Here is a 41,436-nt window from a genome sequence, read left to right as displayed (position 1 = left end):
CGGATATTACAAAATATATAGAGTTATTTTATAATCAGCGAAGAATTCAAAAAGGCTTGGATTTTAAGACACCAAATCAAATGCAGAAGACTTTTATCGGTTAGCTGCCTAGAATCTCCCAAGTGAAAGTCTCCTGCTAATTCAGCACACATCAAGTATAGATTACGTTGGGCGAAAACATATTTGAAAAAAGCAGGTTTATTAGAAACGATTGATAGTAAATATTTTAGGTTAACTAGTTTGGGGCAATCTTTAAATCTAGAAAGAATCGAGTGTTTTAGTAGTAAATTTCTATCTCAATATGAAGGATTTAATGAATTTCGCAATAATGACAAGAAGAGCGGTACCTCAATACAAAATCTTTTTGAAGAAGAAAACGACTCTACACCAGAAGAAATTATAAGTATTGAATTTAACAAGTTAAATCAATCAATTAAAGATGATTTGATTGAGAAAATAAAATTGAACTCTCCTCAGTTTTTTGAAAGACTGGTAGTTGATTTATTGGTTGCTATGGGATACGGAGGTTCACATCATGATGCTGCACAAGCAATTGGTAAAACAAGTGATGGTGGTATTGATGGTGTGATTAGCGAGGACCGTCTAGGTTTGGATAAAATTTATATTCAAGCAAAGCGCTGGGAAAATACCGTTGGTCGCCCAGATATACAACAGTTCAAAGGTGCTTTAGCTGATCAAGTTGCTAAGAAAGGTGTTTTTATTACAACATCGAACTTTAGCAAGGAGGCAGTTGAGTCAGCTAAGAAATCAGGCATTGTACTAATTGATGGCGATAAGCTAACTTCATTGATGATTGAATTTGGATTGGGTGTTCAAATTGAAAGAAATTTTCATATCTACAGAATAGATCAAGATCGGTTTGATGAAGATAGTTTTTAAGAGCGCTCAGTCGCTCTTTTTTATTACTTAACTTTGTCTAAAGCTCTATTTTTAAAATATATAAATTATTAAATATTATGATCTTAAAAATATATCTTAACTTGCTATAAGAATAATTAAGATATATCTTAATATGCATAAATTGTGCAATATGAGAAAAATAAAGATGAGACATCAATCAGATCATCGTGAAAATGAACATGATACACATCATCGAGAGCATCACCGTTCAGGTCGTCGCGGTCGCTTATTTGAATCAGGACGTATGAAGCTGTTAGTGCTGCATTTAATTCAGCAAAATCCCAAACATGGTTATGAAATTATTAAAGAAATTAGTGAGTTAGTGGGTGATGGTTATACACCAAGTGCAGGAACAATTTACCCAACTCTCACCAGTTTAGAAGAAATGAGCTGTATTTCTTTGCTCGATGCCGAGCGTAAACAATACCAAGTCACTGAATATGGCGAAACGTACCTGAAAGATCAGCAAGAAATGTTGACAGCTTTATTGGAAAAACTACGAATTAGACGTGAAATCCATAACAACGATCAACTGATAGAGATCCATCGAGCAATGGAAAATCTAAAAACAGCATTACGATTAAAACTCAATATTGCCGATCTACAGCAAGAACAAATTTATCAAATTGCTGAAAAGATTGATCAAGTCGCAATTGCGATTGGACGTTTATAAACACCTTATCCAATATTAATTTAGAGAAAACTTATGAAACAACATCAATACCATGTCACCGTACAACATTTAAAAGATGCGAAAGGGCAAGCGTCAACTTATACCGAACGTTTAGAGTTTTATACTGGAAATCATGATGATATTTTTCAGATCGTTGAACGTTTAAATAGTGCTGATTTTTTTGATGATCAAACCACGAAAGCTTTTGCGGTGGGTTTAAAACTTTTCAGCGAAGTGATGCTCGAAAATAAAGATCATCCACTATTCGAAGAATTCTTGCCGCAGTTCGGTCAATTTATGAAGAATCTAAAGCAACATGTAAAGAAACAGGCTGAATGAGTATGGGGGCAAATGGCATGCAACAAACAAAGAAGACTTTCTTTACTAAATTACCTGCAAAATATGCTGCTTGGATTATGCCACTATTATTATCAGGGCTGATGAGCGCAATATTATCATTGATGAACTTACTAATGAATGTTGGGCTAATAGATGGATTCGCAACGAAGTGGCTGTCAACATGGCTGTTTTCATGGTTGATTGCCTATCCTGTCGTGCTTATGTTTTTGCCTGTTGTTCGACGCTTAACAAGCTTTATTGTGGAAATGTCACCACATTGATATATCAAGCTGTTGAATAATAATACAGATTGTCTCATGCGTAGCACTCTGCGTATTACCAAAAGACTATATTGAATACTGTTGATATTGTTAAGATCAATAAAACAACTCATTACAATAGCATAGGTAAAAGAGAGTAATATCATGAGTAATAATAACAATTACGATATTTCTGATTCAAAAGATTGTGAAACTTATATCAATCAGTTTATTCAAGAATTTACGATTCGCTCGGCAGAAATTGGTAAGGGCACAATCATTAAGCGAGCCTTGCCGAGTCGTCAGAAGCGTTTGGTGGGGGCATGGTGTTTTCTGGATCATGCAGGGCCAGTGAGTTTCCCCGCTGGAGATGGTTTGGATGTAGGACCGCATCCACATATTGGTTTGCAAACTTTTACATGGATGATTGAAGGCACCATGATGCACACCGATAGTCTTGGTTCAAAACAACTGATTCGTCCTAAGCAAGTGAATTTAATGACGGCGGGGCGAGGAATTTCGCATACCGAAGTTGCACCCGACATTGAAACCAAAATGCATGCAGCACAGCTTTGGATTGCTTTGCCTGATGACAAGCGCAATATGGAGCCAAAGTTTGAGCATTATCCAGAACTACCTGTGGTCAGTAAGGATCAGGTTGAATTTACCATTTTGGTGGGGGATTTTCTTGATATGGTTTCTCCTGTGCAAGTACATACACCTTTGGTTGGTGTGGACTTAACCGCACAAGCGAATACTAAAACCCGTATTCCACTCAATCCAAACTTTGAATATGCTTTTATGGCACTTGAAGGCATTGCTCAGGTCAATGGGCATGAACTCAATGCCGATAATATGGTGGTGTTGGAAACGGGGCTGACTGAAATCGAAGTTGAACTGACTGAAGGTCATCGTGTGTTACTCATCGGTGGTGAACCGTTTGAGTCGCCAATTTTGCTGTGGTGGAACTTCGTTGGACGTACGATGCAAGATTTACAGCAAGCACGAGAAGATTGGATCAATCATGATGCCCGTTTTGGTGAAATTCCTGATTATCAAGGGAAGCGTCTCGAAGCACCTGTACTGCCTGAGCAAATGAGGGCATCGAAATGAGTATAATAGCGAGTGCAAAAGTTCTAACTTTACCTGAACCGTGGAAAGGGGAAGTAACGAGAGGAACACACCAATTTCTAACCGATAAACCCGAATCTTTTGGAGGGCATGATACGGAACCTGCACCTTATGATTTTCTGACTGCAAGTTTAGCATCATGTACCATGATTACCTTACGCATGTATGCGCAGCATAAACAAATAGACTTGGGTGATTTTCAGTGTTGAAGTTGATTTTCATACCAACCGCGAACAGCAAGAAAAGATGACACGTCGTATTATATTTGAGCAGATTCCATCACCAGCGTTACAAGAGAAGTTGCTGAATGTATGTAGTAAAACACCAGTGACGAAAACTTTGTTACGCAGTTTAGACATACAAACCGTGATTGTTTGAGACTAAAATGCTATTGTGCTTGGGCAAATCATAATTCTAAACGTAACTGTGAGAGGGATTCACACAGCAGTTGCGTAGACAAAGCAGGCACAAAAATGATTACCTTACATTACCTACAATGCTCACGTTCGTTCCGTATTTTGTGGGCATTAGAAGAGCTTGGTATGGACTACCAAGTTGAGTATTATCAGAGATTACCTAGCTACGCAGCTCCTGAAAGTTTGAAACAGATTCATCCGCTAGGTAAAGCACCAATTCTGGTGGATGATGAGAATGTCATTGTGGAGTCGGCTGTTATTTTGGATTATCTGCAACAGCAGTATGATGTTAAACAACAGTTCAAACCACAGCAATTCAAAGATCAGCTCCAATACTCGTATTGGATGCACTACGCTGAAGGCTCTCTCATGCCTTTATTGGTGATGACTCTCGTCATCAATAATGTGAGTAAGCATGTTCCGTGGATTATTCGACCTGTTGCTGAAAAAATTACCGATGGCGTGAAAGCTGGCTTTGTTCGCCCTCGAATGAAAGAACATATGCTATATCTGGAGCAGTATTTGGGAGAGCATGATTATTTTGCTGGAGCTTTTTCGTTTGCAGATATTCAAATGGCATTTCCACTGATTGCAATTCAAAATCGACTACACGGGAAATATCCCAACATTCAGGCTTTTGTCCAGCGTATTCAGCAGCGTCCAGCGTTTCAGCGAGCTGAGCAGAAAAGCCTGCACTCTCAATGTGCTTAAAGCCAGATATAGAATGAGAAAGGGGAAACAGATCGTTTCCCCTTTCTCATGTTATCAATGTATTAACGCTTGATTACGATGGAGTCAATGCCGCTATGTTGCAGGGTTTGCTGGGCTGCCAGAGCCGCATCCTGACTATCATAAGGGCCAGAGAAAACACGGTACCATGTCTGGCCATTTTCCACTGTTTTAACCACATCGGCAGATAAACCATTCAGAATAATTTCTGCTCGACGTGCATCAGCACTGTCAGGATCAGGATAGCTACGTACTTGTAAGATATAACTGGCTTGAACTGGTGCAGTTGGTTCAGTCGAGGTGATCGTTATTGGATCTTCAGTGGTCGTTTCAGGTTTTGGTGATTCAATAATCACGACATTACCTTGTTGTTTGGTTTCAGGGACAGCCTGTTCAGGGATTGGAGTAACTTGTTGTTGTGGCAACAAATCGTAGAAACGATAATCTTTGTTGGTATCTTCTTCTTGATAATGATCGGAGGTTACCTGATTTTTTGCTGGAACAGGTTGCCATGGTTGCCATAGCGTGAGCATGACACCAACACATAGAATCGCAAGAATCGCGACAAGCATTCCCCACCACTTTGGAATAAGTGGTTTTTTCGGCTTGTTTGGTCGTTCAGATACACCACGTTGCGTTTTTCCAAACACCTGAAATTCCTCTTGATCCTATTAGATTATTTGTAACTTGAATCTTGTTAAAAACAAAGCATTATGTTTGAAAATAATGCTTTGTTTAAGATATTGCCGACCAATGATAGGCTAAGTTTAAAAGTAGATCTGTATAACGTTGTTAACAACAATATTTCAGATTCAAACTTTTTATTGCAACTGTGTGTATTGATTACATCGCTTCAGGAGCAGATACACCCAGTAACTCTAAGCCATTACGTAAAACTTGCTGTACGTTAATTGAAAGTAATAAACGCGCTTGTGATAAAGGAATATTTGTTTCATCAACAAATTTAACGCCATCTTGAGCATACCATCCATGAAATAGCGCAGCTAAGTCTTTTAGATAATTACCAATTTGATGTGGTTCGTAGACATTCGCAGCACGAATCAAAATTTCAGGATAAGCTGCTAATTTAGCGAGAATCTCTGTTTCAGTCTCTAATGCTAAGAGATTAGCAACTTGGCGAGCAGATGCGACATCAAATGTAATGCCTTTCTCTTTCGCGCGGTTCAAAATGCTATTTACACGTGCATGGGCATACTGAATGTAGTACACCGCATTGTCTTTGCTTTGAGAAACGGCAAGGTCTAAATCAAAGTCGATATGCTGTTCAGATTTACGCATCACGTAGTAGAAACGCGCCGCATCGTTGCCGACTTCTTTACGTAGATCACGTAAAGTCACGAATTGACCTGAACGAGATGACATTTGTACCATCTCGCCACCACGCCATAAACTCACGAACTGAACTAAAAGAACAGTCAGTTTTTTAGAGTCGTAACCCATTGCATCAATCGCAGCTTTTACACGTGAAATATAACCGTGGTGATCTGAACCCCAAATATCAATCAGATCAGTATAACCACGTTGTAGTTTATTCAAATGGTAAGCAATGTCAGATGCAAAATAAGTGGTTTGACCATTACGACGTTTGACCACACGGTCTTTCTCATCGCCAAATTCAGTTGATTTAAACCAAATATTGCCATCTTTTTCATAGAGAAAGCCACGTTGATCAAGCGTCGCAAGTGCTTCATCAATTTTTTCGGTTAGCGAAGCTTCGCTAAACCATTCATCAAAAGTCACGCCAAAGTCAGCAAGGTCATCTTTGATATCATCCAAAATGGCATGTAAAGCCGCTTGGTGAAATACGCGATAGCCCGCACCTAACTGTTGTTGTGAATTGGCGATTAAGCCGTCAATGTGTTTTTCTTTATCACCAGACAGAATAACTTTATTGCCTTCGGCATCAAGTTCTTCAGCATATTGAACATCTTCAGGCACATCATTGTAAATGTCAGCAACTGGACGAACGTGTGCATCGCCATCTTGATCAATAATGCTTTGTGCGATTTCTTTAACATAGTCGCCTTGATAGGCATTTTTAGGGAAAACAAGCGTTTGCCCAGTTAACTCTAAATAACGTAAATAAGTTGATGTTGCCAAAATATCCATTTGGCGACCTGCATCATTGACATAGTACTCACGGTCAACTTGTGCACCTGTTGCTTCTAAAAGATTCGCAACAGTCATGCCGTAAGCTGCACCACGACCATGTCCCACATGCAGACTAGATGTTGGGTTTGCAGAAACAAATTCGACTTGGATTTTTTTAGCTGCATTGGCTTGGCTGCGTCCATATTGGTCTTTTTGTGCTTGAATTTGATCAAGTACAGCGAAGCGTTGGTCTGCATTTAAAAAGAAGTTAATAAAACCAGGACCTGCGATTTCTGCTTTTGTAATGTCAGCGACTTCAGGCAGTGCTGCTAAGATTTTTTCAGCAAGATCGCGTGGTTTCATACCAGCAGCTTTAGAGCCGATCATGGCAATATTGGATGCAAAGTCACCGTGACTTCGGTCTTTGGTACGGGTTAAATGGCTCGTGTTTGTCCAATCTGAAGGAAGTACCCCTTGTTGTTGAAGGGATTGTACCGCATGATCAAGAGCTGCTTGTATTGCCGTATTCATAGTTACCGAAATAAATGTCGCGGAAAAACGTCAAATATAGCAAATTTTAGCGGCTTAAGGGGAGAGTGATTGAAGTGGAATTAACATATTCATATAAATCTTTTCAGACTTTTATTTTTCAATGTGGTGATGGGGATGCTATATCGACGATAGATATAGCATTTTTCTCTTTAAGCTTGTAAAACCTGTTCGAGTAATTCATCACTTGGTGCGAAATAATATGCCCCATCAATCGCAGTAGTGAAATGCAATAAACGGTCATGAATACCGTCACCTGTGGTACCAAACATTCGTTTTAACATGGCATCAATAATGCTCAAATTATTGGTATAGGCAACAAAAAATAGACCTTGTTCACCTTTACCATCACCATAAGGCAAACTGTGACGCAAGATTTCCATTTCTTCGCCATCCTCATCTTCTACCACGGTACGTGCGACATGCGAATTTTGGGGTTTGATGTCATCATCAAGTTCAATAGATTCAAGTTTGGTACGTCCAAAAACATGTTCTTGAGCATCGACTTTGAGTTGTTGCCATTTTGCTAAATTATGAATATAGCGCTGTGCGAAAATAAAACTGCCATCTGCAAAAGCCCCTGCTGTTTCTGCAAGGAGGGCAGCTTCAGCACGGTCATCTGGGAATTGAGGATTTTCTGTACCATCAATAAAGCCTGTCATATCGCGACCATCAAAGAAACGGAAGCATGCGCGCTCATCTAAAACATCAACTTTGCTTTGAATACCATTGAAGAAAGCTTGACTGATCGCAAAGCAGATATCAGCACGAGCACTCGCAATGTGTATAAATACATCCGCGGGAACCACAGGCATGTCAAAAGCCCCATGTTGCGGGTCAAGCTGTCTAAAGTCCTCAGGTGTCTGAGAATAAAGCTTTGACCAAAGCTCAGGACCAAAGGCAATCGCTGTTTTAATTTGATCGTTAGGGTGTTGGGTAATCAGACGATCACGGGTTGAGAGTAAAGCTTCAATCTGCTGTTTGAGTTCAGAAATACTTAAATCTTTTAAACGCAAAACAATAAAACGGGCATGATCAGAAGGTAATGGAAGAATGACGGATTGAGCAGTCATGAAGCTCTCCTTAGTTCGTTATTTTTAAATGATACAAAGGTATGATTTTGCCCGATGTGAGCAGTGCTTAATAGCTTATTTTTGACGATTTTTGCGATATTGATAATCGTTAAATAATAGTCGACATAGCATCCAAGTATTGGATGCTAAGATTGGAAACATTTAATTGGTTTTAAAATTCGGTAAGAATTTTTGTACTGCAAAAATAACGGCAAAGCAAAGCGCCATACATAAAACGATACTGAGACCTGTGGCAATATTTAACGCCGCACTAGACCACAAGCCAACCGTCACAGCCAATTGAGCCAGTAAGAATGCCCAAGTCACCATTTGTTTAGGTGAATGTGCAAGTAAGCGTGCGCTTAGTGCAGGAATCACCAGTAATGCACCCATAAGGAGTGAGCCAACAGCACGGAGCGCAAGTACTGTAAATAGCGCCAATAACAGCATGAAAATCAAGCGTTGCCAATTGGCTCTCACCCCTTCACTCATTGCAATATCGGGATCAATTGCAATTTGAATTTGTGCAGACCATGAACGATACAAAACGATAAGCGAACCTACAATCACGACCGCAAACATGGGTAAATCAGACCATTCAATACTAAGAAGATCGCCAAATAAGTAGCTTAATAATTCGGGGCGTAAACTCGGAATATGCTGAATTAATAACAAACCTGAGCACAGTAATGTCGCTGAACTTAATGCGAGTAAGGCATCATTAGGGAGGCGAGAGTCATGCAGTACCCATAAAATACCAACCAGTAAAGCAGCCAGAAAAGCGACCCCTAACCAAAAGGGTAGATGTAGTAAGGCTGCAATAGCGACCCCTAATAGCGTGCCATGTGCCATGGTATCAGCAAAAAAAGACATTCTGCGCCAAAGCATCAGACAGCCGAGTGGTGCTGTCAGAAATACCAAAAGTGACCCCATGATCCAAGCAGGTAATAGCAGTTGTAACCATTCCATCATCGCTTAGACCTTCGGTTCAGGGTGAATGTGTGGGCGTGGATCATGAGAACAGGGTTCCGCATGATCGCTATGTCCACAATGATTGTGATGATGCTGATAGAACATCCGTTGCGTACCAAAAATCGCTTGGTATTCAGGATGCTGCTGAATACTTTCAGGTAAACCACTACAACAAATGTGTTTGTTCAGACAAACAACGCGATGCGTGCCTTGCATTACCCATTGTAAATCATGTGACACCATCAATACTGCACAACCGTAGCGTTCAGGTAGGCTTCTCACATAGTCGTAAAGCTCAGCTTCGGATTGAATATCCAAACCTTGCATAGGTTCATCAAGCACCAGGATATCGGGTTGGCGGAGTAGTGCACGTGCCAGTAAAACCCGTTGTCGTTCGCCACCTGAAAGTTGTTGTACTTTAGAGGCTTGTAATTTTTGAATGCCCGTATCTCGGATAATTTCTTCGCGTAAATCAGCGGCACAAATTTCTAAATCAAGTAAGTCTTGAACACGTAAGGGAAGACTGGCTGAGGGGTTGAATTTTTGTGGGACGTAGGCCAATTTTAATTTCTTGGAAAAGTGAACTTTTCCTTTATTTGGCGACATAATGCCAAGCAAGATTTTAATTAATGTTGATTTGCCAGCACCATTGGGACCAATTAGTGTCACAATTTCTTTTGCCTGCAATGCAAAATCAATATTTCTTAAAATATCTCGTTCGTCGCGTCGAACAGAAATATTCTCCAACTGAATAAGTGGAGCGCTTATTGGCGTGTGTTGCACTGATGACATTTTCCAGAAATTTCAATAATGCTGTGTTGGGCAGCAAATTGGTCAGAAGCAGCAAGTTGATCGAGCTGTTGAATTAATCCTTGTGCTGAAGCCTCTTTCACTGAATGACATTCAGTGCAAATCAGAAAAGCAGCTTGATGCCCTTCACGTGGATGGCAACAAGGAATATAGGCATTAATTGAGGTCAGTCGATGAATTAGACCTTTTTCTAATAAGAAGTCTAAAGTTCTATAAACTGTAGGTGGGGCAGCAGGGCGGTCTGCTTGACCTTTGATTTTAGCCAGTAAGTCATAAGCGCCCATTGGAGCAGAAGCATTTAGAATGAGTTCAAGCACTTCTTTACGTAAAGGTGTTAAGCGAGCGCCAACTGCAGTACACAAAATTTCTGCTTCAGCAATGCGAGCCTTAATATCGTGATGACCGTGAACACCATGTAAAGCATTGTTATGTTCATGTGAACAAGAACTCATAGGTAGACCTCATTGTTTTTGTAGAATCTATTGCTTTTCATTCGCTCATCGCCTTTATGATATTGCAATAGACCCATTATCATAACATGCAATTCAATTTAACCATCTATATAAGTTGAAGCTCGACAGGCGAGCGCGACAAATCTAAAAAAGACATAGGTGTTTTTTAACTTTTGTTATATTATAACACGCTTCTCTGAGTTGAGTAATGTTGTGATGTCCCGCCTAATAGTATTTGTTTTCTTTTCAATGTTAAGCACATGGGGATGGACTCAAAGTTTAGTTGTTTCAACACATCCAATTTATTTAATTGCTAAAGAGGTTACAGCAGGCATAGAAGAGCCTGTTCTGTTACTTGGCGATCAAACAGGACATGATGTACAACTCACACCCGCTCATCGTAAGGCGATTCAAGATGCTTCGCTGGTATTGTGGCTAGGTAAAGTACATGAAGCACCTTTAGATAAGTTGCTTAATCAAAACCCTAAAGCAATTGCACTTTTAGATTCTGGTATTTTGACGATTTTACCGCAGCGTAGTTTACGCGGTGCTGCATTGGCAAACACTGTAGATAGTCATGTGTGGTTAGAGCCAAACAATGCAGTGCGAATTGCTTTCTTTATTGCAACTTTACGTTCACAACAATATCCAGAAAATAAAGCCAAATACATGGCGAATGCAAAAGAGTTTTCGCAACAAATGCTGCAGGTTTCACAGCAATATGAAAGTTCCAATAAAGCAAAACCTTATTGGTCTTATCATGATGCCTATCAATATTTAGAAAGAGCACTCAATTTGAAATTTGCTGGAGCATTGACTGATGATCCTCATATTGCACCCACAGTAGCTCAAATTAAATTCTTAAAAGATAGTCGCCCTAAAACACAAATGTGCTTGTTGGCTGAAACATCAGCAAGTCGTGGTCAATATCAAAAGCTAAATCCAGTCGTGTTCCAACCAGTTGATGAAAGTATGCGTGGTCAAGATAATTTTGTTGCTGCATGGAAAAAATTGGCTTCAAAAACCGATAAATGCGTATTAAGTACTCAAAAATGATGAAAAAAATAAAAATGAGTTGACTCTATCGTCGGAAAATATGCTAACGAAAAAAACAGACTTAAGTCGAGAAAAGATTGCATGTTCAGGGGTGTAACTCTATAATGCCTGCGATTCGAAACGATCATCAATAAAACTTGTCAAGCAGTTATGTTGTGAGTGGATAAAAAATGAGCCAAACTAGTCGCTTGATTGACCGACGATTAGCAAAAGCTTTGGTCTTCTTACAAGCGTGTATGATTCCTGTTGCAGCTTTGCTTGCATGGATGATGAAAGACACCACTGCTGCTCTAAGTGCTGCGCTTGGGGCTTTGGTATGTTGGTTGGCACATTGTTATTTTGCTTGGCAGTCGTTTAGAACGGCAGGCGCAAGAGCATCAAAACAAGTCATGCTGAACATGTATCGAGGGATGCTGGGTAAGTTTGCAATCGTGATCGTGGGTTTTATTTTAATTTTGAGCAATGTTAAACCGCTGTCACCGGTTGCGTTGTTTTGTGGATTTATCCTCGTTCAAACGATGTCGTGGGTCGCGCCATTTTGGGTGTCACGTCTACAAAAACGAGTTTAAAACACATTTAAGATTTTTTGGAAGTGTGAGTGAGATTATTGCAGTTCGCAGAATTCGCTTCGCTTCTTTTTAATGATTGACATTGACCAGGTGTGATTTATGGCTGCTGAAGAACATGCCCTTACTTCGACCGAGTATATCAAGCATCACTTGACCAATATGACCTATGGCAAAATGCCTGATGGTACATGGAAGTTGGCTGAGACTGCTGAAGAAGCTCATTCGATGGGGTTCACTGCAATTCACTTGGATTCAATGGGTTGGTCTATCGGACTTGGTGTTATTTTCTGTTTGTTATTTTGGACAGTTGCGAAAGCTGCAAATGCTGGCGTTCCAACTAAATTCCAATCTGCAATCGAAATGATTATCGAGTTTGTGGACTCAAGTGTTCGTGATACTTTCCACGGCAAATCACGTTTAATTGCTCCTTTATCATTGACCATCTTCGTGTGGATTTTCCTCATGAACGCAATGGACTTGATTCCTGTTGACTGGATTCCTTTCCTAGCTCAAAAGATTGGTGCAAGCGTGTTTGGTATGGACCCTCACCACGTTTATTTCAAGGTTGTTCCATCTACAGATCCTAACATTACCCTTGGTATGTCATTGTCTGTATTTGCACTGATCTTGTTCTATAGTATTCGTGAAAAAGGGATCGGCGGTTTCGTCGGTGAATTGGCACTTAACCCATTTAACCCAAGTAACCCAGTTGCAAAAGCGTTATTGATTCCAGTGAACTTGATTTTGGAATTAGTAACTTTTCTTGCTCGACCAGTTTCGTTGGCTCTACGACTGTTCGGTAACATGTATGCGGGTGAGTTAATCTTCATCTTAATCGCGTTATTACCGTTCTGGATTCAATGGGCGTTATCTGTGCCTTGGGCTATTTTCCACATTCTTGTAATTACGTTGCAAGCATTCATCTTTATGATGCTGACCATCGTTTACTTGAGCATGGCAAGCGAAAAGCATTAATAGTATTGCCTAATTATCAATCGATGGTTAGGCTTAAATTTTAGTTTAATTTGGTAATAACCTAACCTCTGAGGAATTTTTCATGGAACTCACTTTAGGTCTAGTTGCAATTGCATCTGCTATCTTGATCGCTTTTGGTGCTTTAGGTACTGCGATTGGCTTCGGTCTTTTAGGTGGCCGCTTCTTAGAAGCTGTTGCTCGTCAACCAGAATTGGCTCCACAACTTCAAACTCGTATGTTCTTAATTGCGGGTCTTCTTGATGCTGTGCCTATGATCGGTGTTGGTATTGGCTTGTTCTTCATCTTCGCTAATCCATTTGTAGGTTAATAGCTTAATTCCTAAATCCACATATTGAGGAATAGCGAAATGAATATCAACCTCACATTGATTGGTCAAGCGATTGCATTTGCGTTCTTTGTCGCATTTTGCATGAAGTTCGTTTGGCCACCACTAATCAATGCGATTAGTGAGCGTCAGCGTAAAATCGCTGATGGCTTAAATGCTGCTGAAAAAGCAAAAGCTGACCTTGCTGATGCGCAAGCACAAGTTAAGGCAGAATTAGACGCAGCAAAAGCACAAGCGGCTCAATTGATCGAACAAGCGAACCGTCGTGCAGCACAATTGGTAGAAGAAGCGCGTACCCAAGCATCTGCTGAAGGTGAGCGTATTCGTCAACAGGCGAAAGAAACTGTTGATCAAGACATCAATGCTGCTCGCGAAGAATTACGTCAACAAGTTGCTGCTTTGGCAGTTGCTGGCGCAGAAAAAATTCTGAACCAACAAGTTGACGCAGAAGCTCATAATGCCATGCTGACTCAGCTGGCTGCTAAACTTTAAGCGAGGCGAAATATGGCTGAACTCTTGACGTTGGCACGCCCATACGCTAAGGCAGCATTTGCTTATGCATCTGAGCAAAATGCAACTGACTCTTGGTCAAATGCATTACAACTGCTCAGTGCTGCGGTGCAAGATGAAGCATTTTCCGCTTATTTAAATCGCCCTGAGTTGACTCCTGCGGAGCAGGTAAGTCTTTTTGCGAAAGTTTTAGGTGAAGATCAATCACAAGCTGTGTCGAACTTTTTGACATTACTTGCAGATAATGATCGTTTAGTTTTATTGCCTGAAATTGCAGCAGAATACGAATTACTGAAATCGCAGAACAACAACACTTTGGAAGTAGAGATTGAATCTGCTTTTCCATTAGATGCGACACAAGAGCATATTTTAGCTCATGCGCTTGAAAAACGTTTTAACAGAACTGTTCATGTGACTGTTAGCGTTAATCCAGCGTTAATCGCAGGTGTTGTGATTCATGCAGGCGACCAAGTGATAGATGACTCTGCGCTTAACAAGCTTGAAAAAATGCGGACTCGTCTTCTTGCGTAATAGCAAAAAGACTGAACTTAAAAAAGATTGAGGAATAGCGCAATGCAACAACTGAATCCATCCGAGATCAGTGCGCTCATTAAACAGCGTATCGGCGATCTGGACACCAGCGCGACCGCGAAGAATGAAGGTACCATCGTCATGGTATCTGACGGTATCGTGCGTATTCACGGTCTTGCGGATGCAATGTACGGTGAAATGATCGAATTCGACGGCGGCTTATTTGGTATGGCACTGAACCTAGAACAGGATTCAGTGGGTGCCGTTGTTTTAGGTAACTACCTAAGCCTGCAAGAAGGTCAAAAAGCGCGTTGTACAGGTCGTGTATTAGAAGTTCCGGTTGGTCCAGAACTTCTAGGCCGTGTCGTAGATGCTTTAGGTAACCCAATTGATGGTAAAGGCCCTATTGATGCAAAACTAACTGATGCTGTTGAAAAAGTAGCACCAGGCGTAATTTGGCGTCAATCTGTCGACGAACCTGTTCAAACTGGTTATAAATCAGTTGATACCATGATCCCTGTAGGTCGTGGTCAGCGTGAGTTGATTATTGGTGACCGTCAAACTGGTAAAACAGCAATGGCGATCGATGCGATCATCGCTCAGAAAAACTCTGGCATTAAATGTGTATACGTTGCGATTGGTCAAAAACAATCAACAATTGCAAACGTTGTACGTAAGCTAGAAGAAACTGGCGCTATGGCGTATACAACTGTTGTCGCAGCTGCGGCAGCTGATCCTGCAGCTATGCAGTATTTAGCTCCGTACTCAGGCTGTACAATGGGTGAATACTTCCGTGACCGCGGTGAAGATGCGTTAATCATTTATGATGATTTGTCTAAGCAAGCTGTTGCTTACCGTCAAATTTCATTGTTATTACGTCGTCCACCAGGTCGTGAAGCTTATCCAGGTGACGTATTCTATCTTCACTCACGTCTTCTTGAGCGTGCTTCGCGCGTTTCGGCTGACTATGTTGAGAAGTTCACGAACGGTGCAGTAACTGGTCAAACTGGTTCTTTAACTGCGTTACCGATCATTGAAACTCAAGCGGGTGACGTATCTGCATTCGTACCAACCAACGTAATTTCGATTACTGACGGTCAGATCTTCTTAGAAACATCATTATTCAACGCAGGTATTCGTCCTGCTGTGAACGCGGGTATCTCGGTATCGCGTGTTGGTGGTTCTGCTCAAACTAAGATCATCAAAAAATTGTCTGGTGGTATCCGTACTGCTCTAGCACAATACCGTGAATTGGCTGCGTTTGCTCAGTTTGCTTCTGATCTTGATGAAGCAACGCGTAAGCAACTTGAGCATGGTCAACGTGTAACTGAGTTAATGAAGCAGAAACAATATGCTCCTTACTCAATTGCTGACCAAGCTGTATCTGTTTATGCATCTAACGAAGGCTATATGGCTGACGTTGAAGTGAAGAAAATCGTAGACTTTGATGCTGCGTTAATTGCTTACTTCCGTTCAGAAAAAGCTGCGTTAATGCAACAGATCGATGAAACTGGTGATTATAACAAAGACATCGAAGCAGCAATCAAATCAGGTATTGAGAGCTTCAAAGCGACTCAAACTTACTAAGTTTACCTTTAGTTAAGTTTGGTTCACGGATCAACCTTCGAAAGCTCGAAAGGGCTTTCGAATACTAGGTTAAGCGTATGGCAAATTTAAAAGAAATTCGCGCCAAAGTAGCTAGTATCAAGAGCACGCAAAAGATTACTCGCGCGATGCAAATGGTAGCTGCTTCTAAAATGCGTCGTGCGCAAGAGCGCATGGCTCAGGGCCGTCCGTATGCCGATAATATGCGCCGTGTAATTGCTCACTTAGTTCAAGCAAACCCTGAATACAAACACCGTTATATGGTTGACCGCCCAGTTAAGCGTGTTGGCTATATCGTTGTGTCTTCAGATCGTGGCTTGGCGGGTGGCTTGAACATTAACTTGTTCAAGAAAGTTGTGCAGCATGTCAAAGCACAACAACAGCAGTCAATTGAAGTTGAATTTGCTTTGATTGGTCAAAAAGCGGTTTCGTTTTTTAAGAATTACGGCGGTAAAGTGCTTGGTGCAACGACCCAACTTGGCGATGCGCCGAGTTTGGAACAGTTAACTGGCTCTGTACAAGTGATGCTTGATGCATTTGATAAAGGCGAATTAGATCGTATCTACCTCGTTTCAAATGGTTTCGTCAATGCAATGACTCAACAGCCTAAAGTAGAACAACTTGTTCCTTTAGCACCAGCGCAAGCAGGCGATGATCTCAACCGTACTTATGGTTGGGACTATATCTACGAACCAGAAGCAGAAGAATTGTTAAATGGTTTGTTGGTTCGCTACATCGAGTCTATGGTTTATCAAGGTGTGATTGAAAACGTTGCATGTGAGCAGTCTGCTCGTATGGTCGCGATGAAAGCGGCGACAGACAACGCAGGACAATTGATTAAAGACCTACAACTCATTTACAACAAGCTGCGTCAAGCCGCGATTACTCAGGAAATTTCCGAGATCGTTGGCGGTGCCGCTGCCGTTTAACATTATTAAGTTTGAATTGAGGAGACAGCAATGAGTAGCGGTCGTATCATTCAGATCATCGGCGCGGTTATCGACGTCGAGTTTGAGCGCAATAGCGTTCCTAAGATCTATGACGCTCTCCAAGTTGACGGTACTGAAACTACTTTAGAAGTTCAGCAACAGCTTGGCGATGGTGTTGTTCGTACCATCGCAATGGGTTCTACAGAAGGTCTTAAACGTGGCCTTAATGTAACTAGCACAAATGCACCGATTTCTGTTCCAGTAGGTCCTGCTACGCTTGGTCGTATCATGGACGTATTGGGTCGCCCTATCGATGAAGCAGGTCCTGTAGCGACTGAAGAACGTTTGCCGATTCACCGTCAAGCACCTTCTTATGCTGAACAAGCAGCTTCTACTGATCTTTTAGAAACTGGTATTAAAGTCATTGACTTACTTTGCCCGTTCGCGAAAGGTGGTAAAGTTGGTTTATTCGGTGGTGCGGGTGTTGGTAAAACCGTTAACATGATGGAGTTGATCAACAACATCGCGAAAGCACACTCAGGTTTATCTGTGTTTGCTGGTGTTGGTGAGCGTACTCGTGAAGGTAACGACTTCTATCACGAAATGAAAGATTCTAACGTTCTTGACAAAGTAGCAATGGTCTACGGTCAGATGAACGAGCCACCAGGTAACCGTTTACGCGTAGCGTTAACTGGTTTGACTATGGCTGAATACTTCCGTGATGAAAAAGACGAAAATGGTAAAGGTCGTGACGTATTATTATTCGTCGACAACATCTACCGTTATACACTTGCGGGTACTGAAGTATCAGCATTGTTAGGTCGTATGCCATCTGCGGTAGGTTACCAACCGACACTTGCAGAAGAAATGGGTGTTCTTCAAGAGCGTATTACGTCGACTAAGTCTGGTTCGATCACATCGATCCAAGCTGTATACGTACCTGCGGATGACTTGACTGACCCATCACCTGCAACAACGTTTGCTCACTTAGATGCAACAGTAGTATTGAGCCGTGACATCGCATCTTCTGGTATTTATCCAGCGATCGATCCACTTGACTCTACTTCACGTCAGTTAGATCCATTGGTTGTTGGTCAAGAGCATTATGAAATTGCACGTTCTGTACAGAACGTATTGCAACGTTATAAAGAGCTTAAAGACATTATCGCAATCTTGGGTATGGATGAATTAGCTGAAGAAGATAAATTGGTTGTTTACCGTGCGCGTAAAATCCAACGTTTCTTCTCTCAACCATTCCACGTAGCTGAAGTATTTACTGGTGCTCCTGGTAAATTAGTACCGCTTAAAGAAACTATTCGTGGCTTTAAAGGTCTATTAGCTGGTGAATACGATCACATCCCAGAACAAGCGTTCTATATGGTTGGTGGTATTGACGAAGTGATTGCTAAAGCTGAGAAACTCTAATTTAAGGAGATCATCTCATGGCGACTATGCAATGTGATGTCGTAAGTGTTAAAGAGTCTATTTACTCTGGACAAGTTACGATGTTAATCGCAAAAGGTGCGGGTGGTGAGTTAGGTATTTTACCTGGACATGCACCACTTGTAACTTTACTCCAACCTGGACCGATTCGTGTTCAGTTGGAAAATGGTACGGAAGAAATTGTTTACGTATCTGGCGGTGTGTTAGAAGTTCAACCTCATGTTGTTACGGTACTTGCAGATAGTGCAATCCGTGCAGACAACTTGGATGAAGCTGCAATTATGGAAGCTCGTAAACAAGCTGAACAATTGTTAGCAAATCAAAAGAGTGATTTGGATTCTGCTGCTGCACTTGCTGCGTTGGCTGAAACAGCTGCTCAGCTTGAAACGATCCGTAAAATCAAGAATCGTGCAATGTAATTGCAGATTTAAGATTGAAAAAGCCACCGTCAGGTGGCTTTTTTTATTTTAATGTCTTGAATAATTAAAAATTTTATATAAATTACCAAGCATATTTAGAATTATTAAACCAAAGAGTAAAAATCATCATGAAAATGATAAAAAGTCTTCCATTGTTCATTGCTGTGGCTTTTGTGGGGTGTGCATCGGTACCACCAGCGAACAATCAACTGAATGAACAAGCCAAGAAACTTGCAGCTCCTTCTGAGGGTAATGCCGCAATTTATGTTTATCGTTCAAATAGTGTTGTAGGTGCGGCACTCAAGAAAGATGTATGGGTAGATGGGGAGTGTTTAGGTGAAACTGCTCGTGGCACATTTTTCTTAAAGGAAGTTTTAGGAAATCAAGAGCATACAATTTCGACTGAATCAGAATTTTCACCTAACCATTTGGTACTTAAAACAGAACCAGGTAAAAATTACTTTGTTCAACAATCGATCAAAATGGGTGCATTTGTTGGTGGTGCAAATGTGAAACAGGTTGATGATGAAACTGGGAAAAAAGCGGTGAGTGAATATAAACTTGCACAATCTGGTAAATGCAGTAAACCAGCGATTAAGCTCGATAAAAAGTAAAAAATAAAGCCACCGTCAGGTGGCTTTTTTATATGGGATCGAAAATTAAAATAAACGGACTTTAAGCGTTTGAATCATCTTTATTGCCGAGTACTAAGGTTGCCAGTTTCACCATATCCATTTGAATCGTATTGAATTGTTTTTCAATTTTAGCAAAGTCAATTTTACTAAGATCTGTTTGCCCATGTAACAGTGGAATCGTCAATAACTGTTGATTTGTGGAAAGTAGGCTCTGACGTATTTGATTAACTTCATGACTTTTTAAATTAAGAGATAGTAAAGTATCATGCAGGCCATGCAGTTCTTGTTTTAAATCGCCCGCAGCATGTTGTAATTGACGGGTGTTTTTATCTTGAATTGCTTGCTCAAGGCTATTCTGTGATTGCTTTAATAAAGTTACATAATCATCTGTTTCGAACTGTAATTTTGCGATATCTCGAGCAATATTCAGCATATTGCCATTACTTAAATTTTCTTCTGAAATTGTAGCCTTACTCATCGTCTCTTTTTCTCTATCTCGCGCTGATGGTTGCTCGAATTCACTATTTTTTTCTAAATAGCTATTTTTTGGTGGAGTCTGATCGCAAGCTGTAAGTAAAAACGATGCTGCCAAAAGTGTTATGGTTGAGAGAGTGGCTTTGATAGATAAATTTTCCATCATGGCAAAAATATAATAGCTTATGAGAAGCGAGCACTATAATGATAAAAAATGAAGTAAAAAATGATTGTTGCAATTCACCAACATTTTTGCGAGATGAAACCTATAGAAATTGGATTTAATATTTAAAATAGAAAAGAATAGATAAGCTATTCTTTTCTATAAACTTATAAAATTTATTTTGCTAATTCAGCTTCAATCGCACTGACGATACGTTCATCATCTGCGGTAATGTCAGGTGCAAAACGCGCTACGATTTCCCCATTTTTATTGACTAAGAATTTCTCAAAATTCCATAGTACTTCAGGTGGATTGTTTGGTGTTAAGCCATAATCAACGAGGTCTTTCCACCAAGGTCCTTCACCAATACGTTCTGGAATTGCTTGTGTGAGTGTTTGATATAAAGGATGTTTATCTTCACCTGCAACAGAGATTTTTGCAAATAAAGGGAAGTGGACGTCATAGTTGAGTGAACAGAATTGTTCGATTTCATCATTTGTCCCTGGTTCTTGCTCTAAGAAGTTATTTGCAGGGAAGCCTAAAATTTCTAAGCCCTGATTTTTTTTCGCTTGATAAAGTTTTTCTAGGCCTTCGTACTGTGGTGTTAAGCCACATTTTGAGGCTACGTTAACAATTAGTAGAACTTTACCCTGATATTGATCAAGATCAACGTCTTGACCTTTAATATCTTTAACTGGAATGTGATAAACCGACTGGCTCATGGAATACGTCCTAATGTTGTTGTGACAAGACTTGTTTGTTTTAACTGCTAATTTCGTACAGTGCAATCCTCTTGATATGAATCCATACAAATTATGAGCAAAAGCACGTCTTGGATTTATATCGAGGCATTTTTGAGTTGAATAGGAGTTTGTCCTGTATAGCGCTTGAAGAATTCAATAAAGCTAGAGCTATGGTGATAACCTAAAGTATATGCCAATTGTTTAATGGTCATGCCTTGACGAATTTGATTGATTGCAAAAATAATTTTGGCTCGATTGCGCCATTCTGACAGAGAGAGTTGCAATTCTTGTTGGCTCAGCCGTAACACATGGCGCTCACTGACCGTAAAGTTATACAATACTTGTTGTAGGCTCATATGAAATAATTCAGGATTCGCAAGTTGATCGAGGATCGGAGCTAAGGTTGGATGCGTGCTTTGCGGTAAATAATGTGTATATGCTGGGGCTTGCTTTAGTTGGTCGAATAACACTTGTAATAAATGTTCAAGATATTCAGGCGCAAGATTTTGCTTTTGTTGCTCTAGAATTTGAATGACCAAAGAGCGAAAAAAAGGTTGAATACTAAAACAGCGGCAGACATCGCCTAATGCATCTCCGAAACGAGGATGAAGTCGGATGCAAATATAATGAATTTCATGTTCAACAGGCAGTGATTGGTGTTCTGTGCGTGGTGGTAGCCATAGCCCATAGCTTGGCGGTGATAAATAATATTTCCCTTCAATATCAAATTCTAAAGTGCCATTGAGACTGAAGTTAAAATCCCCCCAAAGTGAAGAATGAGGGTTGACAATATCATCTTTCTGATAAAGAAATTCATGTACTTCGATACCATTTAAAAAAGATAATTTTTCAGTCTCATCATACTTCATTCAGGGTTCTCATTTAATTTTCACAAGTGACTTTAGGATTGTTCAAACCTTTTGCTAAGGTGAAAAGATGGATACAGACGGAGGTAATAAAGCTGATTACAGCATAAATTAAGATATTTTTATTGAAGTGATCAAGCGTATAAGTCTCAAGTTGTAAATTTGGATCTGCTTTTAGATTTGATGTCGACATAGCGGTATAAATATCTGAAATACGATATTTCAATTATTTTAGACATCTTTCAGAATAATCCTAATCTAGAAATATTGTGAGATGGCTGATGACTCAGTTAAGTAGATACCAAAAATGGGCATTTGTACTGCCATTGATAGCAGTCTTAATTTGGTCGTTAAATATTGCAGTGACTCGTTATGTTGCGGACTATATTTCACCCGTCAGTATTAGTTTTTATCGCTGGTTTGTTGCCTTTCTCATTTTGACACCATTTATGTTGCCCAAAGTATGGAAACAGCGAGCTTTGATTCGCCCATATATTCCTAAATTAGCAGTTCTGAGCGCTTTTGGAATGGTTTTATATCAAGGCCTTTCTTATACAGCAGCACATTATACCACTGCAACAAATATGGGTATTGTAAATGCCTTTGTTCCAGTTTTTACCATTTTTATCTCTTATATTATTTTAAAAGATAAGCCAAATCGATTTGCGATTTTTGGCAGTTTCCTATCATTTTTCGGCCTACTTTATGTAATGAGCCAAGGGCATTTCTCTCGCTTATTTGATCAAGGAGGGCATTGGGGAGATGCTGTTATGGTCTTGGCTGTAGGTTTTTATGCATTTTATGGCGTCTTTCTAAAAAAATGGCAAGTACAATTGCCATTGATGACCAGTCTCTATATCCAAATCGCTTTTGCGTTGCTATACCATCTTCCATTTCTACTTTGGTTGGGCTTAGATACAATTCATGTAGATAATGTAGCAAGTGTATTGTATGCAGGTATTTTTCCATCGTTGATCGCACCTTTATTATGGATGATTGCTGTACAAAGCATTGGTCCAAACCGTACTAGTATTTTTATGAATTTGATACCTGTATTTACTGCAATTATTGCAAGTGTATGGCTATCTGAGCATTGGACGATCTACCATACCTTAGGCGGTGTGACGATTTTGGTCGGTATCATTTTAGCGCAAAAGAAAACGGAAAAAGCACCTGTAGAATTGATTTAAAGCACCACTTAAATATGAAATGATCGTATAAAATTGGTTGAAATAGCGACAAACACATCAAAATTTTTATTTAATGAAGATTATTTCTATATGATTTTCAAATATATTTTAGATATTTATCAAGTTTGTGACCAAAAAAATTTCAATAAAAATAGAAATATAATTTTATTGAAATTTTAAAACTGACAAAAATGGTACGCTTTTCACATTTTTTGTTAGAGAAATAATATATTTGTATAAATCAAATGATTGATCCATAATAGCTTTCAGAGTAGCTAGATTCATTTTTAATGATGAATATACTCAACCAATTTGCAGACCCTCTGGATGTGATTATACACATCCTTTTTATGCTCAGTTATCCCTATATAACTGAGCTTTTTTTTATTCACTATTTACATAATCAAGCGCGAATTACTTCACCTGTTAATGCGTTGAGAATTCGACTAGGTTCTTGGCTAAGTCCTAAATCGCCCTCCAAATAATTCAGGGATGCACCAAAATAACCTTGAGCTTGTTCTAAATTTTGTGCTGGGTTTAGTCCGGCAGGATTGGCACTGGTCGATACAATAAAGCCGCCAAAGGCATTACAAAGTTCGACGCACAAAGGATGCGTGGTTACACGTACAGCAACCAATGGATGTTGACCTTTAATCCAAATAGGAATGTGCTCATCAGCGGGAAGTAACCACGTAGTTGCTCTTTCAGTTGCTACACGATCCGTCCAACTATCAATCACTTGCTTACGTATCTTTGGGGATAAGCTTTGTAACAAATGCTCAACTTGCCCTAAGTGACCTGCTAATAAAATGACTCCTTTTTCAATTGGGCGATGTTTTAGCTCAAGAATGTTTTGAAAAGCTTGTTGATTGAATGGATCGCAGCCTAAGCCCCAAACAGCTTCTGTTGGATAAGCAAGAACTTGTCCTAGCTTCAAAAGCTGTGCTGCTTCCGAAATTGATGAGGTAATCATGGGATTATATTTAGCGACAAAGATAGGGTTATTTTAATGAATTGGACGACAACGTAAATAGCGACCGCCCTGTTGTATACAGAAACCGAGTAATTCTAATTCCATCAATTGAGCTGTAAGTTCTGCGATCGGAATTGGATGACGTTGAGCAAGTTCATCCAAGTCTTGTCCAACCCAGTCGAGACTTTGATAAAGAGCAATCAAATGTGTTGGTAAGCTTGGTGTGATGGTTACAGGTTCTTCTGGAATTTGTTGTTGTACTTGCCATTGTGTAGGTAAGGCTAGATCTTCAATAATTTGTTCTGGATGATCAACTAAAGTTGCACCTTCACGAATTAATTGATGGCAGCCTTGATGATACTCACTGTAAATATGTCCAGGAATGGCAAATACCATTTTCCCTTGATTGGCTGCTTCATTTGCTGTGATCAGTGAACCACTTTTCAAAGCGGCTTCTACAACCAAAACCCCAAGACTTAGACCACTAACGATACGATTACGGCGTGGAAAATGCTGCTGTAAAGGTAGGGTAGTCGGAAGAAACTCAGTGACAAGAGCGCCTGTTTGAATAATTTCTTGGGCTAGTTTGCTATTTTGCGATGGATAAACTGTGTCTAAACCTGTTCCAGTCACCGCGATTGTCCGATGATGGGCTAAACCGCCACGATGAGCCGCTTCATCAATTCCGTGGGCTAAACCGCTGCTGATGTAAAATCCTTTTTCACTTAAATAATACGCAAAATCATAGGCAACTTGTCGTCCATGAGGACTCGGCTTTCGACTTCCAACCATAGCAATCTGGGGCTGTAATAATGCTTGTAGCTGGCCTTGACCAAATAAAATAGGAGGGTGATCAGAATAAGGTAAAAGTTGAGTAGGGTAGTCGATATCTTCAGGGGTTAAAATAAAATCGGTGTGCTTACAAATCAATTGAACCATATGGTCAAATTGCTGCTTTCCGTGTGGGGTTTGGAATTCTTCTAGACGTTTTAAATGATTTTTGTGTAAACCGAGCTGTTGCCATTCAGAAAGTCGATGTGTTTGGACTGCTTCCGCACAACTACCGAAATAGTTTCGAATTTTTTGAAAACTAGAAAGCGAGTGTTGAACCAAGTACCACACCAACACAGTATGATAATGATGGGGCGATAGCTGATTCAACATTTCTAATTAGAGATTAGTTATCAAGACGAGGCGGCTTGATATTTGAACCAATTTTAATTGGTAACTCACTCTCTAAAACATAGCCGTAGCTGATGCGATCAAAACTTTTGAAAATCATAATACTACCAACATATTGACCTGGTAACTTTATAGTTTCTTTGGTCTTTGGATCACGAACAGTTTCGCCATCTTGGTACGTACTAAAAACTTGTCCGATTTCAATGCCATCTGCTGTACCACGGTCAACAGTGACGACACCATTTTTCGCAGCTGTACCTATAGACCCCATGACACGGATGACTTTACCGCCATCTTTCACCTGATTTGGTTCAGTTGGGTAGAATAAAGTAGGTAACATGGCATCTTGTTCAAGCATAACACGATCACCACGACGTACTTCACCATTATAACTATCGGTTAATTCAAAGGTTGTAATGTCATTTTCATTGGTAATCGCAACACCAGAAGCGACTTGCGTGAGCTCAACACCTAGATTTTGTTTCTTCCCTTTTTCATCAAGCACGATATATGGTTCACCTTCACGGTATACGCCATAACGTTGACCATTTTCGATACCTTGACCACGTACATAGATGCTCTGACCTTTGCCTGCAAGTACACGATTATCCGCTGTACCCAAGACATATGGGGTATTTGCAATCGCACTCGCTGGAAGTACAGAAGTTCGTTCTAACCATTGTTGAATATCAGCTAATGGAATAACAGGGACGCTATTGTTCAAAGCTTCAATACGAACTTTTGGACGTAAAGTAGAAGTATTGCCAGAGTAACGACGAATGATACCGTCACAACCATCACCTTCATCTTTACCAATCAGTGGCTTACCGTTCAAACTACAAAGTAGCAAGCGATCACCAGGATAAATCCAATGTGGATTCTTGACATGTTTATTGCTTGCCCAAATTTCAGGCCAGCGCCAAGGCTTGCTTAAAAATTTGCCTGAAATATCCCAAAGTGTATCGCCTTTTTTCACCACATAGACATGTGGTGCACCCGCTTTTAAGGATGGTGGGTTTGCGTTAGGGCTTGCTGCATGAGTAAGGTTTATGCTCATGCCTAATCCTGCACAAATTGCAGCAGCAATCAGTTGTTTTTTTAACCCCAAGGCATGAAATGATGGTATGCCGTTTAAAACCTTTTTCATTATCATAATTCCTAAAAATTATCTGTGTAGTTGCGTTATAATAACGACTTTACACACAATTTTTTGATCAAGCATTCCCTTCAGTTGGTTTTCTGATCAATGGCATAAATGAGGAACGGTATGGCCTTATTACCTATTTTAAGTTTTCCTGATCCCCGTCTTCGTACCATTGCTAAGCCAGTCGAAGAAGTCACTGATGATATTCGTCAGCTTGCAGCAGATATGTTAGAAACCATGTACGAGGCACCGGGTATAGGTTTAGCGGCAACTCAGGTTGATCATCATATTCAGCTTATTGTCATGGATCTTTCTGAAGAGAAAAATCAACCGATGGTGTTCATCAACCCCAAAGTTACTCCACTGACTCAAGAGACTCAGCCGTACGAAGAAGGCTGTCTCTCTGTGCCTCAAATATACGACAAAGTTGCGCGTCCGTCACGTGTAAAAATCGAGGCAATTAACCTTGATGGTCAAGCATTTGAGTTAGAAGCTGACGAACTTCTCGCAGTTTGTATCCAACATGAAATGGATCACTTAAATGGCAAACTTTTTGTTGATTATTTATCGCCATTAAAACGTCAGCGTGCACGTGAGAAAGTTGAAAAAGTTGTACGTCAACGCGATAAAGAAAAAGTTGCGGTTAAACGTTAACAAATGTTTTTCGGTTATTAAAAGTGCCTTTATTGTTTCGTAGTGGTTTAATGCTTGCATTCACCGCAGTCTATTTACAGATTGCGGTGTTTTTGCAGCCACTGCTGCCGAAGCAATATCAGATTGCACCTGTATGTGAAACGATTACCCAAGCGTTATTGTTGCCTAAATTAAAAGCTGAACAGCAGTCTGTATCGCACAATATGCGTCATCATTCACATCAGCTTGAACAACATCAAAGCTTGATGTCGAAACATGATCATCACGATCCAAACCATCAGTGTCAATACTGTACGGTGTATGCCAATTTGGTATTACCGCCTGAATTCGGCGTGAAAGAGGTTTTAGTTCGAATCCAAATCCGTTTAGTCGCGTATCAACAGGCATTTAAGCATGTTTATTTTGCACTGCAACGGCTATTCTTATTACCTCAAGGGCGAGCACCGCCACTCTTTGCATAAATTAAAACGTCAATTTCATTAGGGTTTTCAAAACTCTAGCCTAGTTTTACTTATGTTTTAAGAGAGACCGATCATGGCTCAACCTAAATTTTTATTACAGCCCCTTACGGTTGCGATTCTTGCTGCCTCAAATAGCACATTATTATGGGCAAATATGGATATTCAGTCCGATAAAACCCATGTTGTATTAGCACCTATTGTCGTTACAGCACAGCAGCCAAATGATGCAAATGGATTGATTATTCATGCCGATCCTAAGCAAGCAATTCAACCTATTCCTGCAACGGACGGTGCAGACTATTTACAAAATATTATGGGATTTAGTGCCATTAAAAATGGTGGAACCAATGGCGATGTCACCTTTCGCGGCATGTTTGGTTCACGGATTAAAACGTTGGTTGATGGTAGTGAAAATTTAGGTGCGTGCCCGAATCGTATGGATGCACCAACTTCTTATATTCAGCCAGAAAGCTTTGATAAAATTACGGTGATTAAAGGGCCGCAAACTGTTCAGTATGCAACACCTGGTTCGGCTGCAACTGTCATTTTTCAGCGTCAACCTGAAAATCTTAGCAAAGATCAGCCTTATCGTGGCCAAGCCAGCGTTTTGATGGGTTCATATGGTCGTCTAGATCATAATATTGAAGCGGCAATTGGCGATGAAACCAAATATGCTCGTTTAAATGCCAATCGATCTGTTGCAGAGGATTATAAAGATGGCAACGATAAAAGCATTCATTCAAATTGGGAGCGCTGGAATACTGACTTGGCATTGGGTTGGAAGCCAACAGATGATTCTTGGTTAGAATTGCGTGCAGGTAAAGGTGATGGTGAGGCTGCCTACGCTGGTCGTAGCATGGATGGTTCGCAATTTAAACGAGAAAGCCTTGGACTACACACTGAACAGAAAAATATTACAGAGGTGATCAAGAAAGTTGAAGCCCAAGTGGACTACAGCTATAACGATCATATCATGGATAATTTTAGCTTACGTACGCCGCCAATGACGACCATGAATATGCACGGAATGAATATGACTGTGCCAAATAAAATGTCGATGCGGGTTGATCGTCGTACTTTAAATACCCGTTTAGCTGTAACGACAGATTGGGATAAATTTAGCGTCATTTCAGGTGTAGATACGCAGCAGAATAAGCATGGTGGTGATATGGTCATGTATGCCATGCCGAAGATGAACATGCCTTATGCGGAAGATTTGAAATTTCAATCTTATGGTGCATTTAGTGAGTGGACTTATGCGATTGATCAAGATCAAAAAGTCGTAGCAGGAGCGCGAGTCGATCAAGTCAAAATAGACAATCTGCAAAATGCGAAAAATCGTAAAGATACTCTACCAAGTGGTTTTGTACGCTTGGAAAAGAGTCTCCCAGAACATGGTTTAAAGACTTATCTAGGTTTGGGATATGTGGAACGTACGCCTGACTTTTGGGAGTTGTATAGCACCACGACAGATCATGGTGTAGGTTCCACAGATATGATGGGTAAAACCACATATAAAATGGTGGATAATCTAGACAATCTGAACAATGAACGCACTGCACAATTGGATCTCGGTTTGCAAGCAGAGCATGGTGCATGGAGTACTTGGGCATCGGTTTATGCTGGATTAATCAAAGATTTCATCCTACTTGAATACAATACACCAGATAAAAGAAAACCACTTGCGCGTAATGTAGATGCCACAATTGCTGGGGCAGAGGCCGGGGTGGGTTATCAATTCACTGATCATTTCCAAGCGGATCTTTCAACCATGTACGCTTGGGGAGAAAATACTTCGGATCATCGCGCATTACCACAAATTGCACCTTTAGAGGGTCGACTAAATTTACGCTATGTTGATGAAAAATATAGCTTAGGTCTATTGTGGCGTGCTGTTGCAAAACAAAATCGTATCAGTTTGAATGAGGGTAATGTGGTGGGTTATGACATGAATGAAAGTAAAGCATTCGATACCCTAGCTGTAAATGGAACTTATAAGCTAACTGATGCAGCCGATGTTTCAGTAGGGATTGATAACGTTTTAGATAAGGCTTATACAGAGCACTTAAATAAAGCGGGTGCGTCCATGTTTGGTTATGCTGCAAGTGAGCAGTTTAATAATATTGGACGTAATTACTGGATGCGGATGAGCATGAAGTTCTAGTAGACAATAAAAACAAGGTGGTAAATTCCACCTTGTTTTTTAAAATTAAGCTAAACAATCTTGCTTAGGCATTAAGCTATCGCAATACAAAGGATTGAGTGCGCACTGTAAATCATCAATTTGTTCTTGAGTTACATAGTTTTTTGCGATGAGATATTCTGCGACGCGATCATCACGTAAACTTAAGAAAGCAGCGTCATAAACACCTAAATCTACAAATAAAGCCGCTGTTTCCAAGCTATTGAAATGATCTAAAAATACATCGTTTTCATGCATCAAAAAAATGTGTGTCAGTTCTGCATTGGCATCTACGTTTAAACGTTGTGCTAATTGCTCTGGGCGAGTTTTAATAAATAATAAATCCGATAGTTCATCGAACTGACTTTTATCCAGTTGATTTTCGCCATCTTTGACATGACCTAACCATGCTTTAAAGACCAACACGGCACCACCACGAAGTAGCATACTCCACATTTGATGACGTGTTTCATGATCCACATGAGCGGATTCTGTTTCTAATACATCCAAGAACTTTTGTTCTTGCAACGCTAGCTTTTCAAACAGTCCTAGACCTTGTGGCTGATAAGCTGCTGGTGCAAATACATCAAAATTCAGCTCATGGAATACATTGAGGGCAAGGGGGACGGCTGCTTGATAAAGTGTATTCAATGCTTTTAGATGAGTATCATCTAAGTTGCTCTGTACAAAAATATTCTGCCAGTTGAGCTCTGGTAATAATGCATTTGCACTGTATTGGCGGTAAAACTGTAACTCGTTATGTTCTGAAGTGGCTTGATTGCTATTCATGATCATGTCCTTTATGGCGATTGTGTTAGAAACCTAAAACAGCAAAGACATAGGTTTCTATCATTTTGATCAATTTATGCGTGATTCAGAAAACAAGTAGAATACGACTAAAGTTGTATATGTGGTTTTTGTGGTAATATTTATTAACAAAAACAATATCTTAATTAATTGTAAGTAAGTGTACAAACGTTCACTAGTGTAAGTGAACGTTTTTGCCATAGCCAATAAATTTTTGAGCATTTTGGTCAATTTATTGTCATTTTAATGCGCTTTTTTTGATGGTTTTTGCCTATGTTTCAAAATATTTTGCCATTTAGCTCATTGGCATAATTTTTAAAGCAGAAAGCCATGCACGTAAACCCGCAGGTTTGAGCGGTTTTTTCAATAGAACAATATTTTGCTGTTTCAAATATTGAGGCAACTCAGGATCAGAATCTGCTGTAATTAATGCGACTGGAATGTGTGCAGGGCGATATTGTTCAATAAAATCTAATCCCCGTTGATTATGATTTAAATGCTGATCGATTAACCACACTTGAATATCTTCTTGTTCAATTATTTTTACTGCTTCCGATGGTTCAGTCGCGGTAAAAATTTGATAGCCCCACTTACTTAATAAAGTCCGCATACCTTGTAAAATAGTTTCATCATTGTCTAAACAAAGCACTTTATATGCAGTATGTTGCAGTGCGGTCACATGCGATGTAGTCGCTTGAATTTTTGGTGCTTCGGCGAGCGGTACTTCGATCATAAAGCAAGAACCTTTACCTAATTCTGAGTAGACATGCACTGGGAAATCCAGCAGGCTGGTCATACGTTGAACAATCGCGAGACCAAGTCCAAGTCCTTGTTCACCCCAAGGTGAGGTATGCCCGCAACGCTCAAATTCTTGGAATAATTTCACCCGTTGTTGTTCATTGATCCCAGGTCCTGTATCCCAAACACCGATTCGAATATGGTTTGGTCTTTGTGCAGAACGTAATACACCAACAACGACACGACCTTGTGCTGTATAACGCAATGCATTACTAACGAAATTCTGAATAATTCGTCGCATCCATTGTGGATCGGTATCAACCCAGAATTGAGTATCGTGTACAGACAGTTGAATATTACGCTGCGCTGCAATTGATTTGAATTGAAGTTCAAGATCACTCAATAAGTCATGTAATGAATAGGCTTGGCGTTTTGGTTGGATGGTTCCACCTTCTAAACGGGCAATATCGAGTAGGGCAGAGAGCATGCTTTCAGCACCATACAGTGCGCGATCAAGTTGTTGTAAGGTTTGTTGATCTTCAGTTGAGCTGACACTCTGTTCCAATGCCGTACTGAACAAACGTGCTGCATGCATCGGTTGCAGTAAATCGTGACTGGCCGCTGCCAAAAATCGACTTTTAGATTGATTGGCTTTATCGGCTTGTTCACGGGCAAGTTGCTGTTCAGCTAGTGCATTTGCAAGCTGTTGAGTTCGATCACTCACTCTTTCTTCAAGAATCGCTTCATTTTCGCGGAACGCAGTAATATCGGCGAAGGTCGTGACGAATCCTCCACCCTCAATAGGATTACCGCGCATTTGAATGACCAAGCCATCTTTACGAATACGTTCAAATTCATGGGCGCTACCGACTTTCATCCAGTGAATTCGTTTACGCACATGTTCTTCAACTGAACCGGGTCCACATTCTCCACGTTCTGCGTTATATCGAATTAAATCTGCAATTGGACAACCGACATAAACGAGGTCTTTAGGATAATCAAATAAGGTAAGATATTGATTATTCCATGCAACCAAACACATATTTTTATCAACAACACTTACCCCTTGAGTCATATGGTCGATCATGGTCATCAAAAGATTTTGGTTAAAGCGTTGCCATTGTGAAGCTTGATCGAGAATATTCGCGACTTGCCCCAGTGCTAATCCATTATTGATCATGGCGGTGGTGAGTAAAGTACGTGCTGATGCAGCACCAATAATGCCTGCCAAGTATTGTTCAGTGAAGCGCCACCACATGCCATTTGCTACATGATTTTCATTGAGTACGACATGATTTTGTTCACAAAATTGCTGGAATGCTTGAGTCGTAGGGCGATCACCTGTAATACGTTTAGCCAGTGCCAATAAATCGCCAACTTTGAGCCGCGCTGCATTTTGCGGTAAATCGGTTAAATCAAGGTTTGTCTGGGTAGAGGGTAACGGTTTGCTTTCATAGTAGAAAAAGCTTTCAGCCTGAATCTGTTCCGCAACACTTGGGCGGTACAAACGAGACCCCCAAATATAGCAAATAATATTCAGTCCCAAAGACCACATGACACCATGGGTCAATGGTGCAAAAGATTCAAAACCAAGTAAAGCTTCTGGACGTAAGCTATTAATATCGAAAGGTCCAAACAATAATAAATGTTGTGCGAACGCTTGATATTGTTCTGGGAGACTACGCAACAAAGTAGGAAAGAGCAGTGTGTAGCTCCACATTATGAAGCCTACGATCAGACCGACATAGACACCTTGACGGCTTGCACCGCGCCAATATAAACCACCAATGAGGGCTGGCGAAAATTGCGCAACTGCGCTAAAAGCCAATAGGCCAAATACTGATAATTGATTAATGTCATTAAAAAAGTGGAAGAATAAAAAACCCAGTAACATCACACTGATAATACTAATTCTTCGAGTCAGTTTGAGTACTTTGGGTAATTGTTGATCATGTCGAGAGATAATCTTGAAATGCCATAAAGCAGGCATAATTAAATCATTACTGAGCATGATAGAAAGTGCGACGGAGGCAACCAGTAACATACCTGTTGAAGCAGAGAAACCACCTAAAAAAGCGAGTAATGCCAACCAATCCTGCTGATAACTTAGAGGGAGCGCCAATACCGCAATATCAGGAGTACCTAATGTATCTGGGAGGGAGTGTAAGGCCCAACTGGCGATAGGAATAATCGCCATAATTGTTAAAATTAAATAAGCTGCAAACCAGCGTCTGGCCCCACCAATATGTTTTTCATCACGTAATTCGACTACGGCAACATGGAATTGCCGAGGTAAACAAATCATTGCCAGTGCGGCTAAAAGTGTTTGAACCCAGAAGGTTTCAGGTACACCAAGTTGTTGTAAGTCATGAAAATGCTGAGAGACATCATTACTGACCTGTTTGATATTTTCAGGAGACTGGAATAAGAAAAAAACAGCGACACTGAGTAAAGCAAACAATTTGACAAAAGATTCAAATGCGACTGCTAGCATTAAACCGCCATGTTGTTCGGTATGTGCAATATGCCGTGTACCAAAAATCATGGCTAAAATTGCCAGTACCGCCGTGAGCAACAACACGCTATTGGTGGTGGTATGGACGTGTGCATTTTGTTCAAGAATGACTGAAGCACTCAGTGCGATCGCACGTAATTGCAGCGCGAGATAGGGCACAATTGCAATCACGGCAAGAATGGTGACCAGTGCAGCTAAACTGCCACTTTTGCCATAGCGAGCAGCAACGAAATCGGCAATTGAAGAAATGGCATGGTGCTGTCGAATCCGCCCCAAACGTTTCCAGATATCGTAACCAAACCAGATAAACAGCAACGGACCTAGATAGATCGGGAGGAAAATAATCCCTTCACGAACGGCTGCACCTGTTGCGCCATAAAATGTCCAAGATGAGCAATATACGCCTAAAGTTAGGCTGAACATTAACATACGACCACGTGTGCTTAAGCGACTGGCATGTTTTTCTCCAAAAAAAGCACAGCCGAATAACAGCGCGATATATAGGGCAAGTGCCCCAATAATAAGCCAATTGTTCATATTGCTCACGTGATCAAACTCCATTTTCTATCATACCCGAAGCATCAAAAGGGTTATGAGCAGAGATTTGTATTTAGAGACCAAAGTCTAAGTTACGAGTCAAGCATAATCTTGTTAATTTAAATAATGAAAAATCCCTAGTAAAAAAGGGGTCCACGGCTGGACACAAAAATAAGGAGTTAATGATGGATGACTCACAGGTAGAACGTATTCTACATAATCCAAAGTTTCAAGAAATGGTCAGCAAAAAACGTACATTAAGTTGGACATTAACAGCAATCATGTTGTTTATCTATGTCGGATTTATGCTTTTAGTTGGCTATAACAAAGAGTTCCTAGCAAGTTCTTTTAGTGGTGGTGTAACAACATGGGGCATGCCCCTCGGTTTAGGCATTATCGTACTGTCATTTTTATTGTGTGGTGTCTATTCATACATCGCCAATAATACACTGGATCAGTTGAATGAAGAGGCTCTCAAGGAAGTTGAGGCAATCACACATGAAAAAGGGATGCACTGAGATGAAAGGGACGTCATTCAAAGCGAAACTGTTCGCGCTTGCAAGCCTATGTTGTTCTCACGTTGCATTTGCTAGCCCTGATTTAGGTGCAGCAGAGCAACAGGCAACAAACTGGCATGCAATCATCATGTTCACCATTTTTGTTGGTTTCACTTTGTTTATTACTAAGTGGGCAGCAAAACAAACCACGAATACAGCTGATTTCTATACCGCAGGTGGTGGGATCAGTGGCTTCCAAAATGGTTTAGCGATTGCAGGTGACTATATGTCAGCCGCATCGTTCCTCGGTATTTCAGCACTTGTGTTCAGTTCAGGCTTTGATGGTTTGCTCTATTCACTTGGTTTCATGGTCGGTTGGCCGATCGTACTTTTCCTTGTTGCTGAACGTTTACGTAACTTAGGTAAATATAATCTTTCTGATGTAGTTTCTTTCCGTTTGGAAGAAAAACCAGTTCGTACCTTAGCTGCATTAAGTTCTTTAGTTGTGGTTGCATTTTATCTGATTGCTCAAATGGTAGGAGCAGGTCAGTTAATCAAATTACTTTTTGGTTTGAACTATAATATTGCGGTTGTAATCGTCGGTTTATTGATGATGGCATACGTAATTTTTGGTGGTATGTTAGCAACCACTTGGGTACAAATCATTAAAGCCGTAATGTTACTCAGTGGCGCAACATTCATGGCATTCATGGTAATGAAAGCGGTTGGCTTTAGTTTCTCGAACATGTTCAGCCAAGCGATTGGTGTATATAGCCAATCTCACAGCATTAGCTGGGATGAAGCTGCAAAAATCATGGGGCCAGGTAAACTTGCTGCAAACCCGATTGATGCATTATCACTTGGTTTAGCATTGATGTTTGGTACAGCTGGCTTACCACATATTTTGATGCGTTTCTTTACGGTTAAAGATGCAAAAGAAGCACGTAAATCTGTTGTTGTTGCAACAGGCTTCATTGGTTACTTCTATCTATTAACCTTTATCATTGGTTTCGGTGCAATCTTATTCGTTTCAAACAATCCTCAATTCCTTGATGTTGCGAAAGCAGCGGTAACAGGCAAATTAGAGTTGGTTGGTGGTAACAACATGGCTGCGGTTCACTTAAGTGATGCAGTTGGCGGTGACTTGTTCATGGGCTTCATCTCAGCGGTTGCATTTGCAACGATTCTCGCTGTAGTTGCAGGCTTAACACTTTCAGGTGCATCTGCGATTTCACATGACTTATATGCAAACGTATTCAAAAAAGGTCAAACCACGCCTCAATCTGAATTACGTATGTCAAAAATTGCAACTTTAGGTTTAGCAATCTTTGCCATGATTCTTGGTATCTTGTTTGAAAAACAAAACGTTGCGTTCATGGTTGGTTTAGCATTCTCGGTTGCATGTTGTGCAAACTTCCCAGTACTTGTATTGTCTATGTTCTGGAAAGGTTTAACGACACGTGGTGCAGTGATTGGTGGTGTTGTTGGTCTAGTAACTGCTGTGACACTAATCATTCTGTCTAAAGCAGTTTGGGTTGACACGTTGAAACTTTCAGATACTCCAGTGAACCCACTTAATGGGCCTGCAATTTTTGCAATGCCATTATCATTCCTTTGCTGCTGGTTCTTCTCAGTAACAGATAAAACTGCGCGTGCAGAGAAAGAGCGTAAAGCGTTCGATGCTCAGTTTGTTCGTTCACAAACAGGTATTGGTATCTCTGGTGCATCTGATCACTAAGTAGATTGAATACTAAAATTAAAGCCCTCAACTTTTGAGGGCTTTTTGTATTATTGATGCATACTGGCCAGTTGTTGCGCTTGATTACGATAGAGTGACAAACCGATTCGTTGCAAATTTCGTCCTTTTTCTTCAAGCAGTTGATTTAATTTTGGGATATGTTTCGCACCTGTATAGAGTGCTAGATTGCGACCAATTAAATAATAAGCAAACCATGAGGCTGACTGTGGTGCTAAACCCAATTTCTGCATTTTCTTGCGACCAATAAAGAACTGGGTAATTTCGAGGTGTTGCTTATAGGCGAGTTTTTGCTGAAAAGAGCGTAGGTAACGATATTTCCGTTCAAAGGGTTCTTTGGAAAGACTAGAGCCAAGAGAAATACTGCTCTCATCAGATTGAGGATGTGCAAACTGCATCCAGTACATGAGTTTCCAGCCATCAGCTTCATTATCCACTAACCATTTTTCTTCAACGCCCATCAACCAGCCCGCATATTTCCAAAAATGTAAAAAACTATCAATCTCTTGTGTGCTAGGGAAAATTCCCAATGCTCTGATACCAATCAATACCACGCCACTAAAGGCAATATTGGTCATGGCCTGATCATATTGATTGATAGGCAAACCCCAGGTTTCAGCATCCCATTTTTCAGATTTTTGCAGTTGATGACGCACCAGCGAATGAATAAAACGCACAAAAATCGTTGAGGTGAAGCCTTTGCTAAAACGTTCAAAACCATCTTGTTCAGTGATATCGACCCACCATTTAGTTGTTTCAGCTAAGCGTGTTCCCGCCTGTTTTTTTAGTGCACCTGTCAGGACTAGGGGTTGATTAAAACCAGGGTACAAATAACCTGTCATTAGCGATAGATCTCGTAGGATCAGTCCGTTATTGATGCCTAGGCGATAGGTAAATTTAAGTGCTTCATCGACTTTGGCTTGGTCGTACCAATCAGGTTTTTGTTCCACTAACTGGAAGAAGGTAGTCAGTTCAGCAATCTCATGTGGTAATTTCTCAAGACCTTGATATAGCGCAGTTTCAAAGTACTTACGATGCAGTTTTGGATTTTGAAGTATCCAAAGCAGTAGTTGGTCCATGGGCGCGTCACCACTTTGCAACGCTGTGTTCAAGGAGAGATATTCTTGATAATTCGGTTGAATTTGTTGATGCGTCATATAACCAAGAATTTTGGTTTTAATATTTGATTGAATCATGTCTTCAAACGCTGCTAAGCGTTTAGGTTTAACGATGCTTTGCATTGCATAAAGCCCCTGATTGTTATTTAATCAAAGCTTAATATGAATAAATATTCGTATTCAATTCGCGTTTTAATAAAGGCTGAACATGAGAAAAAGACCCCAGCAGCAACGTGCAAAAATGATTGTCGAAAGTATTCTTGAGGGAACGCAAAAATGTATTTCTGAATATGGTGTATTACAATTAACAACACCTAAAATTTCTGAAAAATCAGGGGTAAGTGTCGGATCAATTTATCAATATTTTGAAAATAAAGAACAGATTGTTGCTGAACTATTGTTACGTAAAAGCGAAAATTTAGGGCAAGCACTAAAGCAGTTAGTGATGCTCCAACAACAAACAGCTATTCAAGACATCATCACATTAAGTATCGCTTTTGGTTTTGAATCATTGAAATCGGATCATGGTTTCTTTATCGAAATCTTAAAAAATTGGCATACTTATAGTGATTCAGAAGCGGCACAAGTATTAGAGCAGCATTTCTTGGAAGTGGGTATGTACTTATTTGGACGTTACTACCCCCATTGGGATTTTGAGACTTTAAAACATAAGTCTTTTGTGATTATTAACAGTACCTTATTTACGATGATGCGTTATGCCAGTAAAAATACTTTTTTAATTGAAGAACAACGTTTGCAACAAGAACTCTCTAAAATGATTGTTGCCTTTTTAGATACGGTGTGATGCCATTAACTTAATGAAAATCATAACAATCACATGGAAAACAATATGCAAAGCTTAAAACAATTTTGGGGCAGTTTTCGTTTATTACCTTCTGCGTGGTTGTTGTTGGTGCAATTGGCATTATTAATTATGGCGATGTTGACTTATGGAGATAGTGAATATCGTGCCTTAACTTGGTCACTAGGTGTTTTAGCTCTCTTAATTATTGCCAAGGTCATTCGCCAAACACCAGTATTCACATTTTGGGGCTTAGTCTTTGTCAGTGGTGCTTTTCTGTTTTCAATTTTAATTTTTATTGGCTATGACAATTCAAAAATCCAAATCATCGCTTATAGTTTTGAAGCATTAGCGTATTTTTATGCTGCTTATGGATTATTACGTTATATGTTTGCAGATCGTTATCTCACCAAAGATGAATTATTTGCTGCAGGTGCAGTTTTTACCCTCATCGCTTGGGCATTCGCCTTTTTATATAGTATTTGCCAGTTGCTTTTACCCCATAGTTTTCAAAACCCAAATCAGCCACAAGATTTACAAGTTTGGCTCGATTTATTATTTCTGAGTTTTAGTCTGCAATCAGCAACGGGTTTATCTGATTTGATGCCAATTAGCCCAGCCGCTAGAGTATTAACCATGCTACAAATGTTTGGTGGGGTGATGTATCTCGCTGTCGTGGTTTCTCGATTAATCGCATTACAATACATTGCCCATTTACCTAAGCAATCGAGCGATAAAGAATAAATACAGTTACAGCATTACAACTGCTTTATTTTTCACATTTTTTATAATCAGTATCGAGTTTTACACCGCTGAACTCGCTTTTATTCACTATGTGAATGTCTTATTTGACCCTTAGGGTCTGTCATTATCATTAAAAAAATATGGGGGAATTATGCCTTCCAAGCCATCTTCGCAGTTTGCGAATGTGAATCCAAACGTGTTTTTAAGCACGGTGATTATCATTGCGATTTTTATCGCAATCGTCATTATCGCACCCAGTTCCTTTGAATTTCTGACACAACAACTGAAGCAATGGATTACAGATTCCTTTAGTTGGTTCTATGTCCTCTCTGTTGCGGTGTTTTTGATTTTACTGATTTATATTGCCTGTTCGGCCAGCGGCAAAATTAAATTAGGACCAGATCATAGCCAACCTGAATATAGCAATGGTTCGTGGTTTGCTATGCTGTTTACCGCAGGTATGGGCATCGGTTTGATGTTCTTCGGTGTTGCAGAACCTGTGATGCACTATGTCAGCCCACCGAGTGGTGATCCTGAAAGTATCGCATCTGCACAACAAGCCTTAAGGATTACCTTTTTCCACTGGGGTTTACATGCATGGGCAATTTACGCCGTGGTCGGATTGGCTTTGGCCTATTTTGCTTATCGTCATAATCTGCCGTTAAAAACCCGTTCCGCCTTATATCCAATTATTGGTAAGAAGATTTACGGTCCTTGGGGCGATAGTATTGATACCTTTGCCACCATCGGCACGGTTTTCGGGGTAGCAACCTCTTTAGGCTTTGGTGTTACTCAGATTAATTCTGGCTTACATTATTTATTTGGAGTGGAGCAAAGTAGCCAAGTCCAAGTGGGTTTGATTGTCTTTGTCAGTATTCTCGCTTCAATGTCAGTATTTCTCGGTTTGGATAAAGGCGTAAAACGTCTTTCTGAGCTGAATCTGGTCTTGGCTTTGGTACTTTTAGCCTTTGTATTTATTGCTGGCCCAAGTATCTATCTACTACAAACGACCATTCAAAACATGGGTTCGTATATGTCGAACCTATTTGGTATGACCTTTAACCTCTATGCTTATCAACCGAATGGCTGGATTGGCGGTTGGACCATTATGTATTGGGCTTGGTGGATTTCATGGTCGCCATTTGTAGGGATGTTTATTGCCCGTGTATCGCGGGGCCGAACCATCCGTGAGTTTATTGTGGGTGTATTACTGATTCCGACTGGGTTTACCATTATCTGGATGGGCTTTTTAGGTAATGCTGCACTGTTCAATATTATGCAAGAGCATAATGTCAGTTTGATTCATGCAGTACAAAGCGATTCATCTGTAGCTTTATTTGAATTTTTGAATCATTTGCCATTTTCAGGAGTGATGAGTTTATTGGCGACGGTATTGGTGATGCTCTTTTTCGTCACCTCTGCGGATTCGGGTGCGCTGGTTACCGATTATCTCACCGCTAAAACCGAGAATTCTCCAACATGGCAAAGATTATTTTGGACGGTGTTGATGGCAGCCTTGGCTATTATTCTGCTGTTGGTGGGTGGTCTATCGGCATTGCAATCCTCTATTATTATGAGTGCATTGCCTTTTACTTTTATTATGCTGCTGATGAGTTGGGGCTTACTCAAAGCCTTGAAGTTAGATGTCACTAAAATGAAGGCCATTCAAGAGGCGCGTATTACTCCACGTGCCATCAATAATCCACGCAGTTGGCAGCAGCGTTTAGGTTTAATTATGCATTATCCGCATAGTGAAACTGAAGTTCAGCACTATATCGACACGCAAGTTCGTAAGGCTTTTGAAAGTATTCAGCGTGAATTCAAACGCCGTCACTTGGAAGTGGAGATACGTGAAATTGAAAATGGTCTGCAACTGCATGTCGATCATCACCATGAAATTAACTTTACCTATAAAGTGGTTTCGCATGCCACTGTTCCACCTAGCTTTATGTTAGGGCGGGCAGATGAGGATGAATCGAATTATTTCCAAGCAGAAGTGTTCTTAAGAGAAGGTGGTCAAAATTATGATGTGATGGATTGGACGCAAGAAGATTTAATCCAAGACATTATTGATCAATATGAACGTCATCTATACTTCTTGAATATTGTGAGAGGGAGTACTCCTTAAGAGAAAGTACGTATTGCAATACTGAGAACAACGGTTTTGAACGATCAAAGCCGTTGTTTTTATTTTGGGTGGTGAAGTTTCAAACATCAATCGAATATGAGACAAATTTTTGCATGGAGTAAGGTGCTTAAAATAAAAGCTAAATATAAAAATAAAAATGCTTTTCTGCTGATAATAAAAACATAATTCCAATAAACTGTTTTAATTTCAATTGGTTAGTCTATTTAAATTCACTTTTAAGATAATTAATAAATTTTAAATTATATAAATCAGTAAATTAGGTAAGTTAAAGTTTAAAAAAAAAACA

At 40.1% G+C, this 41,436-nt stretch carries 40 protein-coding genes and 3 pseudogenes; 27 read left to right on the top strand and 16 right to left on the bottom strand.

What is annotated here, in order from left to right; all coding sequences use genetic code 11:
* Positions 1-150: 150 nt before the first annotated feature.
* The 7 genes and pseudogenes from M5121_RS12260 to M5121_RS12230 form a co-directional block, all read left to right on the top strand.
* A pseudogene (locus tag M5121_RS12260) lies at positions 151-900 on the top strand (restriction endonuclease); the annotation flags it as partial.
* Between the two features lie 166 nt (positions 901-1,066).
* Positions 1,067-1,594 (top strand): PadR family transcriptional regulator, encoded by a 528-nt coding sequence (locus M5121_RS12255; RefSeq protein ID WP_249571335.1) that lies wholly within the window; start codon positions 1,067-1,069, stop codon positions 1,592-1,594.
* 33 nt (positions 1,595-1,627) lie between these two features.
* Entirely contained in the window at positions 1,628-1,933 is a 306-nt protein-coding gene (locus tag M5121_RS12250; protein ID WP_126132616.1) for a DUF3861 domain-containing protein, read from the top strand.
* A gap of 2 nt (positions 1,934-1,935) precedes the next feature.
* Positions 1,936-2,214: a DUF2798 domain-containing protein gene (locus tag M5121_RS12245; protein ID WP_249571338.1), complete on the top strand. Its 279-nt coding sequence runs from the start codon at positions 1,936-1,938 to the stop codon at positions 2,212-2,214.
* A gap of 144 nt (positions 2,215-2,358) precedes the next feature.
* Positions 2,359-3,306, top strand: a complete 948-nt coding sequence (locus M5121_RS12240; RefSeq protein ID WP_249571334.1) for a pirin family protein — start codon at positions 2,359-2,361, stop codon at positions 3,304-3,306.
* Positions 3,303-3,702: pseudogene (locus tag M5121_RS12235) on the top strand (OsmC family protein). The gene M5121_RS12240 and the pseudogene M5121_RS12235 overlap by 4 nt, the downstream one beginning before the upstream one ends.
* A gap of 95 nt (positions 3,703-3,797) precedes the next feature.
* The gene (locus M5121_RS12230) at positions 3,798-4,451 is read left to right on the top strand and encodes a glutathione S-transferase family protein (RefSeq protein ID WP_087544519.1); all 654 of its coding nucleotides are present in this window, start codon (positions 3,798-3,800) and stop codon (positions 4,449-4,451) included.
* 62 nt (positions 4,452-4,513) lie between these two features.
* Here the strand turns inward: M5121_RS12230 and M5121_RS12225 are convergent, their stop codons facing one another.
* From M5121_RS12225 to M5121_RS12200, 6 genes are all read right to left on the bottom strand, one after another.
* Complete coding sequence (locus tag M5121_RS12225; RefSeq protein WP_249571333.1) at positions 4,514-5,119, bottom strand: SPOR domain-containing protein; 606 nt, start codon at positions 5,117-5,119, stop codon at positions 4,514-4,516.
* 193 nt (positions 5,120-5,312) lie between these two features.
* On the bottom strand, positions 5,313-7,112 hold the full coding sequence (gene argS / locus M5121_RS12220) for an arginine--tRNA ligase (RefSeq protein ID WP_087536712.1): 1,800 nt from the start codon (positions 7,110-7,112) through the stop codon (positions 5,313-5,315).
* A gap of 170 nt (positions 7,113-7,282) precedes the next feature.
* On the bottom strand, positions 7,283-8,203 hold the full coding sequence (locus M5121_RS12215; RefSeq protein WP_087547868.1) for a Dyp-type peroxidase: 921 nt from the start codon (positions 8,201-8,203) through the stop codon (positions 7,283-7,285).
* Positions 8,204-8,365: 162 nt separating this feature from the next.
* Positions 8,366-9,175: a zinc ABC transporter permease subunit ZnuB gene (gene znuB, locus M5121_RS12210; RefSeq protein WP_005155315.1), complete on the bottom strand. Its 810-nt coding sequence runs from the start codon at positions 9,173-9,175 to the stop codon at positions 8,366-8,368.
* Between the two features lie 3 nt (positions 9,176-9,178).
* Positions 9,179-9,967 carry a zinc ABC transporter ATP-binding protein ZnuC gene (gene znuC / locus M5121_RS12205; protein ID WP_087544528.1) on the bottom strand — a complete coding sequence of 263 codons (789 nt, stop codon included), beginning with the start codon at positions 9,965-9,967 and terminating at the stop codon, positions 9,179-9,181.
* Positions 9,940-10,437, bottom strand: coding sequence for a transcriptional repressor (locus M5121_RS12200; protein ID WP_087536716.1), 498 nt, complete (start codon positions 10,435-10,437; stop codon positions 9,940-9,942). The genes znuC and M5121_RS12200 overlap by 28 nt, the downstream gene beginning before the upstream one ends.
* 216 nt (positions 10,438-10,653) lie before the next feature.
* On the opposite strand from M5121_RS12200, the gene M5121_RS12195 reads away from it, so the two are divergent.
* The 11 genes from M5121_RS12195 to M5121_RS12145 all read left to right on the top strand — a co-directional run bounded on the left by M5121_RS12195 (position 10,654) and on the right by M5121_RS12145 (position 19,434).
* Positions 10,654-11,493, top strand: a complete 840-nt coding sequence (locus M5121_RS12195) for a metal ABC transporter substrate-binding protein (protein ID WP_249571332.1) — start codon at positions 10,654-10,656, stop codon at positions 11,491-11,493.
* 170 nt (positions 11,494-11,663) lie between these two features.
* Complete coding sequence (locus M5121_RS12190) at positions 11,664-12,062, top strand: ATP synthase subunit I (protein ID WP_004665211.1); 399 nt, start codon at positions 11,664-11,666, stop codon at positions 12,060-12,062.
* Between the two features lie 99 nt (positions 12,063-12,161).
* Entirely contained in the window at positions 12,162-13,037 is an 876-nt protein-coding gene (gene atpB, locus M5121_RS12185) for a F0F1 ATP synthase subunit A (RefSeq protein WP_004665210.1), read from the top strand.
* An 82-nt stretch (positions 13,038-13,119) separates the two neighbouring features.
* Positions 13,120-13,365 (top strand): F0F1 ATP synthase subunit C, encoded by a 246-nt coding sequence (gene atpE, locus M5121_RS12180; protein ID WP_000424060.1) that lies wholly within the window; start codon positions 13,120-13,122, stop codon positions 13,363-13,365.
* A 39-nt stretch (positions 13,366-13,404) separates the two neighbouring features.
* Complete coding sequence (locus M5121_RS12175) at positions 13,405-13,875, top strand: F0F1 ATP synthase subunit B (RefSeq protein WP_004665208.1); 471 nt, start codon at positions 13,405-13,407, stop codon at positions 13,873-13,875.
* 12 nt (positions 13,876-13,887) lie between these two features.
* Positions 13,888-14,424, top strand: coding sequence for a F0F1 ATP synthase subunit delta (locus M5121_RS12170; RefSeq protein ID WP_004665206.1), 537 nt, complete (start codon positions 13,888-13,890; stop codon positions 14,422-14,424).
* A gap of 42 nt (positions 14,425-14,466) precedes the next feature.
* On the top strand, positions 14,467-16,011 hold the full coding sequence (gene atpA / locus M5121_RS12165; RefSeq protein ID WP_087544534.1) for a F0F1 ATP synthase subunit alpha: 1,545 nt from the start codon (positions 14,467-14,469) through the stop codon (positions 16,009-16,011).
* 77 nt (positions 16,012-16,088) lie between these two features.
* Complete coding sequence (atpG, locus tag M5121_RS12160) at positions 16,089-16,958, top strand: F0F1 ATP synthase subunit gamma (RefSeq protein ID WP_004665202.1); 870 nt, start codon at positions 16,089-16,091, stop codon at positions 16,956-16,958.
* Between the two features lie 30 nt (positions 16,959-16,988).
* Positions 16,989-18,383: a F0F1 ATP synthase subunit beta gene (gene atpD / locus M5121_RS12155; RefSeq protein ID WP_004798063.1), complete on the top strand. Its 1,395-nt coding sequence runs from the start codon at positions 16,989-16,991 to the stop codon at positions 18,381-18,383.
* Positions 18,384-18,400: 17 nt separating this feature from the next.
* Entirely contained in the window at positions 18,401-18,820 is a 420-nt protein-coding gene (locus M5121_RS12150; protein ID WP_004905537.1) for a F0F1 ATP synthase subunit epsilon, read from the top strand.
* 128 nt (positions 18,821-18,948) lie between these two features.
* Positions 18,949-19,434 carry a DUF2846 domain-containing protein gene (locus M5121_RS12145; RefSeq protein WP_249571331.1) on the top strand — a complete coding sequence of 162 codons (486 nt, stop codon included), beginning with the start codon at positions 18,949-18,951 and terminating at the stop codon, positions 19,432-19,434.
* Positions 19,435-19,495: 61 nt separating this feature from the next.
* Here M5121_RS12145 and M5121_RS12140 read toward each other — a convergent pair whose 3' ends face one another.
* The 4 genes and pseudogenes from M5121_RS12140 to M5121_RS12125 form a co-directional block, all read right to left on the bottom strand.
* Positions 19,496-20,095 carry a PM1805 family lipoprotein gene (locus M5121_RS12140; protein ID WP_249571330.1) on the bottom strand — a complete coding sequence of 200 codons (600 nt, stop codon included), beginning with the start codon at positions 20,093-20,095 and terminating at the stop codon, positions 19,496-19,498.
* 173 nt (positions 20,096-20,268) lie between these two features.
* On the bottom strand, positions 20,269-20,814 hold the full coding sequence (locus M5121_RS12135; RefSeq protein ID WP_087536720.1) for a glutathione peroxidase: 546 nt from the start codon (positions 20,812-20,814) through the stop codon (positions 20,269-20,271).
* Between the two features lie 116 nt (positions 20,815-20,930).
* Positions 20,931-21,704: an AraC family transcriptional regulator gene (locus M5121_RS12130; protein ID WP_249571329.1), complete on the bottom strand. Its 774-nt coding sequence runs from the start codon at positions 21,702-21,704 to the stop codon at positions 20,931-20,933.
* A 13-nt stretch (positions 21,705-21,717) separates the two neighbouring features.
* A pseudogene (locus M5121_RS12125) lies at positions 21,718-21,846 on the bottom strand (MFS transporter); the annotation flags it as partial.
* Positions 21,847-21,982: 136 nt separating this feature from the next.
* On the opposite strand from M5121_RS12125, the gene M5121_RS12120 reads away from it, so the two are divergent.
* Positions 21,983-22,891 carry a DMT family transporter gene (locus M5121_RS12120; RefSeq protein ID WP_249571328.1) on the top strand — a complete coding sequence of 303 codons (909 nt, stop codon included), beginning with the start codon at positions 21,983-21,985 and terminating at the stop codon, positions 22,889-22,891.
* Positions 22,892-23,294: 403 nt separating this feature from the next.
* Here M5121_RS12120 and tsaC read toward each other — a convergent pair whose 3' ends face one another.
* Genes tsaC through M5121_RS12105 form a run of 3 tightly spaced genes read right to left on the bottom strand, consistent with a single transcriptional unit; the run spans position 23,295 to position 26,193 of the window.
* The gene (gene tsaC / locus M5121_RS12115) at positions 23,295-23,864 is read right to left on the bottom strand and encodes an L-threonylcarbamoyladenylate synthase type 1 TsaC (RefSeq protein ID WP_087536722.1); all 570 of its coding nucleotides are present in this window, start codon (positions 23,862-23,864) and stop codon (positions 23,295-23,297) included.
* Positions 23,865-23,897: 33 nt separating this feature from the next.
* Positions 23,898-25,028, bottom strand: a complete 1,131-nt coding sequence (gene dprA / locus M5121_RS12110) for a DNA-processing protein DprA (RefSeq protein WP_249571327.1) — start codon at positions 25,026-25,028, stop codon at positions 23,898-23,900.
* Positions 25,029-25,041: 13 nt separating this feature from the next.
* Positions 25,042-26,193 carry a LysM peptidoglycan-binding domain-containing protein gene (locus M5121_RS12105; RefSeq protein WP_249571326.1) on the bottom strand — a complete coding sequence of 384 codons (1,152 nt, stop codon included), beginning with the start codon at positions 26,191-26,193 and terminating at the stop codon, positions 25,042-25,044.
* A gap of 120 nt (positions 26,194-26,313) precedes the next feature.
* On the opposite strand from M5121_RS12105, the gene def reads away from it, so the two are divergent.
* From def to M5121_RS12090, 3 genes are all read left to right on the top strand, one after another.
* Positions 26,314-26,844, top strand: coding sequence for a peptide deformylase (gene def / locus M5121_RS12100; protein ID WP_004680037.1), 531 nt, complete (start codon positions 26,314-26,316; stop codon positions 26,842-26,844).
* A gap of 50 nt (positions 26,845-26,894) precedes the next feature.
* Complete coding sequence (locus M5121_RS12095; RefSeq protein ID WP_249571337.1) at positions 26,895-27,305, top strand: DUF2946 family protein; 411 nt, start codon at positions 26,895-26,897, stop codon at positions 27,303-27,305.
* 73 nt (positions 27,306-27,378) lie between these two features.
* A complete protein-coding gene (locus tag M5121_RS12090) occupies positions 27,379-29,469 on the top strand; it encodes a TonB-dependent copper receptor (protein WP_249571325.1) in 2,091 nt (696 codons plus the stop codon).
* A gap of 45 nt (positions 29,470-29,514) precedes the next feature.
* On the opposite strand, the gene M5121_RS12085 is transcribed toward M5121_RS12090, so the two are convergent.
* A complete protein-coding gene (locus tag M5121_RS12085; RefSeq protein WP_249571324.1) occupies positions 29,515-30,276 on the bottom strand; it encodes a hypothetical protein in 762 nt (253 codons plus the stop codon).
* A 313-nt stretch (positions 30,277-30,589) separates the two neighbouring features.
* Positions 30,590-34,084, bottom strand: a complete 3,495-nt coding sequence (locus M5121_RS12080; RefSeq protein WP_249571323.1) for a hybrid sensor histidine kinase/response regulator — start codon at positions 34,082-34,084, stop codon at positions 30,590-30,592.
* A gap of 185 nt (positions 34,085-34,269) precedes the next feature.
* On the opposite strand from M5121_RS12080, the gene M5121_RS12075 reads away from it, so the two are divergent.
* Together M5121_RS12075 and M5121_RS12070 are read left to right on the top strand one after the other, a co-directional pair.
* On the top strand, positions 34,270-34,602 hold the full coding sequence (locus M5121_RS12075; RefSeq protein ID WP_050041932.1) for a DUF485 domain-containing protein: 333 nt from the start codon (positions 34,270-34,272) through the stop codon (positions 34,600-34,602).
* 1 nt (position 34,603) lies between these two features.
* A complete protein-coding gene (locus M5121_RS12070; RefSeq protein WP_249571336.1) occupies positions 34,604-36,319 on the top strand; it encodes a cation acetate symporter in 1,716 nt (571 codons plus the stop codon).
* A 50-nt stretch (positions 36,320-36,369) separates the two neighbouring features.
* Here the strand turns inward: M5121_RS12070 and M5121_RS12065 are convergent, their stop codons facing one another.
* The gene (locus tag M5121_RS12065; protein ID WP_249571322.1) at positions 36,370-37,578 is read right to left on the bottom strand and encodes an oxygenase MpaB family protein; all 1,209 of its coding nucleotides are present in this window, start codon (positions 37,576-37,578) and stop codon (positions 36,370-36,372) included.
* An 85-nt stretch (positions 37,579-37,663) separates the two neighbouring features.
* Here M5121_RS12065 and M5121_RS12060 point away from each other — a divergent pair, with 85 nt between their 5' ends.
* From M5121_RS12060 to M5121_RS12050, 3 genes are all read left to right on the top strand, one after another.
* Positions 37,664-38,260 carry a TetR/AcrR family transcriptional regulator gene (locus M5121_RS12060; RefSeq protein ID WP_004665163.1) on the top strand — a complete coding sequence of 199 codons (597 nt, stop codon included), beginning with the start codon at positions 37,664-37,666 and terminating at the stop codon, positions 38,258-38,260.
* A 45-nt stretch (positions 38,261-38,305) separates the two neighbouring features.
* Positions 38,306-39,001, top strand: coding sequence for an ion channel (locus tag M5121_RS12055; RefSeq protein ID WP_249571321.1), 696 nt, complete (start codon positions 38,306-38,308; stop codon positions 38,999-39,001).
* 151 nt (positions 39,002-39,152) lie between these two features.
* Positions 39,153-41,129 carry a glycine betaine transporter gene (locus M5121_RS12050; protein ID WP_249571320.1) on the top strand — a complete coding sequence of 659 codons (1,977 nt, stop codon included), beginning with the start codon at positions 39,153-39,155 and terminating at the stop codon, positions 41,127-41,129.
* Positions 41,130-41,436: the final 307 nt, after the last annotated feature.

The sequence above is a fragment of the Acinetobacter sp. ANC5681 genome (assembly GCF_023488045.1).
Classification (GTDB): Bacteria; Pseudomonadota; Gammaproteobacteria; order Pseudomonadales; family Moraxellaceae; genus Acinetobacter.
The sequence above is the reverse complement of the archived record's forward strand: the minus strand, read 5'-3'. Positions and strand labels throughout refer to the sequence as shown.

Excerpts from the sequence above, each read along its gene's own strand:
- M5121_RS12255 (WP_249571335.1), top strand. The coding sequence starts at position 1,067 with ATGAGACATCAATCAGATCATCGTGAAAATGAACATGATACACATCAT.
- M5121_RS12250 (WP_126132616.1), top strand. The coding sequence starts at position 1,628 with ATGAAACAACATCAATACCATGTCACCGTACAACATTTAAAAGATGCG.
- M5121_RS12245 (WP_249571338.1), top strand. The coding sequence starts at position 1,936 with ATGGGGGCAAATGGCATGCAACAAACAAAGAAGACTTTCTTTACTAAA.
- M5121_RS12240 (WP_249571334.1), top strand. The coding sequence starts at position 2,359 with ATGAGTAATAATAACAATTACGATATTTCTGATTCAAAAGATTGTGAA.
- M5121_RS12230 (WP_087544519.1), top strand. The coding sequence starts at position 3,798 with ATGATTACCTTACATTACCTACAATGCTCACGTTCGTTCCGTATTTTG.
- argS (WP_087536712.1), bottom strand. The coding sequence starts at position 7,112 with ATGAATACGGCAATACAAGCAGCTCTTGATCATGCGGTACAATCCCTT.
- M5121_RS12215 (WP_087547868.1), bottom strand. The coding sequence starts at position 8,203 with ATGACTGCTCAATCCGTCATTCTTCCATTACCTTCTGATCATGCCCGT.
- znuB (WP_005155315.1), bottom strand. The coding sequence starts at position 9,175 with ATGATGGAATGGTTACAACTGCTATTACCTGCTTGGATCATGGGGTCA.
- znuC (WP_087544528.1), bottom strand. The coding sequence starts at position 9,967 with ATGTCATCAGTGCAACACACGCCAATAAGCGCTCCACTTATTCAGTTG.
- M5121_RS12200 (WP_087536716.1), bottom strand. The coding sequence starts at position 10,437 with ATGAGTTCTTGTTCACATGAACATAACAATGCTTTACATGGTGTTCAC.
- M5121_RS12195 (WP_249571332.1), top strand. The coding sequence starts at position 10,654 with ATGTCCCGCCTAATAGTATTTGTTTTCTTTTCAATGTTAAGCACATGG.
- M5121_RS12190 (WP_004665211.1), top strand. The coding sequence starts at position 11,664 with ATGAGCCAAACTAGTCGCTTGATTGACCGACGATTAGCAAAAGCTTTG.
- atpB (WP_004665210.1), top strand. The coding sequence starts at position 12,162 with ATGGCTGCTGAAGAACATGCCCTTACTTCGACCGAGTATATCAAGCAT.
- atpE (WP_000424060.1), top strand. The coding sequence starts at position 13,120 with ATGGAACTCACTTTAGGTCTAGTTGCAATTGCATCTGCTATCTTGATC.
- M5121_RS12175 (WP_004665208.1), top strand. The coding sequence starts at position 13,405 with ATGAATATCAACCTCACATTGATTGGTCAAGCGATTGCATTTGCGTTC.
- M5121_RS12170 (WP_004665206.1), top strand. The coding sequence starts at position 13,888 with ATGGCTGAACTCTTGACGTTGGCACGCCCATACGCTAAGGCAGCATTT.
- atpA (WP_087544534.1), top strand. The coding sequence starts at position 14,467 with ATGCAACAACTGAATCCATCCGAGATCAGTGCGCTCATTAAACAGCGT.
- atpG (WP_004665202.1), top strand. The coding sequence starts at position 16,089 with ATGGCAAATTTAAAAGAAATTCGCGCCAAAGTAGCTAGTATCAAGAGC.
- atpD (WP_004798063.1), top strand. The coding sequence starts at position 16,989 with ATGAGTAGCGGTCGTATCATTCAGATCATCGGCGCGGTTATCGACGTC.
- M5121_RS12150 (WP_004905537.1), top strand. The coding sequence starts at position 18,401 with ATGGCGACTATGCAATGTGATGTCGTAAGTGTTAAAGAGTCTATTTAC.
- M5121_RS12145 (WP_249571331.1), top strand. The coding sequence starts at position 18,949 with ATGAAAATGATAAAAAGTCTTCCATTGTTCATTGCTGTGGCTTTTGTG.
- M5121_RS12140 (WP_249571330.1), bottom strand. The coding sequence starts at position 20,095 with ATGATGGAAAATTTATCTATCAAAGCCACTCTCTCAACCATAACACTT.
- M5121_RS12135 (WP_087536720.1), bottom strand. The coding sequence starts at position 20,814 with ATGAGCCAGTCGGTTTATCACATTCCAGTTAAAGATATTAAAGGTCAA.
- M5121_RS12130 (WP_249571329.1), bottom strand. The coding sequence starts at position 21,704 with ATGAAGTATGATGAGACTGAAAAATTATCTTTTTTAAATGGTATCGAA.
- M5121_RS12120 (WP_249571328.1), top strand. The coding sequence starts at position 21,983 with ATGACTCAGTTAAGTAGATACCAAAAATGGGCATTTGTACTGCCATTG.
- tsaC (WP_087536722.1), bottom strand. The coding sequence starts at position 23,864 with ATGATTACCTCATCAATTTCGGAAGCAGCACAGCTTTTGAAGCTAGGA.
- dprA (WP_249571327.1), bottom strand. The coding sequence starts at position 25,028 with ATGTTGAATCAGCTATCGCCCCATCATTATCATACTGTGTTGGTGTGG.
- M5121_RS12105 (WP_249571326.1), bottom strand. The coding sequence starts at position 26,193 with ATGAAAAAGGTTTTAAACGGCATACCATCATTTCATGCCTTGGGGTTA.
- def (WP_004680037.1), top strand. The coding sequence starts at position 26,314 with ATGGCCTTATTACCTATTTTAAGTTTTCCTGATCCCCGTCTTCGTACC.
- M5121_RS12095 (WP_249571337.1), top strand. The coding sequence starts at position 26,895 with ATGCTTGCATTCACCGCAGTCTATTTACAGATTGCGGTGTTTTTGCAG.
- M5121_RS12090 (WP_249571325.1), top strand. The coding sequence starts at position 27,379 with ATGGCTCAACCTAAATTTTTATTACAGCCCCTTACGGTTGCGATTCTT.
- M5121_RS12085 (WP_249571324.1), bottom strand. The coding sequence starts at position 30,276 with ATGAATAGCAATCAAGCCACTTCAGAACATAACGAGTTACAGTTTTAC.
- M5121_RS12080 (WP_249571323.1), bottom strand. The coding sequence starts at position 34,084 with ATGAACAATTGGCTTATTATTGGGGCACTTGCCCTATATATCGCGCTG.
- M5121_RS12075 (WP_050041932.1), top strand. The coding sequence starts at position 34,270 with ATGGATGACTCACAGGTAGAACGTATTCTACATAATCCAAAGTTTCAA.
- M5121_RS12070 (WP_249571336.1), top strand. The coding sequence starts at position 34,604 with ATGAAAGGGACGTCATTCAAAGCGAAACTGTTCGCGCTTGCAAGCCTA.
- M5121_RS12065 (WP_249571322.1), bottom strand. The coding sequence starts at position 37,578 with ATGCAAAGCATCGTTAAACCTAAACGCTTAGCAGCGTTTGAAGACATG.
- M5121_RS12060 (WP_004665163.1), top strand. The coding sequence starts at position 37,664 with ATGAGAAAAAGACCCCAGCAGCAACGTGCAAAAATGATTGTCGAAAGT.
- M5121_RS12055 (WP_249571321.1), top strand. The coding sequence starts at position 38,306 with ATGCAAAGCTTAAAACAATTTTGGGGCAGTTTTCGTTTATTACCTTCT.
- M5121_RS12050 (WP_249571320.1), top strand. The coding sequence starts at position 39,153 with ATGCCTTCCAAGCCATCTTCGCAGTTTGCGAATGTGAATCCAAACGTG.